This is a genomic window from Neorhizobium sp. PAMB6630, from assembly GCF_058242775.1.
Genome location: NZ_CM177836.1, coordinates 3205454 through 3263124, shown reverse-complemented (window position 1 = coordinate 3263124; position 57671 = coordinate 3205454). Strand labels below are relative to the sequence as shown.

The following is a 57671-nucleotide window of genomic DNA, read 5'->3' as shown; positions in this document are numbered from 1 at the left end:
GCAACCCGTTGAAACCGGTGTGGCGCGGCGAGATCCAGGGCCCCGGTCTCGGGCTTGCGGTCGATGTGTGGAGCGACGAGGGCCAGCCGGTGCGCGGCGAAAAGGGTGAACTCGTCTGCACCAAGGCCTTTCCGTCCATGCCCGTGATGTTCTGGAACGATCCCGGCCAGAAAAAATATAAGGCCGCCTATTTCGAACGTTTTGACAATATCTGGTGCCACGGCGATTTTGCCGAGTGGACACCCCATGGCGGGCTGATCATCCATGGGCGCTCCGATGCGACGCTGAACCCCGGTGGTGTGCGCATCGGCACCGCCGAGATCTACAATCAGGTGGAGCAGATGCCGGAAGTGCTGGAGGCGCTGTGCATCGGCCAGGATTTTGATGATGACGTGCGCGTGGTGCTGTTCGTGCGGCTCGCCAATGGCGTCGTGCTGAACGACGCGCTGGTTGCGGCGATCAAGACCCGTATCCGCACCGGTTGCACGCCGCGCCATGTGCCGGCCAAGGTCATTGCCGTCTCGGATATCCCGCGCACGAAATCCGGCAAGATCGTTGAGCTTGCGGTGCGCGAAGTCGTGCATGGCCGGCCGGTGAAAAATATGGAGGCGCTTGCCAATCCGGAAGCGCTGCAACTGTTTGCCGGGCTTGCCGAACTGCAGTCGTAACCCTTTGCTTTGACCGATCTGGGGAAGGGCAGCTTCGGCTGCCTTTCCTGTGCCGCCCTATCGTTCCATCGAGCGGGAGACGAACAGCACCGGCACCAGACCGGCGAGCACGATGATCAGCGAGGCAATCGAGGCATTTTCGATCTGCGCGCGCGAGGCATCCTCATAAACCAGCGTTGCCAGCGTGTTGAAGTTGAACGGCCGCAGCAAAATGGTGGCCGACAGTTCCTTCATCGATTCGACAAAAACGAAGAGGGCGGCGGTCAGCAGGGCGGGCCGCATATTGGGCAGGAGTACGCTGACCAGCGTCTGGAAGCGGTTGCGTCCGAGCGTTCGCGCCGCCATGTCGAGATGCAGCGACAGTTTCCGGAAACCGGAATCCACCGTTCCCTCCGCCATGGTGAGGAAACGCACGGTGCAGGCATAAAAGATGGCAAAGCCGGTGCCGGACAATAACAGCCCGGTAGACACGCCGAAATACTGGCGCATCAGGGCATCCAGCCCATTATCGAAGGCGGCAAGCGGCACGAGAACGCCGATGGCAAGCACGGTTCCCGGCATGCCATACCCGAGCGAGGCCAGGCGCCCGGCAATGCCGCCTGCCGCATTGGGGCGCGTGCGCAGGCTATAGGCGAGAAGAAAACCGATGAGGACGGTGGCAATCGCTGCCGAGCCCGACACCAGAACGCTATTCCACAAGGCTTTCAACAGACGCGGATCGTGCAGCAGTTCCAGCCGGCGCACGGCGTAACTGGCAAGCATCGCAACCGGCAGCAGGAAACCGAAAGCCACCGGAGCGACGCAGATGGTGACGGCGGCAAGTGCTGCCGCCCCCCGAAGCTTCGGCCGTACCCGATCGTTGACGCTCGCGGTCGTGCGGTTTGCCACAAAACGCTGTCGCCGGCGCGCCAGCCGTTCAACCGCGATGAGGCCGGCAACGACCAGAAGCAGCACCACGGCCAGCTGGGCCGCCCCGCCAAGGCTTCCCCGGTTCAGCCACGTGTCGTAGATCGAAAAGGTCAGCGTGGTCACGCCGAGATATTCCACGGCGCCGATATCGTTCAGCGTTTCCATGGCGACCAGCGTCAGCCCGATCATGATCGCCGGACGCGCCATGGGCAACTGGATGCGCAGCATGGTACGCAAGGGGCCGGCGCCCAGCGTGCGCGCCACATCGGCTGCCGCGCGCCCCTGCATGAGAAACGTCGAGCGGCAGGCGAGATAGACATAAGGATAAAGCACCGATGACATCACCAGCACCGCGCCCCCGAGCGAGCGGATATCCGGAAACCAGTAGTCTCGCGCCGTGCGATAACCGAAAAACCCGCGATAGAATGTCTGCAGCGGCCCGGTGAAACCCAGGAATTCCGCAAACATGTAGGCGGCGATATAGGAGGGGATGGCGAGCGGCAGAACCAGCGCCACCGATAACAGCCGGCGAAACGGAAAACTGAAACCGGTGACCAACCAGGCCGTGAGAATGCCGAACAGGCTGGTCAGCAGCCCGGTGAACACAACGAGTTGCACCGTGCGCAGCGTGGCGCGGGGCAAAACATTGGTGAGGATATGCGAAAGGCTCTCCGTGCCGCCAAAAAGTGCAATCCAGACTACGGATGCCACCGGCAGAACCGCAATGGCCGCCACCAGAAGCGCCGCGCCAGACAGGAGCCGCGCATCCTGCCCGCGAACTGGCCCGCCCGCCCGCTTGGGAGCGTCGGCAAATTCCGCGCTGAAAGAGGGTTCCCCCGCCATGCCTATCCTTTGTCTGTCCCCGCAGACCGTCCCCAGACGCTCTACAACATCGGCTCGGAAACCGGAATTGGTTTTCGGGCCGATGGAATTGGCAAAAAAGCGGTTGTCCCGGCAGGGCTTCCTCAGGTGGCAAGCACGCGCGGCGAGGGGAAGGTGACCTCGACAAGAGTGCCTTCGTTCGGCGCCGAATGGATGGAGAAGGCGGCGCGGTTGGCATCCACCATCGCCTTGGTCAGCGGAAGGCCAAGGCCTGTGCCATCGCCGCGCTTGCGGGTGCCGCCGGCCACCTGCCGGAACGGTTTCATGGCAAGCTCCAGTTCCGAGCGCGTCATGCCGATGCCGGTATCGCGGATGCGCAGCACGACATTGCCGTTCGCCTCATAGGCGGTGGAGACGACGATCTGGCCGCCCGATGGCGTGAAGCGGATGGCATTGGCCAGAATGTTCAGCACGATCTGCTTGACCGAGCGCAGGTCGGCAACGACGGGCGGCACCGCATGCGACAGCGCCGTGCGGATGATCACCCGCTGGCCGTTGGCTTGCGGCTGCACCAGCGACACCGCTTCCGCCACCGTCTCATTGAGGCCGACGGCTGCGAAATCCAGCTCCATCTCACCCGCTTCGATCTTGGAAATATCCAGGAGATCGTTGACGATATCGAGAACATGCCGGCCCGAGCGGCCGATATCATTGGCATATTCGACGTAACGCTGGTGGCCGATCGGGCCTAGCCGCTCGGTTGCCATCATGTCGGCAAAACCGATGATGGCGTTGAGCGGCGTGCGGATTTCGTGGCTGACATGCGCCAGGAAATCGCTCTTGTGGGCGTTGGCGGTTTCTGCGGCGCGCTTGGCACTGCGCAATTCTTCTTCCGTGCGCTTCCACTGGGTGATGTCGCGGATGACGGCGCAATAACCGTTGGACGAGGTGAGGTGGCCAATCGTCATGAACAGCGGCAGGAAACCGCCGGACGCTTCCCGGCCGATCACTTCGCGCCCGTCGTTCAACAGGCTTGCGACGCCATGGCCGGCAAGGCCTGCCAGATAATCCAGCACGGATTTCTGGCTTTCATGGGCAAACAGCATGACGAAGGGCTTTCCGGCCGTTTCGTCATTGTCATAGTTGAAGAGCGCGCTGGCCGCCCGGTTCATCGAGCGGATATCGCCATCGCCGCCAAGGATCACGACGCCATCTGTTGCGGTGTCGAGAATGGCACGTAACTCGTCCACCTCGACCGCCATGCGCGACAGTTTTTCCGCCTGGTGGGCGTGTTCGTCGGGGTCCGCGGGTGCTGTTTCGTCAAGGGGGGCAGTATCGGCTACTGCTGCAGCCTCATTGACCGGCATCAGCGCAAGAATGAGCGCGGTTGCGCCATCCCAGCGCACCGATTGCAGGCGGGCGGTAACAGGCACGAGGCTGTCATCGGCGCGCACCACCACCATGCCGCCGGCCTCAGACGTCTTGTCTTCCAGATCCTGGCGCTGCAGCAGGGCGTCGAGCCCGCCGACTTCGGCAAGCGCCTCCAGTGTCTGATAACCGGTGAGGCGCAAAAATTCCGGATTGCCGTGGATCAGCCGCTCGCCGCTGTGAACGAGAAGCGCGACCGGCATCTGGTCCACGACATCGGATGAAAGCTCCGGGCGCTGGCGAAGCGGCATGGCCTGCGCATAGGCCTCGGCCAGCGAAATCCGTTCCTCGCCATCGGCATCGATGGCATCCTCGACCGGCGTGTTTTCGGCCTCAGCGGTGTCGGCTGGCAGGATATCCGTCGGCGTGGCCTCCTCCGCCATCGCCTCGGCTGGCATGCCTTCGGCAGGCATTTCTGCGGCGGGCGTGCCTTCGGCAACCAAGGCGTCGTCGTCCTCAAGCGTCTCCGCAGCTGTCATGTCGTTGGCGGATGCCGCCTCCGGCGCAGCCGCAATATCGGCAATTTCTGTTTCGTCAGCCGTATCTTCCGCTGGAGCAACCGCGTCGTCCTCGGCGGCATTGTCCGCACCGTCGATCGCTGCTTCTTCCGCTTCGGGAAAAACCTCCGGCGATGCTGGGTTGTCCAGCAGGCCGGTTTCCGTCGCTCCGACGTCCAGCGCCTCTTCTTCCGGCACGGCATCGGCCGTCATGTCGGCATAAAGCGCCTCGTCGGACAAACCGTCGGTCTCGTCTGCGGTTTCCGTCTCGGCCGGGTGTTCGGCGGGGTCTGCATCTTCACCGGTAGCAGGTGCCGTCTCTTCGGCGTGGTCCGCAAAAGCCTCGAAGGTGGGCGCGTCAGTGCCGTTGTCTTCCACGCGGGCAGCCGCGTCTTCATCGGCGGCCAGCGGCAGAGGCTGTTCCGGGGCTTCCTCGTTCTGGCGAAACACTTCCAGACGGCGGGCGATTTCGCGGAACGCCGCCTGCTCGACCGGCGTCAGACCTTCGCGGGGACCCGGACGGCGGTCTTCGATGCGGATGACCTTGTCGGAATAACGCGGCGAATTTTCAACCAGCCGCAAGGCGGGCTTTTCATGCGCCGGCCACAGCAGCGGCATCGGCGAAGACGGCGGCGTTTCAACGGGGGGCTCGAGTGTCTCGGACGGCGCTTCTGCGGTATCCTCGACATGTTCTGCCGCGTCAGTTGCTTCCTTCGGCTGCTGCGCAGACGAAAAGGTCTCCGGCTCTTCCGGTTCTTGTGTCGGGGTGGACGCAGTTTCAGCCGCACTGCCGGCGTCTGCCTCGGCGCTAGCGACTTCAGGCACGCTGTCCGGTTCGTCAGCCTCTTCGACAACGGTAGCACCTGCGTCCTCGGCAAGGCTTGGCATCTCGGGCTCACCGGGCACAAAGGTCAGACCAAGCGCCAGCGGATCTTCCTCGACATCGGAAATGCGCACGATGCCGAAACCGCGGAAACCATCGAATTCCCGGGTGCGGGTATAGGTCGGCAGGGCTGCGAGATCGATGGGCACGCAGAGCGATGTGCCTTCCACCGGCCAATAGATCGTCTTGCCGGACCAGGTGTCGCGGCGCTGCAAAAGCTCGCCGATCTTGCCATCGGGATCGAGGTTGAACAGGGCGGCCACATCACCAAAACCCAGCCCCACCACTTCGGCGGCATGCGGGCCGACGGTGGCAGCCAGTTCCGGCGAGATTTCACAAAAAACCCCCTGCGCATCGATCTTCCAGACAAACCGCGTGGCACGCGCCTCGCGCGGGAACTGGAAGCCGGAAACCGGCGGTTCAGGCGCCAATTCGTCGGTCGCGATGTCATCCGCAACCACGCTGTTGGTGTCTTCGGCGCTTTCGGAATTGAGCGAGCCCGGCGCATCCGAGACGTCCAGTACGGGAGCCGTGTCTTCGGTTTCCGTCTGCGTTGCCTCATCGCTCATCTCAGGCGCTGGCGTTTCGGCCACGGCAGCTTCCGGCAGGTCTTCAGCCTCTTCAGCGATGGCGTCTTCCATGACAGGCGAGATCGCCTGCTCAGCGGCATCCGGACCCGGCTCATGGCGCGGATCGGCCATAGGGACGGAAAGGGCAGGGGCCACCTCGTCGGGTGCCTCTGCCGCCGGCCGTTCCTCGCTGGCGATCTCTGGCTCGCCGGCATCGGCCTCCACGATGAACAGCAGGTTGAGCACCGGGTCATCGGAAAGCTTTGCAATGGCGGCCGGAAGATAACCGGCGCCTGTCGGCACCGGGCGTTTCACCAGTCGGTCGCCGTCATTTGCGGCAAGCGTCACCAGCATGCGGGCGGTGTGAGGGGTAAGGTTGATCGAGCCGAAATCGGCCGAGGAGGAAATCACATGGCCATCGCCATCCAGCACGGCCACATGGGTGTTGGGGTCGTCAAAACCCTCCAGCATCTGGCGGGCGCATTCGGCGGCAAGCGGCGGCTGGGCGGCGGCCGGCACGGCGAGAAGTACGCCCGTTTGCCCATCCGCCAGTTCGATCAGCTCGCACAGCGCCTGCACCGCCAGCCGCTCGAAGCCGGAAGTCATGCGCATCATGAAGGTGCGGTGGTCGCCCGGCGCGTGCAGCTGGCGCGCTGTTGCCTGCGCCTGGCGCACGGTTAAATCCAGCCGTGGCGGCCCCTGGTCGATGAGGTCGTAGATGATGTCAGTGCCAAACAGCTGCGCGCCGCGGCCATTGGCCCACAGCACGTCCGCCATGTCATGCGAAAACAGCACGACCGCCTTGCCCGCCGCAAAATGATCACGCACCCTGGGATGCGCGGCGATGTCTATGAAGGGATATTGCACAGCAGACATGGCGGGCCTTGCACTCGGTGCCGTCTTCATCAAGCCGGCGCTACGTTAACACATTGTTAGTAACTTCGAAGCCCCTTCAGGTCCACAATCTGGCTGAGGAAACGCAGAACACGGTTAATCAGGAAAAGTTCATGTTGCACTGCACAAACATATTGCAACGCAACATTACTTTCGCTATATTTATGGTCATGAGGTTGCCCATCATGGGGGCCGGGATCGAACAAGGAAGCTGGACATGGCTTACAAAACTGATGACGTATTCTCCTTCGCCGCCTTCGACCCGACGCGGTTGACGGAAAGCCTGCGTGATTTCGCCGAAAAGGGCACCACGCAGTCGCGCGAAGCCTTTGCCAAGATGAAGGTTGCCGCCGAGGAAGCCACCAAGACGGTTGAAACGACAATGCAGACGGCGCAGGCCGGTTCCGTCGAGTTCGGCCTGAAGGCCATCGAAGCGATGCGCACCAATGCCGAAATGTCGCTGTCGCATCTGGAAGCGCTGATGGGCGTGAAGTCGGTTGCCGAACTCATCGAACTGCAGACCGGTTTCGTGCGCAAGCAGGCCGAAGTCACCGTTGAGCAGGCCAAGGCCATGCAGGAAGCGGCCCGCAAGATCGCTGAAGACGTGACCAAGCCCGGCAAGGAAGCCGCCGAAAAGGTGATGACCACCTTCAAGGCCGCCTGATTACCCTTCGAATTTTTTAAGGAAAAGGTCGGGTCATCCCGGCCTTTTTCGTTTCGGGGCGAAACTCGGGGCTTGCAAAAAAAATGCAATGCTTCTATGTCACGCCCCAGACACGGCCGACCAAGGTTGGCAACGTGGCGTGCGGTTGTAGCTCAGTTGGTTAGAGCGCAGGTTTGTGGCACCTGAGGTCGGAGGTTCGAGACCCCCCAACCGTACCATTCTTCCACAGTGATTTTTCCTCCCTTTGTTCTGATGATGCGCCTACATGGCTTTATCTTGCCGCATGATTTTGCCAATTTTTCAGCTGAAATTGCAAAAAAGATCGTTTTTGCATCAGTACGTAAAGCTCACCCCATCTTCTAGTTTCGGTTATTGTCTGGTCGACCGCTGATGCGCGGCTTCAATGCTACTTGTCCATGCCGGTCATCTTACCCTAATATGCCATTCATGGATCAATTGAACGGTTATCAGACCGAAATGCTGTCAAAGCTTCTGGAAGCTGAAGTAGACCTCATGGTCGTCGGAGGCCAAGCTAGACATACATTTAATGGCGATTACGACGTGGACATTTGGCTACCAAACGAGGGCGAGAATATTCACCGCGTTCATGCGGCGTTGTCCAGTTGGCTAAAGGCTAGACCCATGGACAGGCATCTCGGCAATGTAGATGCTCTTCTCACTATCAACAACGACGTATGTTTCACGTTACCAGACGCGAAGGTTTTGTGGACCATAAACGAGCCAATTGATCCCGACGTGGGCGTGGATTTTCTAATAAACTCCAAGGGTCGCGATTTCGAAGTCTACTCCAAGCGTTCCGTCAAACGGTCTCTGAAAGCCGGCCTAGCCGTGAAGTGCATTTCTCCGGAGGATGATGCTCTGCTTCCACGAGAAGAAAAAATTGCGGTCGCTCACGGGAGCGTCAGAGCGCCGGAACAAGCTCGCCAGTTCCGTTAGAGTGAGATATTTTTTCCCCTTACGGCGCAGAAACCTCCCAATCACACAAACACATGCCGCGCTTCGCCCACCGCTTCCTGCAGGAATGCGATCACGGTGCGGATGCGGGTGAGGTCGCGCAGGCTTTCGTGGGTGCTGGTCCAGTAGGCGCGGCGGATGGAGATTTCGGGGAGGATACGGGCAAGTTCCGGCACCGGGCGGGCGATATAATCATGCAGGATGCCGATGCCGGCGCCGGTGCGTACCGCTTCCGTCTGGCCGATTGCGCTTGAGATTTCGAACCCTGCATCCCAGTCGCGCATCACTTCGCCGGTGAAATTCAGCTGCGGTGAAAAGATCAGGTCATCGACATAACCGATGCGCGGGTGAAGCCGCAGGTCTTCGAGCGTGGCGGGTTCGCCGTTCTGGGCGAGGTAGTCGCGAGAGGCGTAAAGGCCGAGCGTATAGTCGGTGAGCTTTGAGGAGACGAGCCGCCCCTGGCTTGGCCGCTCCACGGTAATCGCAATATCGGCTTCGCGCTGCGACAGCGAAAACGAGCGTGGCACTGGCACCAGCTGGATGCGCAGGTTCGGGTGGCGTTTTATCAGCGTGCCCAACCGCGGCGCCAGAAACGAAACGCCAAAGCCATCGGGTGCGCCGATGCGAACGGTGCCTTCGATGGGGGCATTCACTTCGCCGGTGCGCGCCTGCGCCGCCAGCATTTCCGCCTCGATACGTTCGGCGGACGCGAGGAAGGCATGGCCATCTGCCGTCAGTTCGCAGCCGCTGGGCTTTCGGATCAAAAGCCGCGTGCGTAGCGCATCTTCCAGCGCATTGATGCGCCGGCCAAGCGTTGCATGGTTGAGGCCGAGCCGGCGGGATGCCGACAGAAGCTGGCCCTCGCGCGCCACGGCCAGAAAGATCCGCACATTGTCCCAGTCCATTGGATTTCCTTCAGGCGCTTCCTGAAACTCGGTAAGGGAAAGCACTGCACATCAAATTTTGCACAACGGATGCGTAAATCATCGCGTTGTCTTGTGCAAATTAAAGCGCATACTGGGTCCATAACAATCCAGGAGGATCATCCATGTATCAGGTAGGCCATTTCATTGGCGGCAAGCATGTGCCCGGCACGTCCGGTCGCAGCCAGCCGATCTACAACCCGGCAACCGGCGAAGTGCAGGGCGAAGTGTCGCTGGCAAGCGATGCGGAACTGAATGCCGCCGTGGAAAACGCCAAGGCCGCGCAGGTCAAGTGGGCAGCCACCAATCCGCAGCGCCGCGCCCGCGTGTTCATGAAGTTCGTCGCGCTCCTCAACGACAACATGGACAGCCTTGCTGAAACCCTGTCGCGCGAGCATGGCAAGACCATCGAAGACGCCAAGGGCGACATCATCCGTGGCCTGGAAGTCTGCGAATTCGTCATCGGCATTCCGCATCTGTCGAAGAGCGAGTTCACCGAAGGCGCCGGCCCGAATATCGACATGTATTCCATCCGCCAGCCGGTTGGCATCGGCGCTGGCATCACGCCGTTCAACTTTCCGGGCATGATCCCGATGTGGATGTTTGCGCCGGCCATTGCCTGCGGCAACGCCTTCATCCTGAAGCCTTCGGAGCGTGATCCGTCCGTTCCGATCCGCCTTGCCGAACTGATGATCGAGGCAGGTCTTCCGGCCGGCATCCTCAACGTCGTCAACGGCGACAAGTCGGCCGTCGATGGCATCCTGACACATCCGGATATTTCCGCCGTGTCCTTCGTCGGCTCCACGCCGATTGCCCGTTATGTCTATGGCACGGCTGCCATGAACGGCAAGCGTGCCCAGTGCTTTGGCGGCGCCAAGAACCACATGATCATCATGCCCGATGCCGACCTCGATCAGGCCGCGCAAGCGCTGATGGGCGCAGGTTACGGTTCTGCCGGCGAGCGCTGCATGGCGATTTCGGTGGCCGTTCCCGTTGGCGAAGAGACGGCGAATCGCCTGATCGAAAAGCTCACCCCGATGGTCGAATCCCTGCGCATCGGTCCTTACACCGATGACAAGGCTGATCTCGGCCCCGTCATCACCAAGGAAGCCCAGGCGCGCATCAGGGGCTTGATCGACAGTGGCGTCGAAGCCGGCGCCAAGCTCGTGGTCGACGGCCGCGATTTCAAGCTTCAGGGCTATGAGAACGGTTATTTCGTCGGCGGCTGCCTGTTTGATGATGTCACGCCTGACATGGACATCTACAAGACCGAAATCTTTGGTCCCGTCCTCTCGGTCGTCCGCGCCAAGACCTACGAAGAAGCCCTCGAGCTTCCGATGAAGCATGAATACGGCAATGGTGTTGCGATCTACACCCGCGACGGCGATGCTGCCCGCGATTTCGCGTCGCGTATCAATATCGGCATGGTCGGTGTGAACGTGCCGATCCCGGTTCCGCTCGCCTATCACTCCTTCGGTGGCTGGAAGTCCTCGTCCTTCGGCGATTTGAACCAGCACGGCACGGATTCGATCAAGTTCTGGACGCGCACCAAGACGGTCACCTCGCGCTGGCCGTCCGGCATCAAGGACGGCGCCGAATTCGTCATGCCGACGATGAAGTAAACATCACATCGACAACAAAAAAGGGCGCCTGCGAAGGCGCCCTTTGCATGTGAGGCGAAAAGTGGATCAGTTCGACGGCCCGTCGTTGAGGCCAACCTTGTCAACGAGTTCGGACGCGGTCTTGCGGTTCTTGGCAATATCGGTCAGCGGCAGGCTGTCCGGCTTCAGCGTGCCGAAGGATTTGACGATCTCGGACGGTTCCGCGCCGGGCATAACAGGATATTCGAACACCTCTTCGGCGTAGATCTTCTGGGCTTCGCCGGAGGCTAAAAACTCCATCAGCTTGACGGCGTTTTGCCTGTTCGGTGCGTTCTTCGCCATTGCCATGCCGGAAATGTTCACATGCGTGCCGCGGTCGGCTGCATTGGGAAACAGGATCTTGATGGCGCTCGCCCACTCCTTCTGTTCCGGCTCCTTGTCATTGGTCATCATCAGGCCAACGTAATAGGTGTTGCCGAGCGAGATATCGCATTCGCCGGCGAGGATGGATTTTGCCTGGCTGCGGTCATTGCCATCAGGCTTGCGGGCCAGATTGTTCTTGAAGCCCGTCAGCCACTTTTCCGTATAATCGGCGCCGTGATGGGCAACCATGGAGGCAAACAGCGCGAGATTATAGGCGTGCTGGCCATCGCGGATGCAGATCTTGCCCTTCCACTTCGGATCGGCCAGTTCCTCATAGGTAATGGCATTTTCGGCAACGCGCTCCTTGGAGGCGTAGACAACGCGGCCGCGGGTGGTGAGCCCGAACCATTCACCATCAGGATCGCGGAAGGCTGCCGGAATGTCCTTGTCGATGGTGGCGTTGCCCTTGACCGGCTGCACCACGCCGCCATCCTTGGCCTCGTTGAGGCGGGCAATGTCGATGGTGAGGATCACGTCGGCCGGCGAGTTGGCGCCTTCGGCCCGGATGCGCTCGACCAGCCCCTTGTCGAGAAACAGCACATTGGTCGCAATGCCGGTTTCCTTGGTGAAGGCATCCAGCAGCGGCTTGATCAATTCCGGCTGGCGGTACGAATAGATATTCACTTCGCCATTGGCCCGTGCGGCCGACGAACCAGCCGTTACGGCAGACAGAATGGCCGCGGATGCAATCAGAAACTTCTTCACAGGCGTCTCCCCCTCTTATCAGAACATGATGTCTCACTTATGTTGAGTTTGGAATTCATGATTTTGTTTGGCCGGTCAATTCACAGGGCTGTGAAAAGTGGATAGGCTGAGTAAAATTTTCAAATTTGGAATTGTTCAAAAGTGGCAAACGGCTTATATATCCGCCAACGGACCCGAGGGAGAATGGCATGCGTTTGACGAAACAGACCAATTATGCGGTACGCATGCTGATGTATTGTGCAGCCAACGAAGGGCAGTTGAGCCGTATTCCCGAGATTGCCCGCGCCTATGGCGTGTCCGAGCTTTTCCTGTTCAAGATCCTGCAGCCGCTGACCAAGGCTGGCCTTGTGGAAACCTTGCGTGGCCGCAATGGCGGTGTGCGCCTTGGTCGCCCGGCCGAAAAGATCAGCCTGTTTGATGTGGTCAAGGTCACCGAAGACAGCTTTGCCATGGCGGAATGTTTTGAGGATGGCGCGGTCGAGTGCCCGCTGGTTGATAGCTGCGGGTTGAATTCCGCGCTGCGCAAGGCGCTCAACGCCTTTTTCGACGTGCTCGCCGGTTATTCGATCGACGATCTCGTCAAGGCCCGTCCGCAGATCAACTTCCTGCTCGGCCTGGATATTCCGGCAAGCCGCGCGGTGGTGGCACCTGCCGCCTGATTCGGGCGACAGCAGACCAAACGATGAAGCGCTCCGGTGGGGCGCTTTTTTTTGCACGCCGACAAGGTTTTCTGTCATCGTGGCGCATTCTTGATAAAAGGATTTCATCTGGCCGACCGGCCATTCCTGTTGAAACCGCATAATTTTCCGCATGATACATTCTGACGATTTCATTCCCTTTGCCTTGACGCTTGTGCTTGGTGCCTTCGGTGCTTTCCTTGCCGCCGCATTGGGGCTTCCGGCCCCTTTCCTCATCGGTCCGGCCGTCTTTGTGACGTTGGGCAGCCTTTTTGGTCGCCGGCTTCTGGTGCCGGTTGGCGTGCGCAATGGCTGTTTTGTCGTGGTTGGCATGTCGATGGGAGCCGGCGTGACGCCGGAGGTGATGGCCGCTGCCGCCGCATGGCCGGCAAGTTTCGTCATGGTGCTCGTGACCTCAGTCATTCTGCTCTTGTCGGCACAGGCGCTGCTGCGTCGAGCTTTTCACTATGACCGGATGACGGCGCTGCTGGCGGCCTGTCCCGGTCACCTCAGTTACGTGATGAGCCTTGCGGCCGATACGAAGGGAGATGTCGCCAGTATCGGCGTCATCCAGAGCGTGCGCGTCCTCGCCTTGACGCTGCTGGTGCCGTTGATCGTGGAACTTTCCGGCGCCTCGGGTGAGGGCGTCATCATCCTGCCGCAGGCCATGGGATTGCTGCCGCTTGCCGTCATCACGGTGCTTGCCGTCCTGTGCGGGCTGATATTCCTGAAACTTCGGGTGCCGGCCGCACTTCTGGTTGGTGGCATGGCGGTATCGATCCTTGCCCATCTGTCCGGCCTCGTCAGCGGCACCATCCCGCAATGGCTGCAGATCCCCGTTTATGTGCTGCTCGGCAGCATGATCGGCACCCGCTTTTCCGGCGTCAGCCTGGCCGATCTCAAGAATGCCTTTGTGGCGGGCATGACGGTGACCGTTGTCGTTGGGTTGATCTCTGCGATCACCGCTGCCGGCATCTCGCATCTGCTCGATGTGCCGCTTGGCGCAGCGCTGATCGCCTTTGCGCCGGGCGGGCTGGAAACCATGGCTGCCATGGCTGTGATCATGCATGCGGACCCGGCCTATGTTGGCACACACCACATCCTGCGGCTGCTGTTTCTCTCGGTTCTCATGCCCTTTATGCTGTCCAGGTTCAGATCACTGTAAATTATCACCCCTGATATTGAGGATGGTGATTGCGCAATTTTGCGCCTTATTTTCATTGATCTAATGTAGCGGCTGAAGTATTTAAATAATGTCTTCAGTTAACAGGCGCGGTGCTTCAGACTGAATGCCGATTTAAATATGACTTATGCCATAAGGTCGGCAGTTTAGTTGGATATCGGGATCGTTTGGGCACTAAAGGATCTGGATGGAAGGTGTCTTTACTAAAGAAGTGCTTTTCGATCAGGATTTAGGTGGTGCGGGTTTCGTCTGCTTGGGCATCTCGCGGGCGCTCGCCTTGCACCATGGTGTGGCTGGAGCGTGATGCGCGGCGTGTAATATGGCCGGGCAACCATTGGTGAATGCCGGATATATCTTGCGGACTTGCAGGTTGTATTTCGGTGTGCGGGAATGATGACGTAAACGTCAAGTATTCGGGAGATCCGGTTGATTTTTTGACTGGAAAGAAGCTTGGACAAAAGGATATACCGGATGAAGAAGGTCCGGCGATCCATCAACAACAGAGGCGCCTGCGGGTCCGATTAAGCAGGATGGGGCAGCGCCCAATGAGGGGGGAATACGCATGGACGGTTTGAGGTTCGATATGCCAGAAGCCAAGCAGGGTTGCGTTCGTCCGGTTTTGCGCCGGATTCCGAAGCAGGAGCGCAGCCGGGACCGGATCGATGAAATCCTGAAGGTCGCCATGGATCTGATTGGCCAGAAGGGCATTGATGCCGTCACGATGAAGGAGATCGCAGCGCTTTCCGGCGGGCCGATCGCTTCCGTTTATCAGTATTTTCCCAACAAGTCGGCAATCATCGCGATGCTTTATGATCGCTATATTGCCAATGTTTCGCAGTTCATGACGCTCGGGTTGAGCGACGTGCGGGGGCCGCAGGATCTCTGCCGCGCCACCGATGCGATGATCGATCTCTACAATCTTTATGTCCATGGCAATCCGCAGATCCAGGATCTGATCAACGCGATCCAGGCGGACAAGATGCTGGCGGATATGGACCTCACCGAAACCCGCAGGTTGGCGGACCTGTTTGCCGATGCGACGGATCTGTACATCGCCAAACACCTGCGGGATCAATATCGCCGGACAACGTTCATGATGTGCCACCTGACGGTGAGTGTCGTTCGTCTGGCGCTGAAGGCGCAGCCGGAAGAAGCAAAGCAGATCATTTCTGCCTTCAAACTCTCGACGCGCGCTCAGATCAACCTGTTTCTCGACGGCCGCTACGGCGACAATTGAGGCGAAGGGTTTGAACGGTCAGGCCGCAGCGGTTTGAGCCTTCTGACGATCACGCATCCTACACTATCCGAATACAGGAATTGACGGTCGCCGCGGCGGACGACCGTCATGCCTGACGCGCGACCGGTCATCTCCCGGCCGGTCGCGCACCCATACCCCATTGCCCTTATTTATGCAGCGCATCGGCCGGCGTGATGCAGGCATTCGATGCAGGTCATGAAAATCCCTCCCAAGGAATTGGCGGTCGCCGCGGCGGACGACCGTCATGTCTGAAGCGCGACCGGCTACCACCCCAGCCGGTCGCGCATCCCATACCACCAGGCGCCGAGCATCGTCAGCGGCACGCGAAATCTGCGGCCGCCGGGGAAGGGCAGGTTCGGCAGCGAACTCCAGATGTCGAAGCGCTCCGCATGGCCGGCCACCGCTTCGCCCAGAATTTTCCCCAGAAGATGCGTCGTCGTCACCCCATGGCCACTATCGCCATGCGAGAAATAGACGGTGGGTGAAAGCCGCCCGATATGGGGAATGCGCGTCAGCGTCAGCGCGAAATTTCCGCTCCAGGCAAAATCGATGCGTTTTCCCGCAAGCTGCGGAAAGGTCTTCAGCATATTGGGGCGGATGACGGCGGTGATATCCTTCGGGTCTCGCCCGCCATACCCGATGCCACCGCCATAGAGAATGCGGTTGTCGGCGGTGCGGCGGTAGTAGTCGAGAATGTAATTGGCATCCTCGACACAGTAATTTGCCGGCAGCAACGTTTCGGCCAGATCCGCATCCAGCGGTTCCGTGGTCAGCACCTGGCTTGAGACCGGCATCATGCGCGAGCTGATTTCCGGCAGTTGCGGGGGAAGATAGGCATTGCCGCAGACGAGCATATAACGCGCCGTCACTGAGCCGCCAGCCGTGCGAACGCGGTTGGGCGTGCCTTCTTCCAGTGCTGTCACGCGGGAGTTTTCAAAAATCTGTCCACCGAGCTTTTCCACGGCGGCGGCTTCGCCAAGCACCAGGTTCAGCGGATGAATGTGGCCGCCGAGACGATCGATCATGCCGCCGGCATACCGGTCGGTCTTCACATAATGGCCAACGTCCTGGCGCGAAACCATCTCGAGGCCGGGGTGGCCGTGGCGTTCCCAGTCGGCCTTGTGGGCCTCCATCTCGCGGATCTGCTTATCGGTAAAGGCTGCAAAAAAGCCGCCGTCGACGAGATCGCAGTCGATGGCGTATTTTTGCACCCGCTCTCGGATGATGGCCGCCCCCTCCAGCGACATTTCGCCGAGCTTCACGGCCTTTTGCGCGCCGTAACGCGCCGCAATCGTCTGCAGGTCGCGGCTGTAGCCGTTGACGATCTGGCCGCCATTGCGCCCGGAGGCGCCAAAGCCGATGCGTTCTGCCTCCAGCACGATCACCGAATAACCGCGCTCGCAAAGTTCGAGCGCTGCCGAGATACCGGAAAAACCTGCGCCGATCACGCAGACATCCGTCTCCCTGTCGCCGTCAAGCGCCGGGCGCACCCGTTTGTCGTTGGCACTTGCCGCATACCAGGAGGCCGTATGGCCGGGATTATCAGTCACTCCCCGCACTGCCTCAGGCATCGGAAATCTCCTTAGATGACAAACCGCTCGGGCCGGTAGGGCGTGGTATCGATGAAGGGCTTTTCGCCGCAAATCTGCTCGGCAATCACCCGGCCGGTCACTGGGCCAAGCGTCAGGCCGTGATGGGCATGGCCGAAGGCAAACCACAGGCCCTTGTGGCGCGGTGCCTTGCCGATGATGGGCATCATGTCCGGCGTGCAGGGGCGGGCGCCCATCCAGGGCTCCTTGTCCAACCGTTCGCCGAGCGGAAAGATGGTGCGGGCAACGGCTTCGGCGCGACCCAGTTGCACCGGCGTCTTCGGCGCGTCGCGAAGCGCAAATTCGGCGCCCGTCGTCAGCCTGATACCCTTGTCCATCGGCGCCAGGAAATAACCGCGCTCGGCATCCATGGTCCAGCCGTTCAGCACCTTGTTGTCGGAGAGGCCATAATGCATGTGGTAACCGCGCTTGACGCCGACAAGGAATTTATAGCCAAGCGGCTTCGTCACCGTGTCCGACCAGGGGCCGAGCGCGATCACCACATCCTTGCCCTCGACGGGGCCGTCATCGGTCAACACTGTCCAGCCGGTCGCGGTCTGCGCAAGGCTTGTCGCATCTCCCTTCACGAAACGTCCGCCGAGGCTTTCGAACAGTTTGACGTAAGCCAGCGTCAACGCGTGCGGATCGGTCACCGACCAGGGATCGACCCAGGTGAGGCCGCCAACGAAATCGCTGCTGAGATGCGGCTCCTTGGCGGCGAGTTCTGCGGCATCCAGAACCTTGAAGTCGAGACCGTATTCGCGCTTCAGGCGCTCTGCCTCGGCAACCTCGCCATCCTGCTTCGCGCGCGTGCGAAACGCCTGCGTCCAGCCGTCCTTGCGGATGAGGTTTTCAGCGCCGGAGGCTTCGATCAGGTCGTCATGTTCTGAAATCGAGTGTTCGATCAGTGTTGCATAGGAGCGGGCGATCACCTGATGGCGGCCGGTGTTGGAATGCCACCAGTAACGGCCGAGGAATTTTGCGACCGCCGGAAGCGCACCTAAATCATAACGCACGTCGATACGGTTATTCAGCGCCACCTTGAGGATCATGCCGATCTGCTGGGGAAAGGCGTAGGGCACCACGCCTTCGCGCTGGATGAGGCCGGCATTGCCGAACGAGGTTTCCTCGCCAGGGCCACGCCGGTCCACCAGCACCACGGATTTGCCGCGCCTTGCCAGATGAAGCGCCGTGGACACCCCGATGATCCCCGCGCCCAGAACGATTGCGTCCGCTGCCATAACTTGCCTTCGATGTGTCTCTTGATAGTGCCCGAACATGCCCCCCGCCACGCTGCGGCGCAAACGAAAAGTGCGCGCTGTGCACACTCTCGCAAGCGCCGCGAAAGCCTTGGTGGCTATCCAGTTCAGATTGCGGGGCATCGTCCTCCCGCGCTTTTAACAGCACCGTCCCCGGGGAGGGCATTGCCCGTGAGCTTTCGTGATTATGACCTGATTATCGTCGGTGCCGGTTTCTTTGGCGCCACTATTGCCGAACGCACGGCCAACGAGCTTGGCAAGCGGGTGCTGATCATCGATCGCCGCCACCATATCGGCGGCAACGCCTATAGCGAAAACGACCGCGAGACGGGCATCGAGGTGCATAAATACGGCGCCCACCTGTTTCACACCCCGAACAAGACCGTGTGGGATTATCTCCACCGCTTCACGACCTTCACCGATTACCGCCACCGGGTGTTCACCTCGCACAAGAACCAGGTTTATTCGATGCCGATCAATCTCGGCACGATCTGCCAGTTTTTCGGCAAGCAGCTGGATCCGGCTGGGGCCCGCGCGCTGATTGCACAGCAGGCCGCAGAACTCGGTGACCGCGCGCCAGAAAACCTCGAGGAAAAGGCGATCTCGCTGATCGGCCGCCCGCTCTACGAGGCCTTCATTCGCGGTTATACCGCCAAGCAGTGGCAGACCGATCCGCGCGAACTGCCGGAATCGATCATCACCCGGCTTCCGGTGCGCTACAATTTCGACAACCGCTATTTCAACGACCCCTATGAGGGCCTGCCCGTTGACGGCTACACAGCGATCTTCCAGCGCATGCTCGACAATCCGCTGATCGATATCCGGTTGAACACCGATTATTTTGCCGTGAAGAGCGAGATACCCGAGGGTAAGCCCGTGGTTTATACCGGTCCGATCGATCGTTATTTCGATTACCGCGCCGGTGAGCTGAAATGGCGCACCATCGATTTTGAGGAAGAGGTGGTGAAGACCGGCGATTTCCAGGGTGCGGCCGTGATGAACTACGCGGATGAGGACGTGCCGTTCACGCGCATCCTTGAATTCCGCCACTTCAACCCGGAACGCGCCTACCAGACGGAGAAGTCGGTGATCGTGCGCGAATATTCCCGCTCCGCCACCCGCGCCGACGAGCCGTATTATCCCATCGATACGATGCAGGACAAGCTGACCTATCTCGCCTATCGCAATCTTGCCGAGCAGGAGAAGGACGTGGTCTTCGGCGGCCGCCTTGGCACCTATCGTTATCTCGATATGCACCAGGCGATCGGAGCGGCGCTGAAAAGTTTCGAGGCAGACATTATTCCGCGCTTTTTTGCCCCGCAACAGCGGGTTCTGGCGGGCTGATTTCGACGCGCCGCATCGGGCGTCTCGATGCGGCGCATCAAAAAGGTGGAACATCTCTAACCGCGTCTTGTTGGGCTGACGAACCAACATGAAGGAGAGAGACATGTTTTATACCGACGGCAAACTTCAGTATCCTGTGCGCGTGGAAAAGGCCGATCCGCTGTTTGCCCGCGCGCTTCAGCAGGCGATTGGCGGCGTGGAAGGCGAAATCCGGGTTGCCATGCAGTATTTCTTCCAGGCCTGCGGTGCCCGCGGCAATCCCAAGTTCCGCGACATGCTGATGAACACGGCAACGGAAGAACTTGGCCATATCGAAATGCTCGCCACGGCGGTTGCGCTTAATCTGGAAGGCGCTTCGCTTTCGGAAAAAGAAGCGGTAGCGCAGGATCCGGTCTCCAGCATGGTGCTCGGCGGCATCAACATGAAGAACATCCTGTCGGCGGGGATGTCGGCCATGCCGGTCGATAGCGACGGTGTTCCCTTCGACATGTCTCACATCTATGCAAGCGGCAATATCGCGGCAGACATGACGGCCAATGTGGCTGCCGAATCCACCGGTCGTACACTTGCCGTGCGTCTTTATAACCTCACGAATGATCCCGGCATGAAGGACATGCTGTCTTTCCTGATCGCCCGCGACACCATGCACCAGAACCAGTGGCTGGCAGCGCTTGAGGAGCTTGGCGGCCACGAGGGTGTCTTCCCGATCCCCAACAGTTTTCCGCAGGAACAGGAAAAGCAGGACTTTTCCTATGCCTTCCTCGGCTTCCAGGCCGATGGCGTCGATCCGATTGCCGGCCGCTGGTCGGAAGGTGCCTCCATCGATGGCAAGGGCAAGTTCTCGGCCATGCCGATGAAACCGCTGGGCGAAAAGCCGAACCTTGGCACTGCCAAGCCGAAGAGCGGTGCTCAATCCGAGCAGATGTAAAAACCGACAGACGCGAGAGCCCGGTGCCGCAAACATATCGGCGCCGGGCTCTTGCATCCAAGCGCGGCATGTCACTTGCCGCGGTCTGCTGATCGTTGAGGTGACGTCATGAAGAAAAGCTGGATTGTGATTGCAGCGGTGATCTTGCTTGCCGCGATAGTGATTTTGGGTTCGCGGCCGTTTACGCAAACGGATAACGAGCCGGGACAGCCCAGCCCGCACGCGATCACGCAATAAGCGACCAGGTGCGCAGGAAAGACCTGAAAAACAGGGAAGGGGCCTGCTTTTCAGCCCAGCTGGTTTGCCAGTTGCGCCCGGGCGCGATTGACCCGGCTCTTGATCGTGCCGACAGGGCAGCCGCACCGTTCAGCCGCTGCTTCGTAGCTTTGCCCCTGGATGAGAATAATATCCACCGCATCGCGGTAATGTTTGGGAAGGTCGAGAAGGGCGCGGTGAAATTCATGGGCGCGCACCGTCCATTCCTGCGGGGCATTCACCGTCGGGCGTGCAGAGGCGCAATCGTCCAGCCCGATCACTTCGCGCTTGGACAGGCCGAACTTGGTGCAGAATGTGTTGCGTAGAATGGTGAACAGCCAGGATTTGAGGCTCGTTCCCTCCTGAAACTTATCGATATTGGCAAGTGCGCGCGTCAGCGTTTCCTGCACGAGATCGTCGACATTGCTGGGGCTGCGGTCCAGTCGACGCGCAAATGCCATCAGGGCCGGGATCAGCTCGATCATTTCGGCGCGAACGCGATCGCTGCCGGAAGACGGAGCGGGAGGAATGGTGTTCACAGGATTTGTCGACATCGGCGTGACTTCCCTCGCTGGGATCGATTTGAGGCAAACACAAGATCCCGGATTTTGGTTCCGTCCGACGGGTTAAAAACTGATAATTTATCTGATCAGCCGGCGATGGTGCGGCCGACCGGCAGGGAATGCTGACCACACCCGATAGTGCCCATCCCGGCAAGACTCCGCCGCCTTGACTTCGCGGTGATGCGCGGCATGCGCGGTTGATCTTGCGACACAGATCATATCAACCTTATTTTCTGTCATGCGGATGTTAGGCAGTGGCACTAGATGTCCTCAAGGTCCTGCACGCCCGTGCAGGGAAAGGGCGATACCGGGCGATCGGATTTGGCCTGCGCAAGGCCGGTCCTCTTACCCGCGTTGGACGGTGAAGTGGGAATGAAGAACGACAAGAGCGCGTCCAATCGCATGCGGTTCGTCAGTGCCGAACAGGTGGCGCTGCGGGCCGGGGTTTCCCGCTCGGCTGTATCTCGCACCTTCACGCCGGGCGCGAGCGTCTCGCCAGCCACCCGTGAAAAGGTGCTGCAGGCTGCCGAGGAACTCGGTTACCACGTCAACGACCTCGCCCGCGGGGTGCTGAACAACCAGAGCCGATTGATCGGCCTTGTCGCAACACGGCCGGAGATCGGCTTTCGCGCCCACCTGACGGCAGCGCTGGCCAAGCTTTTGATCCGCAGGGGCAGTGTGCCGATCCTCATCAATACCGGAGAAACGGAAGAGGACCTGCTTGCCGCGCAGAAAATCCTGATTGGCCACCGCGCCGAGGCAACCATCATCATTTCGGGCTCACCTCCGGCAAGTTTCTTCGAACTGGCCCGCCGCAACGGCCAGCCGGTGGTCATGATCGGGCGTTCGGAACTGGGGGCAGACCATGTCCGCGCCGGCAATTCCGAGGCCGCTCATGAGGCCGCCGCAGCCTTCATCGCGGCGGGGCGCCAGCGGTTTGCCTTTGCCGGATCAAATTCCCGCACGCCCGCCATTCTCGAGCGCGAAACGGGCTTCGTGGCCGCCGTTGAAGCGCATGGTTTTGCGGTGCGCGTGACGCGCGGTCGCGATTCCGATTATGAGAGCGGTGTCATCGCTGCACGACAGCTAATGGCCGACGGCGACGATATGCCGGATGCGGTCTTCTGTGCCAATGATCTCATCGCCTGCGGGTTTATGGACGTGCTGCGTCTGGAGGCAAGCCTGCGGGTGCCGGACGAGGTGGCGGTAATCGGGTTTGACGATGTCCCGGAAGCGTCCTGGCTGAACTACCGGCTGACCACGTTCCGGCAGGATCCCGATGTGATGGCGCAGCGCGCGGTTGATCTGCTGGAGCGGCGCGTCGCCTGTCCGGAGGGGGCGCCGGATGTCGAGCGCGTCATTCCCCAGATGGTGCTGCGGGACAGTTTTCGCCCGAACCCCTGAGCCTTCGCGGTCACCACCTGCTTGATCCGCAACCGTCACGGCCGAATGGCACGGCGTGAAGACGAGATGTGACCGGATTTTTGCGGAACGGTGCGCGGGCCAGATTGTTGACCGGTCAGAAGGAGAAATCCCATGAACCGTTCAATCATCACCAGCCTCATCGGCCTTGGTCTTTCGGCCGCCATCCTGACCAACCAACCGGCGCTTGCCCAGAACGCCGGCAGCCCGCCACCGCGCGAGACTTGCACGCTTCCACCCGGGCAGGCTCCCAACCCGCCGGGGCAACAGGGGGGCAAGACCGCCCGATCGCCACAAGGCAGTGCGCCAGATCTTGCCGATTGCAACGGCGTCCTGAAGGCGCCGTCGGTCGGAGACCATGACATGGTCGAACCGGCGCCTCCGGTTGGTCAAATGCCGGTGATCAAGCCGGGGGATCTGCCGCAGAACACGGCTCCGGGATCGGGCGGTGGCTGATCGCCGCACAGTTTGGCCGCCGGCGGAGCATTGCGTGCGCACTTGCCCGCAACGCGCCTGTCGAAGATTGGCGGGAGCTGACGGTCAGTCCTTTGCAGGAAGGCCGCGTCGCTGCCGACCCGAATTGGCAACATGATCAGGATATCTGCACCCAAACGCCAAAAGGCCGCTGCCTGGAAGGCGCGGCCTTTTGGAGAAGGTGCCATTGGCACGCAGTCGCTACTTCTTCGAAGCGGTCTTGCGGGCTTTGACAGGCTTCGGGGCGTCCTGCACAGTCTCTTCCGCTTCCTTGGCGAGCCGTGCCTGCTTCAAGCGTTCGGTTTTCTTGTCGCGTGCAACCGATTCGGCATCGATGATCGCACGGGCCGTGTGATCGGTCGTTTCTGCCTTTTCACGGGCAGATACCTTACCGGGCTTGAAGAAAACGTCTTTCGTTGCAGTCATCTTGGCTCCTCTCGCAAAAGGGTTACGGACGGTGCGGAGCGAAACTTAACGACGGCCGCGAACGGCTGCAACCTTCTTGGGCATCGGCAGCAGGCCTTCGCGCTGCATCTTCTTGCGCGCAAGCTTGCGCTGGCGGCGAATGGCTTCCGACTTTTCGCGGGCGCGCTTTTCCGACGGCTTTTCATAGGCGCTGCGCGCCTTCATTTCGCGAAACACGCCTTCGCGCTGCAACTTCTTCTTCAGCACGCGAAGTGCCTGGTCCACATTGTTGTCTCTTACCAGAACCTGCAAAACATCTCCTTTTGCACGGCCGCAAAGGCCACTGTGTGCATCTTTGGTGTGGTCACTTGCCGATCTTCATCGAGGCTGGATTGAGCCACGAATTACCCTTTGCGGGCGAGACGGCTTTTTCTTCTGTGGCAGAGCGCTTCGACCGCTCTGGGTCGATGTCGCCCTCAACGATCCGGCGGTCGAATGTCTCATTCTCGAACCGGATACGATACTGAGCGTGGCCATAGGCGGAGGGCATCACAGCCGATATGCGGCACGCATCTGTCCGCTCCTGCCTGGAGCCTGCTGCCGCCTTCAAGACAATCATGTCTCCGACGGAATAAGTCGGTCTGCTCATTGCGCATCTCCCGACGTGCTCAGGTAAAACAAAAAGGCCGGGCGTTAACCCGACCTCCTCAAGTCACTCAGCCAACTGACCGCCAGTACATCCGTGGTCGGCTATGGCGAATGACAATATTAAGCCGCCTGCAGGTTGTCGGCCGAGCTTTTGCCCGAACGCTTGTCCTGGACGATGTCGTAACGGATCTTCTGGCCATCGGCCAGGCCGCGCAGGCCGGAACGCTCAACAGCGGAGATGTGGACGAATACGTCCGCGCCGCCGTTGTCAGGCTGAATGAAGCCGAAGCCCTTGGTGCTGTTAAACCACTTTACGGTACCAGTGTTCATGACGATCTCCTTTGTCAATCGTAAGTTATCCCGACGCGAAAACCGCCGGGTGGATCGATGTTTTGAAAGGAAATCGACAGAGCGCCTTAGCTCTCGGACAAAGTCACAACCAAGTTCGATGAAGCGCAATGTATGCCAATTTCACGGAAATGCAACAGTTTTCGCGAAATAAAATTTCTTGCAGCGCAAAATATCCGCTGAAAATTTCGCGTTATCCCCTTGTTTATCGAGGCTTTACGGCAATCATTTTGTCGCCATGGCTCTGCCGTCGCTGTGGCCGCCATCGTTCTACAGAGGCCACAACCTGCGCTCCACATCAAGGGCGGGAAGCCGCCGCTTGGCGCTTCAGGGCTCATTTTCTCAGTCGTCATATATCTTTTGCCGGATGTATGATAAATAATATTGACGCCTGCGGGCATTGGCTCTTTATGCTTATCTTGGATCTGCGCGCGTCTGGTGATTGCAGGGCAGCTGTCGTCGTATGGTGCCGAACAATCCTTGCACGCGGGCCTTGCATGCGGGGCAGGTGGCAGGCCATTGTTTCATCATCCGGCGGCGATGTCCGCCGAACATTGTTTAAACGTAACGGCGAAAACGCCGAAGGGAGGCTTCATGACCATCCACCAGAACCTGATTGCCGGCGAATGGGTCGGCAGCCAGGCATCCGAAAACATCAATCCGTCCGATACCAAGGACGTCGTCGGTCTTTACGCGCAGGCGAGCGCCGAAGACGCCAAGGCTGCGATCGATGCAGCGCAGGCAGCGTTCCCGGCCTGGTCGCGCTCCGGCATTCTCGAGCGCCACGCCATCCTCAAGAAAACAGCCGATGAAATCCTTGCCCGCAAGGACGAGCTTGGCCGTCTTCTCGCGCGCGAAGAAGGAAAGACGCTGGCCGAAGGCATCGGCGAAACCATTCGCGCCGCGCAGATCTTTGATTTCTTCGCCGGCGAAGCGCTGCGCCTGACCGGCGAGATGGTACCATCCGCGCGCCCTAATATCGGTGTCGAAATCACCCGCGAGCCGCTTGGTGTCATCGGCATCATCACGCCCTGGAATTTCCCGATCGCTATCCCCGCCTGGAAGATCGCGCCGGCGCTTTGCTATGGCAATACTGTTGTGTTCAAGCCGGCCGATCTCGTGCCCGGCTGCTCCTGGGCCATCGTCGATATCCTGCACCGTGCCGGCCTGCCGAAGGGCGTGCTGAACCTCGTTATGGGTCGCGGTTCGGTCGTCGGTCAGGTGATCCTCGACAGCCCCAAGGTGAACGGCATCACCTTCACCGGCTCCACCGGCACGGGCAAGCGCGTCGCAATCGCCTCCGTCGAGCATAATCGCAAGTTCCAGCTGGAAATGGGCGGCAAGAACCCGATGGTCGTGCTCGATGATGCCGATCTCACGGTCGCCGTGGAAGCGGCTGCCAATTCCGGCTTCTTCTCCACCGGCCAGCGCTGCACGGCGTCTTCGCGCCTCATCGTGACGGAAGGCATCCACGACCGCTTTGTGGCAGCGCTCACCGAAAAGCTTCAGTCGCTCACCATCGACAACGCGCTGAAAGCCGGCACCCATATCGGCCCGGTCGTTGATGAAAAGCAGCTCAAGCAGGATACCGACTATATCGAGATCGGCCAGAAGGAAGGCGCCAAGCTTGCCTTTGGCGGGCAGGTTCTGGAGCGCGAAACCCCCGGTTTTTATCTGCAGCCGGCGCTGTTTACCGAAGCCACCAACCAGATGCGCATCGCGCGCGAAGAAATCTTTGGCCCCGTCGCCGCCGTCATCCGCGTCAAGGATTACGACGAGGCGCTGTCTGTTGCCAATGATACGCCGTTCGGCCTGTCTGCCGGCATTGCCACCACCAGCCTGAAGCATGCCACCCACTTCAAGCGCAATTCGGAAGCCGGCATGGTCATGGTCAACCTGCCGACTGCAGGCGTCGATTTCCACGTGCCGTTCGGCGGCCGCAAGGCCTCGTCCTTCGGTTCGCGCGAGCAGGGCAAATATGCCGCCGAGTTCTTCACCGTGGTAAAGACGGCCTATACGCTGGCCTGAGTCCCAACAATCTGCACGAGAAACTTCAGCCGGCGACGCGCAAGCCTCGCCGGCTTTTTCGTGCCACCCGCGCTTGTTCAGGAGCGCCGTTCATGCAACGGTGTCAGTGGGTTAGGAGGGGTGTTCCAGTATGATCGAGTTTCTTGTCTCGCAAATTATCGATCCGTTTCGGATCGGTCTGATTTTCTTTCTTCTCCTCACGGCGATAAGGACCCGCCGGGAGATGGGCATGCGGGCGCCTCTTGCCATGGGCGTTGTGTTCATCGCCATTCTGCTGCCGTTGACAACAGGTGCGACAGTGGATCCCGAGGGCAGTACGCGGCTCTTTTCCATTCTCTGCGGCATCGTCGCCAATGCCATCATCCTCGCGGTTTTCCTTGGCGGTTGGTTCGTGTGGGAAAGGCGCCGCAAGTAGGCTGCACATTTCAGCAAATGCCGTTTCGCAGGATCAATGCAGAAGGGCCGGGCATTTTCTGCCCGGCCCTTCGATTTTCTTAAAATGCGTTCAGGAGATCCCGCTCAATCGGAGAAGATGTCCTTCTTGTGGGTGTTCCCAGGCACCAGCAGCGCGCCGATGACCACGGTCGCACCGGCGATGATGATCGGATACCAGAGGCCGCCGTAGACGTTGCCTGACTGCGCCGAAATGGCGAAGGCGGTTGCCGGCATCAGGCCGCCGAACCAGCCATTGCCGATATGGTATGGCAGCGACAGGCCGGAATAGCGGATGCGGGTCGGGAAGAGTTCGACCAGCATGGCTGCAATCGGTCCGTAGACCATCGTTACCAGGATGATCAGATAGGTGAGGATCAGGACGACTGCGATCTTCTGACCGGTGAAGATGTCGAAGAAGTTCTGCGCCCGGGCAACCGTGGTGTTGGCTTCTGCCGACAACGGATAACCAACGCTGGTAAGTGCGGTTGTAACAGCCTTGTTAAAGCCGGCAGGTGCAGTCTTCAGGGCATCGCCGGTAAGCGTTGCGCTGTCATAGGAGGGAATGACGGTTTCGCCGATCTTGATCTGCGCCACCGTGGCTGCCGGATCTTCGACCGTCGAATAGTTCACCGAGCTGCGTGCGAGCGTCGCCTTGGCGATATCGCAGGACGAGGTGAACTTGGCCGTACCCGTCGGGTTGAACTGGAACGAGCAGTCATTCGGCGCTGCGGTGACGACGACCTGGCTCTGCTGTGCCGCATGCAGCGCAGGATTTGCCATTTCGGTCAGCAGCGGGAAGACGAACTTGTAGGTGAGGGCTGCAATCAGGCAACCGGCTAGAATGATCGGCTTGCGGCCGATACGGTCCGACAGGGCACCGAAGACCAGGAAGCCGCCAGTACCGAGGATGAGCGACCATGCCACCAGAACGTTGGCAGTGAAACTATCGACCTTGATAACATTCTGCAGGAAGAACAGCGCGTAGAACTGTCCGGAATACCAGACCACGGCCTGGCCAGCCACGAGGCCGAACAGGGCGATCAGCGCGATCTTGCCGTTCTTCCAGGTGCCGAAAGCTTCCCGCAGAGGTGCCTTGGAGGCCGCACCCTCTTCCTTCATCTTCTTGAAGGCAGGGGATTCGTTCATCTGCATGCGGATGTAAAGCGAGATGAGTAGCAGGAAGATCGAGCCGAGGAACGGAACGCGCCAGCCCCAGAGATCAAAGGCCTTGATCATCTTTGCCGTTCCGTCCGGGTTCATCACCGCAGCACCGGCCGCATCGAGAACCGGCGTCGCGCCCCAGTTGGCATTGACATAACCCTGCACGGCAAGGATCACCACCAGCGAGAGCAACAGCCCAAGCGTTGCCGTCGTCTGAATGAAGGCGGTAAAATAACCGCGCTGATTGGAAGGCGCATGTTCGGCCACATAGACCGCAGCACCGCCATATTCACCGCCAAGGGCAAGCCCCTGCAGCATGCGCAGCGCAATCAGGATGATCGGCGCGGCCGCCCCCCAGCTTGAGTAGCCAGGCAGAAGGCCGACGAGGAAGGTGGACAGACCCATGATCAGGATCGTCATCAGGAAGGTGTATTTGCGCCCGACGATATCGCCGAGCGCGCCGAAGACCAGCGCGCCGAACGGGCGTACGATAAAGCCCGCGGCAAAGGCCAGAAGGGCAAAGACGTTTCGCGTCGCTTCCGGAAACGACGTAAAGAACTGCGCGCCGATGATCGCCGCAAGTGAGCCGTAAAGATAAAAGTCGTACCACTCGAAGATCGTCCCCGCGGAGGAGGCCATGATGACCTTCCTCTCGTCAGCGGTCATGGGACGCGAACGATCCCTGACGTTCATATCCGTCGCTGCCATGTAATGCCTCCTCCAGTTTCCGGCCTCCCGGCCGGCCAAATTCGCTGATCCCATCGATCCGCACACGCCACATCCGTGCCGTATGCGCCGCGATCCGGTCCTCTCACCGGCCGCGGTTCAACGTTCCGCTTGCGCGGTTCGCCCCCTCATGACGCAGAGCCGACTTTCGCCGGATCCGTATTGCGTGTCCTGCCATCTACATCGCTCCGGCAGCACACGATGGAATGATATTTAGCATAGCGCGCATATACGGATCAGAACGACTTTGGTCTAAGACCGGGGTAGTGCCGGCGAAACTGCATAGAGCTTTTGCTGCGCATTGCGGGCACGGCTTCGGCCTCAAATTGCCGGCGTCCTCCGCACCGGCGACACTTGCCAGGATGACGGCGGCGCAAGCGTTGGCCGAAGGGTCTGACCCATGAGCTTCAATAGCCGCGTCTCTCTGCTGTTCCTGGTGGACAGATGACGGGAGCGCTCGTTCTCCACCGCCGTCCGGCCTATACGAGACTGCGTGTCTCATCTTGGCCTTGTCCTCACTTGGCGATATGACAGTTCCGGATGCCGCGCAGAAAACGGCAAAATGACGGGAACCGGTTTGATGGATACCAGACGATATTACGCGAACATGGGCGGCCTGCCGGGCCAGACGGAGCTTCTCTCCAGCAAAGCGGTGTTTACAACGGCCTATGCCGTCATTCCGCGCACCGTGATGACGGATATCGTTACCAGCCTGTTGCCGCACTGGACCGACAGCCGTGCCTGGATCATCGCGCGGCCAATGACCGGTTTTTCGGAGACGTTTGCACAGTATATCGTGGAAGTGGCGCCCGGCGGCGGAAGCGCGCAACCGGAGCCGAATTCTAAAGCGCAGGCGGCCATCTTCGTTGTCGAGGGACAAATGACCATCACGCTGGACGGAAAGCCGAATGCCTTGCGCGCCGGCTCCTTCGCCTATCTTCCGGCCGGAGCGCAATGGACGGTCGAAAACACCTCGGCAGCACCGGCCAAGTTTCATTGGGTGCGCAAGGTATTCCAGGCTGTTGAAGGACTTGATCTGCCGCCGGCCATCTTCTCCCACGAAAGCGAGCATGAGATCGCTCACATGCCCGATACCAACGGCGCCTGGGGCACGACGCGCTTCATCGATCCCTCCGACATTCGCTACGACATGCATCTCAACATCGTCACGTTTGAGCCGGGTGGCACCATTCCCTTCATGGAAACCCATGTGATGGAACACGGTCTCTATGTGTTGGAAGGCAAGGCCGTTTACCGCCTGAACACCGATTGGGTGGAAGTCGAAGCTGGCGATTTCATGTGGTTGCGCGCGTTTTGCCCACAGGCCTGTTATGCCAGCGGGCCCAGCCGTTTCCGTTACCTTCTGTACAAGGACGTCAATCGCCACGTGGACCTCTGGTAAGGCTGGTTAGCGCGCAAGCGTAATGGCCGCTGAGTTGGTTTTGAAAGCAAGGGCCGGACGAATGCCAGTTGTCCGGCTTGTTGCTCGGTTCCGTCAGGCGGGTGTTGCGACAGGTCTGAAGCCATGATCGTGCGGCAGCCATCAGGCCGTGGCCAACGAGCCAGCTCTGGATTTCTGTGCATTCACCGGTGACGAAGCGTCACTCGGGAGCAAAGACCTTCTCTGCTCCGGAGATCTTCAAAAGCATTTCCAGGCGTTCGGGTGGAAGAAGTGGCAATTGCGATTTGAGCACGTCAGCAAGCGGCGGGGGCAGATCCGAGAGCTGTTCGAACGCGGTGCGCGTTGGGGCATAATTGAGGAGGGTGCGGATATCGGCCTCGACATGGTCGTGCGCCAGATCCAGTACGGCACCGGATACACGCTTCCACTGGGTCATGCGCGCGGTCAGCGAGGCCATTTCTGAAGGCGCGTAGCTCTGCGAGTATCCGAGCAGCATGGCCTGCTCGGTTGCAGGACGCCCTAGAAACCATCGGGCAAAGGCCAGGCGTGCCCACAGAAAACCGTTTGTGGGCTGGCATTGCAGGCCCTTGACCGAGACTTCATCGATCCGCCTCAGCTTTTCGAGCCAAGCCTCGCGATTTTCGCGCGGGGTAATCCTGTCTGCCTGCCAAGTTAGAAGGTCGACAAGAGCAATAATGCCATCGTGATCGCACGAGGCAACAATGGCATCGGCCCTGCTTAAAGCGTCATCGACAGCGGGGGCCGACAATGGTTCCCCCGCATAGGCAAGCTTTCTCAGCTGCATGAGATCACGAAATTCCGCCGCGATCGGCAGAAACCGGATCTGCGAGAAATTGACCGCTATCAGAACCGCCGCCAATACGGCGGCAATGACAGTCTCACGTTTCATGATCAACATAATAGGAACTGTAACGCGAGCTGTAATAGTCCGATGATCCGTATTCGCGATAGAGCTTCAGCTTCTGGACGTCCACCTTGTTGAGAACGACGCCGAGTGTCCGTTCGGCAATTTGACGTTCCGAAGCCAGTGTCTGCTGGACGACCTTGCGCGACACGACACCCCATTCGACGACCATGATAAAGCCGTCTATCCGTGCCGCAATGGAACGTGCATCCACCACAGGCGCGAGCGGAGGAAGGTCAAGCACGACATAATCATACTCCGCAGACACCCGGCTCAGCAGCTGGTGCATCTGGGGAGATGCCAGCAGTTCCGATGAATGGGTAATCCGACGCTTGACCACGACAGGCAAAACATCCAGTCCCGAGGCTGCATCATGCAGGAGGACGGACGTATAGGGCAAACCTTCCGTCAGTACCTGGATCAGACCGGCCTGTGCATGCTGGCCGATTGCACGTGTGGTGCCAGGATTGCGCAGGTCCGTGTCGATCAACAGGGTTCTGCCGCTTTTTGCAAGTACCTGCGCCAGATTAAGAGCGATGGTGGATTTGCCTTCACCCGGGAGAGTGGAGACCAGGCCCACGATCTTGCTCGCCTTGGCGATGTTAAGATCAATGGCAATCTTGCAACTGCGAAGGGTCTCAGAAAAGGATGAGAGCGGATAATTCATCGCAAAGTTTGACACGCTGTTGCGGAAATGAACCTCCCGGTCAACGGGCGCAGTCACCGAAGTGTCTGTTTTCTTGACGATTGCCGGCGTGGCTCCAAGATATTCCACCCCGAGAATATCTCTGATCTGGTCCCCTGTGCGGAAGAAGCGGTCACGAAATTCGCGGAATGCTCCAATGCCGGCGCCGATCATCAAGCCGAAGAGAACTGAAATCGCGATGACCAATGGCTTGCGCGGGCTGCTGGGAGCAGCTGGTCCGACTGCTTTCGAAATGATACGTGCCTCGGTCACCGGGAAAGATTGCTGCTGAACAGCCTCCTGATAACGTTGCAGGAAGGTCTGGTAAAGGTTCTTATAGGCTTCCGAAGAGCGTTCCAATTCGCGCAACTGGACCTGCGTTTCGCTTGCGGTGACGCTGACACTTGTTGCCTTCACGACCCCTTCTGTGATGTTGCGTTCGCGAGAGCGTGCAACTTCCAGTTCGCTCTGATAGCTTTCCGCAATACGCTTCAGTTCATCAAACATCAATCGATTATATTCGGACATTTCCTGGCGCAGACGAACCGCCTGAACGTGGTCCGGGCCCAGTCTCCTTGTAATCTCCGACTCGAGTTTGGAGGCTTCAAGATACTTCTGGCGAAGTGTGTTGATTACGGAACTGTCCAGGGCGTCCGTCACGATGGCGTCCGTCTGTCCACTGGCGAGGATTTCCTGGATGCGGTCATAACGGGCTTGCGCACGAGCCGTGTCGGCGCGGGCAACAATCAAGGCACTGTTCAGTTCAGTCAGTTGCTGGTCCGACACGAGGCCATTGCCAGCCGTTACCAGACCATTGGCGGCCCTGAATTTCTGAACGGCAAGATCTGATGCCAGCGATTGCTGCCGCAACTCTTCTATTCGGTCCTGAAGCCACTCACCGGCACGCCTAGTCGCTTCGTATTTTGCATCGAGCTTGTCGTTGATGTATGATTCCGCAACTGCGTTTGCGATAGTCGCAGCCAAGCTCGGTGAAGGTGACGTAACCGCGATTTCCAGAACGTAGGCGCGACCGACGCGCTGAATGGCAAGGTTATCCTGAAGGCGCGACAGAGCCGACCGCCGCTTTGCTTCGGCAGGATCTATAAATTCGCCGCTGGACTTGGAAGATAGCCCGATGGAAGCAAGAAGTGCCTTTACGCTCGATGTCGCTGTTCCCACGAGCGAGCCGCCGGAAGACATGAATTGCGCATTATCCTGAAGCTTCAGGCGATCAACCGTCGCCAAACCGATGGTGTCGGATTTCAACAGCTCGACCTGGCTCAGCACCGATGCCTCGTCGTCGAGCACGCCACCGATCGTGGATAATTGCTGCACAACCTCGCTGTTGCCGCGGTCGATGAGAACGCTTGTCGAGGCCGTGTAGAGCGGGACGGCAGTCAGCAAATACACGACACCCACAGCCAACATGAGAACGACAGCTGCGGCAACAACAACCCACTGCCGCCGAGCAATCGCCAGCAGTTGGTCGATGTTTATTTCCTTGGCAAACGAATCACCCTGACCGGCATCTTGGTTGGTGACGAAAACAGGGTGCTGGTTCACCGGGCAATCCTAATCATGAAGAAAGTTGACGTATTATCCGTTGGTGGTCGGGCTTACGGAGGTCCCGCCACCACCATTGTTGTTGCTGCCCGACGAGCTTCCTCCGCCTGCACCGGAAAACGTACCGGATCCGCTGCTTGTCGTTGTCGTGGTCGACGCCGTCTGTCCGCCGCCGCCCGTCTGCCCCCCGGCCGCATCACCGCCAGCACCCGCATCACCACCAAGTGTGCCAGTGAGGCCACCTGCGGCCGCAGTGTCCGCTCCCGCAATGGCGCCAGGAGCCGGGGCCGCTGTTGGAGTTTCAGCCGTCTGCGTCTCGGTAGCCGCATTGACCTGCGCAGCAGCCGATGCCAACTGCGTGCTGGAGGCAACGGCAACCTGAATCTGGGCTGCGGCGGCCTGATTTTGATTGGCGGCCAATGCTGCGGTCGCCAAATTTGTGCCCGTTACCAACGCTGCTGCTTGCGCTGGGCTTGCGGTAAGCGCCGCCGCCTGAAGTGCAGTCAGGGTTTCGGTCAATTTTGCCTCTGCCGTCGCTGCAAGCAAGAGGGATGCAACGAGCGCTGCCAGTTCCTCCTCCGGCAGGGTCAGAATGCTCTGCGGATTGGCCAGGAACGCCGCCAGCTGTTCGGCAGAAGCCGGCGCTACCGGAGCCTGTTGTGGCGCCGGCGCCTGCTGCTGAGCCGGCGCCGGCTGCTGTGCTGGAGTCTGTGCAGTTGCATTTCCAGCAATCAACATCGCCAGGCCGGAAACGATGATCTGAGATTTCTTCAATATAGTGCCCATGAGAGCGATCCTCTTCGAACGTATCCGGATACTGAAGAATACATCCATCAGCAGCCTGGTTGACTATAAAACTTCAATTGCCTCTGGCTAGAGCCAATTGGTTTTTTCGTTAATTGCGAATGTTGTCACGCGTATCGACGATATTGGACACTGAAGACGTAGCAGAGTTCAAAATTGTCAGGAACTTGGTCAACTCGACAGCGTCAGACGTGGACACGTATAGCACATCTTTATTCTGCATGGGAAATTTCTGCACTGCGAAGAAACCTGAGGGATCTCTGAGGTTTGCCCGGAAGATCACCGGAACTTCTTCGGATTTGAAGCGGGCCGTATCAACACCAAGTTTAGTCAGAAAACTCTTGTTGACGGTGCGATACAGAAGAACGGATTGCGGTTCTGCCTTGTCATCCAGCAATCCGCCTGCCTTGGCAAGCCCATCACCCAGCATCAGGTTTGAATCTTCGAAATCAAAGCTTCCACTCTGGCCGGTAACACCAAATGCGAGAAATGTCCTTTTCTCGCGCCGTACGAGAATAGTGTCGCCGGGCTGAACATAGATGTTTTCGGCGGAATTACGCGCCAGTGTATTATAGGCAACTTCGGCCTGCCTGCCACGGCGCTGAAGCGAGATGGACGTCTCAGCGGCTGGGGCGCTGAGGCCGCCGGCTTCCGAGATGACATCCAGCACACGCTCGCCCGCAGGGCTGAGCGTGATCTTCTTCGGCGAATTCACGTCGCCGAGGACAGAAGCCTCCATCGAGCGGCTTTCGCTTACGGAGATTACGACCTGTGGCTCAATGGCGCGATTGGCCAATCGGCTGGCAATTTCGATCTGCACGTCATGGACAGGCTTTCCGGCGGCACGAACGGTGCCAGCGTATGGAACCGTCAAGTTTCCCTGACGATCGACGGTCTGGCTTGGCAGGGTGATGTAATTGCCGGGCCTTGCTCCCGCATCGGCCGGAATGAACAAGCCGCCAGCCTGGGCTTCAAAAACAGACACCTGCACGACGTCACCAACGCCAAGCACAATATCAGGGACGCCGTCGCGAGACGCCCCAAAACCTCCGCGAAGACTACCTTCAGCGGCGGTTGAGATGTGATCGAGAACCGCCTTGTTGATATCCACGAGAGCATAATCAATGCCGACCTTCTGGTCGCCAGTGCCCACCGTTACCGAAGCGTTGGTGCCAACCACACGCTGGTCCGGCCCTGACCGGGGCAACGACGTGCAGCTTGCAAGCAAACCCGCCATTGCAATCGATAAAATACGATTTACCATCATCCCCATTATTTCCCACCGCGTCATTGAGAGGTTGTTTATACTAAATATCGGATATTCCAGTCGCGCCAGAATTTTTTATTGCGGCGCACTATTTTACAGGTAACTTGAATATGCATGTAGCAAATAAACAACAAAATTTGGTTAATTTTTCATTTTAACCGTCGTTCTGCGACCATAGCTCACGGCGATCGAAAGTCCTATAAACAAAACCCACCATACTGAAAAGCCCGGTATCTGCATCGAAAAATCCGTGGCTGAGTGTATCAAGACAAGAATAGTCGCGGATGCTGCCCCGACAACTATAAGCCGCTTGCTGCGGCGGCGGTTGATTCCAGTCCAGAATGAAAAGGTTATGGTCGCCAAGAAAACTGTCGCCAGCAACACAAACGGCAGCCCTAAGGCCAAGATTCCGTCCAGATAGAAATTGTGGGCCATTGGCCAGTAACCGGCAAGACCGCAGGCGGCATCCCGGTAGGCCGGAAAGACAGCCGGAAATGCGCCGCTGCCGATGCCAACGAGGGCATGGTCCCGGATCGCGGACAGTATGCCCGGCATGACGCAAAGGCGCCCGTCTTCCAGCCCCTGCACTTGCGCTCTCAACAGAACTCGGCCGGCGAAAAAGCCGATGACCAGAACCGATAAGGCGGCAAGAGCCGCCGCTTGAAGGACGCGCCGCCAGGAGGCTGGTGCGCGAACCGTCGGGAGGGTGCCACCGGAAGGCATCTGGAATCGAAAGAAGGCGCTGGCACCGATCTGGCATGTAAGCGCCAGCGCGGTGGCCAGGACACCCCCGCGTGATTGTGTCAGCACGAGAGCCGAAAGCGTGATGAGCCCGAGCAGAAGCCAAAGGGCTGCATTGATCGGCGTCCACCCGTCGCGTCGATAAAAGACGTCGCTACCGGGTATCAGCCGGACCTTTATGCCCCTGAAACGGGAAATCATCGCGACAAGTGTCACGCCGTAGAAGGTGGCGGCCGTATTGCGGTTGACGAAGGGAGCGGTAAGAGAGCCCAGGTAGTACTGCTTTTCGGCAAGCATCAATGACTTGGGAAATGCAACGAACTGGATGAGTGAGAAGGCCGCCATCAAGCCACCCGCCGCACAAAAAACCGTCATGGCACGTTCGATTTCCCCCTCCTGCCGAAAGAGCAGCAAGACACACAACAACGCCATAGCTGGCAGGCTGATCGGGCCAAGGGCCCAAAGTGTGTCGGCTGGCGCAGGCGATATGGAGTGCGATGCCGCAATTCCCGCCTCCTGGAGAACTCGCCATGCGGCATTGCCTGGGATCCCTGCCGGCAGCGGCATCGACTGCATTATGGTCCAGACCACCACCGATGCCCAGATCGATAGAACAATCAGAAAGAACGTACGGGTGGGTGCGGCAATGCCAAGAGTGAAATAGGCAATCACGAGACAAAGCGACATCAGCAAGGTGCTGATGGTCAAGGCTTCCGGATAAACAGCTCCATGCGACAGATAAACCGTGCAGAGCGACGATAGAAACAAACCGATGGAAAGGTTTCGCAGCCAACGGGCCACGATGCTGTAATCGGTGCTCTCGGCCGAGGGCGTCGCACGTTTCTTTGGAAGATTCTGCTGCATCGCCAATGCTCTCTTCAACCTGCCACTGGCCTGCCTGTGCAGAATATAAGTGAACGCGATATTGCTGCTAGCATAAATAACACTGCATCAAAATACAAAATGCTACTTTTCAGCCACTTTTCAGCCAAAATCCCGCGAGGCGGGCGCAAGCGGTACAGCACCATAAAATGCGTCACGTCTAAAATTTGAACTTTCCACTTAAGCGCCCATCATTTTTCCCCGCCTAGAACGGAGGCACGAGGTGCAGACGCAGGTTTGCATCTCTTTGCAACGAGGTCTGGCGATGAAGAAGCTTATGCTGGCAGCCTTTGCTGCCGTTATCTTTGCGGGAAACGTGTCTTCCTCTTGGGCAGTCGGCCCCGCCGGATTGGCCGCTCCTGCGCCCAAAGGATCCCTGCGCATTCCAGCGACAAAGCCAACGCTTGCTCCCTATGCATTTGTCAGCTTCTGCGTCGCGCATGGTGAAGAATGTCGGGACGACAATCGCGCCGATACTTTGGTGCTGACGCCCTTGCTGCTGCGCGAGCTGAGGCGGGTCAACTTCCAGGTCAACCGGGACATCAAGCCAGAAAATGACGTTGCTGGACACGATGAGTGGAGCATCAATGTCCAAAGAGGTGACTGTGAGGATTACGTGCTCACCAAACGCAGCAGGCTGGTGAAGCTCGGATGGCCAGCGAACAAGCTGCGCGTTGCCGTGACCGTGACACCCAACAACAATGGGCATGCGGTTCTGGTTGTCAGCACCGATAGCGGTGATCTTGTGCTCGATAACCGCAGCAACGACATTCGCAACTGGCGCGACACAGACCTCCGCTGGCTGAAAATCCAGTCGGATACAAATCCCCTGTTCTGGAATGACCTTACCAACAACGGTTGAGCGGCATAGAGGGCCATGCCCCTTTGGCCGTGCCTCCGGTGTTACAGCGCGAATTCGATCAGGATCCGGCACAGGCTCAGGCCTTTCAGAAAAGTGCCTGTCCTTCGCGTCGAACGACAGGCACGCTTGATCTGATAGATATAGTCGGGTTTTTCGCAGATGATGAAGGTTTGACTTGACCATCGATCAATGCTGATACACCTGAAGAACACCTGTGGTGTTTCCGATTGAATGTCTGTTTGATATGTCCGATGGCAGCAGCCAAGAAGCTTCGGTTCTTCCGCCGCGGCCGCCCAAGCGCCGCGGCCTCGCCATCTGGTTGAGCCTGGTGATCGGCGTCACGCTTGCTGTCGTTCTCCTTGCCAATGATGGGCGAAATCTCAAAATTGTGATGCATCGTCTTGGGATCGATTACTCGACAAGAACAGCCGATGCGCCGAAGCGGGATCTGCCCAAAACGGGAGTGAGGTCAGCAAGATTATGGCCATTTCGCCCGCCGGCTGGATTGGTGCATGACATGATCGTGCCGTTTCAATTGCCGGATCAGCGATGCCTTGACCTTGCTGTTACGGCTCAGGAACCGCCGCAGTTTACCACGGAAAATGATGGCATATGGCAATGTGTCATGTTCTGGAAAGCGTCTGAGGAGCCGGAAGCCCCGTCGATATTCCTCCAGATCCGTGGCGATGCACACGGAGATATCATTGCGTGGCGCGCCAAGTTCAGCAAGTCAGGGTCGGACGGCACCGAAATTGCCAGCGAGGGCTTGCAGATGTTGAGGAAGGCGCTGCAATCCCTTGCGCTGAGTGAGGAAATTTTCGCCGCTCTCGACACGAAAATAAGAGACTGGCAGCCATTCTATTATTACATGGGGACCCAGAGACTAAGCTTTCGTCCCGAATTCAGCGATCCCAGCCGCTTCAATCTGCTGGCGCAGCGCGGCGGGCTTCGGGCCTATGTGCCGCCGCCACTTTCGGCCCTCCGGTTTCGAGCAGGTGGTAATGTCGAGAAACCCGGCGTGCTCTCGTCAAAGTCCGGGCGGCTCGGGCAAGGGCCATGATATGCAGCAGGCGATGAAAATGACGTGTTTGCGGTGGAGCAAATGGTTGCCGTTGGCTTGCTTCTCTGGTTTCAATCGCTTCTGAAGCGCCAAGTTGGGAGATGGCTGCATAAGAACTGCCAAAGTTGATCGCTGTTCTGCTAAAACAGGTGGCGATGGACTTCGAGGAAAAGTCTGACTTGGGATTGGATAGCAGGTGACGTTTGAATTTCGTTCGTAAAATGGTGGATTGGCTGAATGCGCGTGGAGACGTTGCAAGGCCTATCAGTTCTCGTTCGCGGATCGATCTCGGTCACAGATCTCCAGGCTACGCGGTCTATGCTATCGGAGATGTCCACGGTTGCCTGAAGGAACTACAGGATGCAGAGGCGCGGATCGCCGCCGATATGGCTGCCAGCAACCTGCCGGGCCTTGTCGTTTTGCTGGGGGATTATGTCGACCGTGGGCCGGACTCGTCTGCGGTTCTCGCCCATCTGGCGAAACCGAGCGCGCGTGGCCTGCGCCGGCTGGCCCTGTGCGGCAATCATGACGAGATGTTCCTGAAGTTCATCGAGGACCCTCGGTCCGTGCCGACATGGCTGGAGTTCGGCGGGCGCGAAACATTGATGTCCTATGGCATCGATATCGAACTTATCCAGAAGCGCGACAGGATCGACATGGTGGCACTGAAGCGGCTTCTGGATGAATCCGTTCCGGCTTTTCATGTCGATTTCCTGCGCAACATGCCCACCACGCTTCGGCTGGGGGACCATCTGTTCGTTCACGCGGGGATAAGGCCCGGTCTGGCCCTTGAGGAGCAGAGTGATGAAGATCTTTTGTGGATCCGCGAACCGTTTATCTCACGCGGACCGGAGCAGCCGCTGATCGTCGTTCACGGTCACACGCCGGTCATGGAGCCGGAATTCGGCATTAGCCGTATCGGCATCGACACCTGTGCCTATGCAACGGGCCGGCTGTCGGTTCTAAAGCTGTTTCAGGGCGAAACGAGCCTGATCGAATAATCAATTGCTTGAGTCGCCAGGGCGCTCTTTTGTGCCCTGGCGGTGATCGTGGTTTTGGCCGGTGCAGCGCCGTGTTTGAAAGACCACGGCGCTGCGACCAGATCAATCGGCCTTGCCGACGCCGTGGTAGGTGAAGCCGTGGGCTTCCACTTCGGGCGCGCGGTAGACATTGCGCAAGTCGACGAAAACAGGTGTGTCCATGGTCGATTTCAGTCGCGCCAGATCCAGCGCACGGAACTCGTTCCATTCCGTCACCAGCACCAGGGCAGACGCACCTTCGGCTGCCTGGTAAGGGCCGGAGGCAAAGTCGATGTTGAGCAACTGGCGAGCGTTCTCAATACCTTCCGGATCATAACCGGAGACGATAGCGCCGGAATCCTGCAATGTCTGGGCAATGGCAATGGCGGGGCTGTCGCGCATGTCATCCGTGTTCGGCTTGAACGTCAGGCCGAGCAGCGCAATCTTCTTGCCGCGGACGTCGCCGCCGAGAGCATTGATCACGCGGCGTCCCATGGCACGCTTGCGATTGTCGTTGATGGCAATCGTCGTTTCGATCAGACGAACGGGGCTGTCATGATCCTGCGCCGTCTTCACCAGTGCCAGCGTGTCCTTGGGGAAGCAGGAACCGCCGTAACCCGGCCCCGCATGCAGGAATTTTGCACCGATACGCCCATCAAGGCCGATGCCGCGCGACACGTCCTGCACATCCGCGCCAACCTTTTCGCAAAGATCGGCCACTTCGTTGATGAAGGTGATCTTCATGGCAAGGAACGCGTTTGCCGCATACTTGATCAGTTCGGACGTGCGACGGCCGGTAAAGACCAGCGGCGACTGATTGAGGTAAAGCGGCCGGTAGACTTCCGTCATCACGCTGCGGGCTCGCTCGTCGGACAGGCCGATGACGATGCGGTCGGGACGCTTGAAGTCGTCGATGGCGGCACCTTCCCGCAGGAATTCCGGGTTGGAGACGACGGCAAAATCAGCGGTAGGGTTGGTCTCGCGAATGATCCGCTCGACCTCGTCGCCCGTGCCCACAGGCACGGTTGACTTGGTGACTACGACGGTGAAGCCCTTGATCGACTGGGCAATTTCCGCGGCCGCCGCATAGACGTAGCTCAGATCGGCATGACCGTCGCCGCGTCTCGAAGGGGTGCCCACAGCGATGAACACCACATCCGCCGCTTCGACCGCCGGGCCGAGATCCGTCGTAAACGACAGGCGACCAGAGGAGGCGTTGTTGCCCACCAGCAGATCGAGGCCCGGCTCATAGATCGGCATCACGCCCTTGTTCAGCGCGGTGATCTTTTCCTCGGCCTTGTCGACGCAGACGACCTCGTGGCCGAAATCGGCAAAACACGCACCCGATACCAGGCCGACATAGCCTGAACCAACCATGACTATTCGCATATACTATTCCTCATCAAGACGGATTTCCCGGAATTGTCTCGGTCGTCTCGCAACGCCGGGAATGATAATTCAGGGTCGATTGAAAGTGCTTGTGATGCAATCCTCGTGAGCCTGCGGAGGGCTTAAACCTTGTCGCGCCCAAACTCATCCTCTATGCGCACGATATCATCCTCGCCGAGATAAGATCCACTCTGTACTTCGACCATTTCCAGCAGGATCTTGCCGGGGTTGTGAAGCCGATGCAACTCGCCTTGCGGAATGTAAACAGACTCGTTCTCGCGCAGGAGTTTCACTTCGCTGCCGACAGTGACTTCGGCGACACCCTTGACGCAGACCCAGTGTTCGGCGCGGTGATGGTGGCGCTGCAGCGACAGCTTTTTGCCCGGCAGGACGAATAACCGCTTGACCTGAAAACGTTCGCCGTTGAGCAGCGACGTATAGCCACCCCAGGGGCGATAGGAGGTCGGATGCGTTTCCGTCAATGCGGATGTCGTGGCAGCCGATGCCAGTTGCTTCACCAGCTTGCCGACCTCCTGGCTATCCTCCAGCCTGCCAATATAGACCGCATCTTCACTGGCAATAACGGCAACATCCTTCAGGCCCTGTACGGCAAGATGGCTGGAGCGCGAGATGATCAATGAATTTTCGGTGTTGATCACAGTTGCATTGCCCAGCACGACATTGCCGCCGGCATCCTTTTCGCCGAGTTTCCACACGGCATCCCAGCTTCCCAGGTCCGACCATGCGAACTTCGAGGGAACGACAGCTGCGTTCGCGGTCTTCTCCATGACGGCATAATCGATGGAAATATCCGGGCTTGCCGAAAAACTCTTGGGGTCGAGGCGGATGAAATCCAAGTCGCGACGGGCGTTTTCGACGGCGGCGAGGGCAGCTTCGGCAACCTTGGGGGCAAATTGCTGGAGTTCCCCAAGCAGGAGATCAACCCGGCACATGAAGATGCCGGAATTCCAGTAGAACCCGCCCGCGGCAAGCATTTCCTCGGCGCGTTCAAGCGCCGGCTTCTCGACAAAACGCTTGACGGCACGAGCGCCCGTTTCCAGGGTTTCGCCTGCTTCGATATAGCCATATCCGGTTGCAGGCTCCGTCGGCGTGATGCCGAACGTCACGACCTTGCCCGAAAGTGCTGTCCGGTGGGCAAGCCGGATGGCATCCAGATAGTCCGCGCCTGCGTCGATTTCGTGATCGGACGCGAGAAGCTGCAGGACGGCCTCCGAGCCGAACCGCTCGCCGAGGAAAGCGCAAGCCGCAGCGATGGCCGGCGCGGTGTTGCGCGCCACCGGCTCCAGAAGGATGCCCGACAGTTCCAGTCCCGCTTCACGTGCCTGCTCCGCCACCAGAAAACGAAAGTCCTGATTGGTGATGACAACAGGGGCTTCATAGATGTCGCGGTCTGCCACCCGCTCCAGCGTCAACTGGAAAAGCGTCTTGTCGCCGGTCACCTTTATGAATTGCTTGGGCGCACTTGAGCGCGACAGGGGCCACAACCGCGTTCCCTTTCCGCCAGCCATGATGACGGGAATGATTTTCTGGCTCATGTCGATCTCCGGCAATGATATGTCGATCTGAACTGGCCGCACGGCCAGACCTGGAGCGGCAGCAGAATTGGCTTATTGCCTCGGCCGCCGCAAGTCCTGAGCGGCGACACCGTAAACATATTCCATGCCGAGCAGCTCCGCTGTGTCGTCAAGAATTGCGGCCAAAGAGCAATTATGACCGCACTGCTGGGCAATCCTGTTGGTGCGTGATGAAAGATGTTGCGCCACAATGCAAGGGCTCTCTGGCGAGAGGCCTCGTCAGAAACCCTGTCCGCCGGACAACTCGGAACGGATGGTGCCGATAATGATTTTCAGGTCGAGCCATATGGAAAAGTTTTCGACATAATAGAGGTCGCAGGCAATCCGGGCACGTGCCTTGGAGGGACGGTCGGTCGGTCCGCGTAGGCCGCGCATCTGCGCAAGACCAGTAATGCCGGGTTTCAGAAGGTGACGGCGATGGTATTGCCGTACGAGTTCCTCGTAAGGCACGCCTGCCGCCAGCATGCCGATGGCATGGCAACGAGGGCCGACCAGAGACATTTCGCCCTTCAGCACGTTCAGCAATTGCGGAAGCTCGTCAATATTGGTGCGGCGAATGATGCGGCCCATGCGGGTGATGCGCGGATCGTCCTTCACCGTCTGATTTACGCCGCTCGGATCGCAGCGGTCCGTATACATGGAGCGGAACTTGTAAACCCGGATCGGCTTGCAACCCTGGCCCCAGCGCGTCTGCTTGAAAAGAACCGGACCCTTGCTTTCCAGGCGGATGATCAGCGCTACCAGAAGCAGCAATGGCGCCAGCACGATGAGCGCAGCCAGAGAAGCTGCAATATCAAGGCACCTCTTCAGGCACAGATGAAGGGCCTTGCTGACCGCAGACCTGTTTTCAAACCGGCCTTGTTCAGACACATCACCTGGATAAGACCAAAGCGAAGCCACGTGGTCAAAAGCCACAAGAGGTTCTTCCTTGTGCATATCAGTCGCCGCCACTGAAACCACCCCACTCAATATTGAAAAGCAAATAAACAGCTGAATTCAATACTTCATATTCCGGATCATAATCAGTGTCACCTATTAATTTAATGGATCGTAAAACATATTCCAAAGCAAATCGAAATGTGTGGCGAATCCGGTACAGGGATTTTCAGAAGAGATTTGGCTGAAGGAATTATGAAAGCGTAATATACGCCGTGGAAAATCCATGACAGATCTAAGCCGCTGGACCGGCTCCGGGTGTCAGCCTCCGGCGTGCTTGATGGGGTTCGTCTGTCAGTCTTTCAGTCCTTCGACACTGCTGCCGTGATAGCTGGATAAGTCTGCTCGCAGGCCGTTGGGTCTCTCGATGTGTCTTTGCGGCCCTCTTTTTGCCATGCGGTGGGATCAATCGTGGAACACATGCGTTTAAGCGTCATGTGTCGTCGGGTGGCAAAGCTGCCCGAAGGCCAAGAACAAGATGATTGGAGTACAGGGATGAATAAGAGTGTTGCTGCGGCTTTGGCTGCCGTTACCGTATTGCAGGGTGCAGGTGCTGCGCTGGCGGCTGATGCCGTGCGTTATCAGGATCGTGTGCCGGAATATTCCGAAGGTCAGCGCGGCGGTGTGCGGATCGGGTATCTCGATTGCGCCATCGAAGGCGGCGTCGGTTACGTCATCGGGTCTGCCAAGGCTGCGACCTGCGCCTTTACCTCGACAATGGGCGGTGAACCTGTCGAGCAGTATACCGGCACGATCCGCAAGATGGGTGTCGATCTCGGCTTCACCACCAAGAGCCGCCTGATCTGGGCTGTCTTTGCGCCGACCGCCGGTTATCATCCGGGTTCGCTTGCCGGCCTTTACCAGGGCATTACGGCGGAAGCGACCGTGGTGGCAGGCGTTGGTGCCAATATTCTCGTTGGTGGCACCTCGGGCTCGATCCATCTTCAGACGGTCAGCGTGACCGGACAGCTCGGCCTCAATGTCGCAGCAACAGGCACGTCGGTTACGCTGACGCCCGCGTCCTGATCGGCGCCTGAACTATACATCGCTATAATGACGACGGCAGGCGGATCATTTGCCTGCCGTTTTTCTTGCTCTGTTTTCCTCAGGGGGGTGGTGTCAGCTGCGGCTTTCGCGCTTACACCAGTTTGCGGCCGGCTCGATGCCGCCGAGCGGGAAGACGTGGATGCGCTCGATCAGGCTTCCAGGATTTTCGCGCTTGTATCGTTCCAGTGCTGCCACCAGTTCGGTCGGTTCATAGGGAACGAGCAGGCGGGTCACGTCCATCGCGCGCTTCTGCAGGACTTTCAACGACGGTCCGACGCCGCAGGAGATGGCGTATTTGATCAGTGTCTGGATTTTTGCCGGCCCGGCAATCCCCACATGGATCGGCAGCGTCACCCCGAGCGCTGCAATGCGTTCCGCCCAGGCCGTCACGCCAGCCGCATCGAACGCAAATTGCGTGGTGATGGCCATGCGGGCATCGGTACGGTTTGCGTAATCCTGCTTGGTTGCGAGCGCCCGGTCTATGACGGTGGTGGAGCCGTCGCGGTCGATGTCGCGGTTGCCCTCCGGGTGGCCGGCCACGTGCAGGTCGGTAAAACCCATGGCGTCGAACAGGCCGGTCTCGATCAGGTCGAGCGAGCTTTCAAAACTGCCGCGCGGGCTTGAATTTCCGCCGGCCAGAAGCAGCGCCTGGCGCACATCGGCCTCGCTGCGATAGCGGTTGAGCAGATCCTCAAGGGCGGCCCGGCTTTCGATGGAGCGTGCCGGGATATGTGGCATCACGGGAAAACCCTCGCGGTGAAGCCGTTTGGCGGTCGCCACCATGTCTTCCACCGGCGTGCCCTCGATATGGGCGATGTAGACGCGGGTACGCTCCGGCAGAAGCGTCCTGAAATCGGCGATTTTTGCCGCCGTGCGCGGCATGACCTCGATTGACCATTGGTCGAGGAGGCGCGGCGAACGGACAGCACTTTCCTCCGTGGCCCGGTCCTGCTGGTTGATGCGCATATCCATCCTCATCCTCCATAACTCCCGGAGATAAATGTATACATGAAATTACCGGGTCGTAAATCAAGATTCAGTTTAAGCCGATAAAATCCGGCGTTTCGGCGTTTTTGGACGTCAGGAAAGACGATTTCCGCAGCTGCATGGAAATTCATGTATTCATAACTTGCGGTCCTCGCCAGCTTCTGGCAGTCTTGACGTTGAAGGGCAGGGTGCCGTGGCACCTTCCTTGCAATCGCGCCCGCGTTTTTTAACGTGAGGGTGCGGTGCATGCATAGTGTCTTGGGAGGGACGGTTATGAATGCAGTTTTCGGACAGGCGCTGTTTTTGCGCGGGGTGTCGCGACAGGTCGGGAGAGGGCGCCGGTCATGAGCGAACCCTGTTTTGATGTCGCGCATCTCGGTCATGTCGAGCTTTATACCGACCGTTTCGAGGAAAGCCTCGCCTTTTTCACGCGGGTTTATGGCCTGACGGCGACATTCTCCGATGAGGACACCGCCTATCTGAGGGCATTCGACGATTACGAGTTTCACACGCTGAAGCTCACCCGCCACCACACGACGGGCATCGGCCATGTCGCCTACCGCACCAGTTCGCAGGCAGCACTCGATCGGCGGGTCGCGGTTATCGAGGCCATGGGCTGCGGCATCGGATGGGTGGACGGTGATGAGGGCCATGGCCGCGCCTACCGGTTTCGCGATCCCGATGACCACATCTTTGAACTTTACTGGGAGACGCGCGTCTATGAGGCGCCGCCTGCCGAAAAGCCGGCGCTGAAGAACATTGCCCAGCGTTATCATGGGCGCGGTGCTTCGCCGCGCCGGCTCGATCACCTGAACCTTCTGGCAAAGGATGTCAGCAAGATCCGCGATTTCATGGTGGAAGCGCTTGGCAGCCGGGTGACGGAACAGATCCTGCTCGACAATGGCCGGCTCGGCGGCTGCTGGTTCACCGTCAACAACAAGACCTATGACATCGCCTATTCGGAGGATCACACCGGCGCCACCGGCCGTTTCCACCATGTCACCTATGCGGTGGATCAGCGCGAGGACATCTTGCGCGCCGCCGACATCTTTCTCGAAAACGGCGTGCATATCGAAACGGGCCCACACAAACACGCCATCCAGGGCACGTTCTTTCTTTATGTGTGGGAGCCCGCCGGCAACCGGGTGGAGCTTGCCAATGCCGGGGCGCGCCTCATCCTGCGGCCGGACTGGCCGACCGTGACGTGGACGGAGACCGAGCGCAAGAAGGGCCAGGCCTGGGGCCTGAAAACCATAGAGACCTTTCACACCCACGGCACCCCGCCAGTCGTGCCAGGGGCCGCGTCAAAGGCGTGATGCCATGGCGCACAGCGCCACGCGAAGGCCGCTTGACGGGCTGAATTTTGCATGATGAGCGGTGGCATCCGCCGTTCCGGAGGAAAATTGATGAGCGATTACATCCTGACGCTGCGGTGTGACAATCGCAGCGGCATCGTGGCAGCCGTTGCGGCAAAACTTGCCGCGCATGGTGGTGATATCACCGAGGCGCACCAGTTCGATGATGCCGAAACCGGCATGTTCTTCATGCGCGTGGCCTTTCGCATGGAGGCCTCCCCCGATGCGGTGCGCGCAGCCCTTCAGGCCGAAATTGCCGGTTTCGGGCTCGATATCACGCTGCGGCCGGCCGGTGAGAAGCGCAAGGTGCTGCTGATGGTCTCCAAATTCGACCATTGCCTGGGGGATCTTCTGTATCGCACGCGGATCGGCGAACTGGCGCTCGATCCGGTCGCCATTGTCGGCAACCATCCGCGCGAGGCGCTGAACCTCACGCTGCTCGGCACTATTCCTTATCACCACCTGCCGGTGACGAAGGAAAACAAGGCGCAGCAGGAGGCTGCCATCCGCCGTCTGGTGGAAGAGACCGGTGCTGAACTGGTGGTTCTCGCGCGCTACATGCAGATCCTCTCGGATGAGTTTTCCGGCTTTCTGTCCGGCCGCTGTATCAATATTCACCACAGTTTCCTGCCGGGCTTCAAGGGCGCAAAACCCTATCACCAGGCGCACACGCGCGGCGTCAAGATGATCGGCGCCACCGCCCATTATGTCACCGGCGATCTCGATGAAGGGCCGATCATCTGCCAGGATGTGGAGCCCGTCAGCCATGCCGATACGCCTGACGACCTGGTGCGAAAGGGCCGCGATATCGAGCGGCGCGTGCTGGCCCGCGCCGTCTCCTTCCATCTGGAGGATCGCGTGCTGATCAACAAGCACAAGACGGTGGTGTTTACGAAATAGGCTGTAGCGCCTGCATCCCTGTATACAGGCCATGATGTGCAGCAGGGCCCCACGGCCTCAGCCGTTGATTGTCATTCCTTTTTTGCACGTGATATGGATACAGGAATGCAGGCGTGGCCTGTGAATGGGGCGGGGGCTGATCGTTGATGAAGCAGGTAGAAGCGGCAACACATGGCAGGCGCGCGGTGATCGAACTTCGCGAGCGGATCCTCAGCGGCGAAATCGCTGGTGGAACGCGCCTGTTCGAGGTGCCGCTTGCCGAGCTTCTGGAAATTTCCCGCACGCCGGTCCGCGAGGCACTGTCACGGTTGGCCGAGGAAGGTCTGCTGGACCGGCTGCCGAGCGGCGGCTTTATCGTGCGCCGTTTCGGGCTGGCCGATGTGGTCGATTCCATCGAGGTGCGCGGCGTGATGGAGGGCATGGCAGCGCGCCTTGCTGCCGAACGCGGCGTGGAACCGGCCCTGCTTGCCGACATCAAGCAGACGCTGGCGCAACTGGACGGCTGTTTCGGCGACATGCCTGATGACGTGAATTTCGACGTATACGCCGATCTCAACGCCATCTTTCACCGACAGATGGCCGGCCTCGCCGGGAGTGACGTCATTCGCCGCGAGGTGGAGCGGGCAAGTGCGTTACCCTTTGCCTCGCCCTCTGCCTTTCTGCCGGATCGGTCCAATATCGCAACCTTCCGCCGTTCGCTGCGCACCGCGCAGGAGCAGCACCGGGCGCTGATCCGCGCCGTGGAGCAGCGCGAGGGAAGCCGCGCCGAAGCCATCGCGCGCGAACATGCCCGCACTGCCCGCAACAATCTTGAATACATTTTGCATGAAGAGCCGCAGCTGTTCGACAAGGTGAAAGTGCTGGCGCTGGTGCAAAGCTAGGCCTTTTTCCAAGTAGCCATGAATTCGGCGCTGATCCGGATTGTGAGCCGGTTAACGGCCGTCCGGGCCATTTTTAGATGAAATACCCCGCCAGCGGCTTCAATGCACGGTCGGGCGCTGCCATTCGGCGCGTTTGAAACGATGCCTCCGCATAAAACCAAATCTTGCCGCGTGGCGATTTTTGGGCTTGCAAAATTTCCTCACCCGTCGTTCTGTGTATACATAGATATCGTCACCATGGGAGGAGACCCGGATATGGCATCGAGTTTGAGCAGCGTTCTCGAAGGTTCACGCAATGCGGTGGAGCTTTTGCGCAATTCCCGCACGGGCATGTATGTATACCCGGTGGTGACGCCGGAGTTTACCAACTGGCGCAGCGAGCAGGCCGCCTGGCGCAATTCCGCCGTGCTGTTTGACCAGTCGCACCATATGGACGAGTTGATCGTCGAAGGGCCGGAGGCGGAAAAATTCCTCAGCCATCACGGCATCAACGCGTTTTCGAATTTCGGCCTCAACCGTGCCAAACATTTCGTGCCGGTCACGCCGAACGGCCATGTCATCGGCGACCACATCATCTTTCGCGAGCGCGAGGACAAGTTCATCCTCGTCGGGCGCGCGCCGACCTCCAACTGGCTGATGTTCTGCGCCGCTTATGGGCAGTGGAACGTGCGCATCAAGCACGATCCGCGTTCGCCGTCGCGCCCCGAGGGCGAACGCGTCCTGCGCACCCATTATCGTTACCAGATCCAGGGGCCGGACGCGCCGAAGATCTTTGAAAAGATGAATGGCGGGCCGATCCCCGACATCAAGTTCTTCCATGTCGACTGGATCAATGTCGGCTCCAAGAAGGTACAGGCGCTGCGCCACGGCATGTCCGGCGCGCCGGGGCTGGAAATCTGGGGCCCTTACGAGGACAAGAGCTACATCCTCTCCTGCATTCTGGAAGCGGCCAAGGATGCCGGCGTCGATCTCGTGCGCTGCGGCAGCCGCGCCTATTCCACCAACACGCTGGAATCGGGATGGATCCCGTCACCGCTGCCGGGCATCTATACAGGCGACGGTATGCTCGCCGCCTATCGCGACTGGCTCGGCGCCGACAGCTATGAGGCCATGGGCTCGATCGGCGGCAGCTTCGTCTCCGACAATATCGAGGATTATTACGTCAACCCGTTCGAGCTGGGTTACGACTTCTACATCGGCTGGAAAAAGGAAGACTTTATCGGAAAGGCGGCGCTCGAAAAGATGAAGGCTGCCAACAACCGCAAGAAGGTCACCTTCGAGTGGAACGCCGAAGACGTGGTCGAGGTCATCGCGTCGGCCTTCCGTCCGGGTGAAGACCACTATAAGTGGATCGATTTCCCGCAGCCGAACTATGCCTCCTCCAGCGCCGATCTCATCCTGCGCGACGGCAAGAAGGTGGGCATGTCGATGTTCAACGGTTATTCCTACAACGAGCGCAGCATGCTCTCGCTCGGCGTTGTCGATGCCGATGTGAAGGAAGGCGAAATCCTGACGCTGGTCTGGGGCGAACCCGATGGCGGCACCGCAAAAACCTCCGCCGAACCGCACAAGCAGGCCCATATCCGCGTGCGCGTTTCCCCCACCCCTTACGCCGCCCAGGCCCGCGAAAGCTACGCCGACAGCTGGCGCACCAAGCGCGCCGGCTAAGCGATCATCAAACGCCCCATCAACGAACGGCGCCCAAGGGGCGCCGTTTTTGTGTGGGGTTGCGGGCAGGGGATTTGGGACGATGAAGCCGCGACGGCGGGAGCGCGAAAGGCGCAGACAAGATCCGGCTTGAAGGTTCGGGAAAATGGACCCGCCCCAGCCGCAAATACCGTGACGCCGACCTTGCGACGGAAAAACCCTCTTCCGATCAGCCGGAATGCGCGTTTGATGCGTCTGTGCTCTCCGCGTGTGACTGAGGCAAAGGGATGCTGATCCGCATGTGGTATTGATCGGTTTGTGAGACAGAAAGCTCGCCCTGCCATTTTCTTTCCACAAGCTGCTTGATGAGCTTTGAACCGAACCCGCCCGCCAGCGCCTCGGAAGAGACATCCGCCGATGAAACAGGGTCAATCCACTGCACGACAAATCGGGAGCCGTCCGGAGAGGTGATGGTGCGCCACTCCAGGGTCAGAACGCCCTCTTCTTGCGCCAAGCTGCCGTATTTGATGGAATTGGCGCACAATTCGTTCAGCACCAGGCCAAGGTCGAAGCTAAGCTCCGCTGGCAGCAGAACATCGTTTCCTGCCATCCGAATTTTGTCGGCGAACGGCAAAAGGGTTTCTTCGGCCACTTTCTTGAACCGCGTGTTGGTCCAGCCTTGCTGCGAAATTGCATGGTTTGTGCGGGCGAGAGACGACAGTCTTTGATTGAAAGCCGCGCGCGCCTTGTCTGGATCGCTGGAGTGACGGAATGTCTGGGTTGCGATTGAACTGACGAGTTGCAGCATATTGCCGGCGCGGTGGGACATTTCGCGGATCAACAACGTACTTTGCGCCTTTGCATTTTCCTGCCGGACCGCGTTGGATATGATGACGGCGAGCGACAGGAGGAAATTTGCGTCGCCCTGGTCGAAGGCTTGATGTTGCCTGGCGTGAATGCCGAAGACGCCGTAGGCCCGGCCATCAGCGCCGGCGATTGTCACGCTCATTCCACTGACAACACCATGTGCCTTGAGCAGGTCCGGTCCCGAAAACCGCGTCTCCGTTGCAAGATCCTCAACAACGACCAGTTCGCCGGACTTGAGAGTATAGCCCGCCTGGGATTCCCGCTCCGTGCCAACAGTCGCGACACCCACAAGGCCGTCTTGCCACCCTATCCCGGCAACCAGCTTGAGTTTCTCTGCCGAATCCTCGAACGCAAGGATCTTCGTCAGCGGAACGTCCAAGCCATCAGCGGCAGCTGCAACAGCCCTTTCCAGTATCGTCTGAAAGCCAACATCGCGGAATGCCAGCTGGCCCGTTTCGGCAATCGCGGTCTGCTGCTTGAGACGCCTTTTTGTCTCCGCCAATGCCTGCTCGATCTCACGTTCCAGCCGTTTGCGTTGCGTGATTTCAAAGGCGGCGACACTTGCCGCAACAACCTGCCCCTGGTCATCCGTCAGCGGCGACCACGTCTCCATCCAGAACCGCTGTTCTGCGGGGTCGGCTGCAGCCTCACCCGCAACTTCAAACGGCCCCACAGGTTCTCCGGTGCTTATCAACGTCTTCATGATCCGGCGCGCCGCTGGTTCGAACTCAGGGACGACGTCGGATACTGCACGCCCAACGTGTTCTTCAGCGGCATAACCGTTAAAGGAAGCCATCGTTTCATTGACACGGATAAATCGCAGATCGCTGCTGATGACACACAGGCCAACCGGGGCCGCATCGTAATCACTCGGCGCTACAGGATTGGCCGCCGTCTCCGCCACAGTAGAACTCATCTCAGTCTCCGTTGGACGTGCCAATAGCAACGGCCATGCATTCGCTCGGTTCTGTTTTAAGTTATCGCCAAATCGCTCGCAACGATAGGTTTGCAGTCTCGCCAGCACCGCCTTTTATTTCTGCTGGCAGGTGAACAGTCAGGCGCAGAGGCCCCTGCCATTCGACGGCGCTGGAGCGGATCCTGCAACCACGCATTCGCCTCATTGGGTTTCGTCTGCGTGTCTCGGCAGATCGAGGGAAAAGGTACTGCCCAAGCCTGGACCATCGCTCGACACGGTCACGTCGCCGCCGTGCAATTCCATCAGCTGCTTGACCAGAGCAAGGCCGATCCCGAGACCCCCATGCGCGTGACGCCGATGCTCTTCGACCTGTTCGAACATCTTGAAGATCGCCATCGAACTCTCAGGCGTAAGGCCCAGTCCATTGTCGGTGACGCTGATGCGGCAGGCATTTTCATGCAATTCCAGCGCCACCTCGATCTGGCCGCCGCGCGGCGTATACTTTGCGGCATTATTGACAAGGTTTGAGACGCATTGTGTCAGGCGGACCTTGTCTGCGTAGATCAGGCATGGCTGTTCCGGCGCCCTGAACATCAGGGCGTGCTGCTTTTCCTCGACGGCCAGCCTTGTCATTTCCAGCGCCGTGGCCACGGCCTCTTTCACGTCGAATTCAGACTTGACCAGATTGATCTTGCCTTGCGTTATCCGGGAAACATCGAGCAGGTCGTCGACGAGCCTGATGATGTGATCCATCTGCTGGTGCATCAGGCCCTGGATCTGGTCGGATCTGGCTTCGTCCGGCTTTCGCGACAGAAGCTTCAAGCCGCCATTGAGAGCTGCCAGCGGGTTGCGCAACTCGTGAACCAGGACGCTGATGAACTCATTCTTTCGATTATCCGCAAGCTGCAGGGCACGTGTCTGCTCCTCCAGCAGATCCCGCTGCTCTGCAAGCAGTCCCCGCTGGCGATAAAGTTCGGCAAAGATATCTGCCTTGCTGCGCAGGATGTCGGGTTCGATGGGCTTCTGGATGAAGTCGACGGCACCCGCTTCATATCCCTGGAAGCGGCGCTCCGCGCTGTGGGTTCCGGCGGTGACAAAAATGATCGGCACCCGCCTTGTGCGTTCGTTGCCGCGCATCAGCTCGGCCAGTTCGAAGCCGTTGAGACCCGGCATCTGCACGTCGATGAGGGCCAGCGCGACGTCATGCTGCAAGAGAAGTTCGAGGGCTTCATCGCCGGACCTTGCCTTCAGCAGCGTGAGATCATCGCTCTGCAGCAAGGCCGCCAGGGAAAGCAGGTTCTCCGGCAGGTCGTCGACGAGGAGAAATTTAACAGCGGTTGTCATCGGGCTTTGTTCTGCAAATAGGTTGAAATGGCGGACAATGTCATGATGTGAGCCTCCGGGCAGGCGCGAATGGCAGCCTCGGGCATAGCCTTTGCATAGGCGTTGGAGGGATCCTGCACGATCGCCGTGCCGCCGGCGCGCACAACGGTCGAAAGGCCATGGGCACCGTCATGATTGGCGCCGGTCAGGACAATGGCCGTCAATTGGCGGCCCCAGGCGTCCGCCGCACTTTCGAATGCCACGTCAATCGAAGGGCGCGAGAACAGGACTTCTTCCTCGCTGGATAACGCGACATGCGTTCGCCCCTCGAGCAACAGATGGTAATCAGGCGGCGCAAAATAAATGGACCCGGCTGCAACGGGCTCCTTGTCTTCCGCTTCAATCGCCCGAAGCTGGCATTTCAGGTCAAAGATCGCGGCCAGCACACTGCGTTTGCTGGGCGGCAAATGCACAACGACAAAGACCGGATAGGGAAAAGTCGCAGGGAGTGCAGGCAATATCGCAGACAGGGCCTCAAGCGCCCCGGCTGATGCACCGATGATCACGGCACCGTCCGGATCGTCCCTCATGAGCCGATCCTCTGGTAGATCTTTTCCTCGCGGACAAATTCCCGGAAGCCGTCGGCCTGCGAAGAAAAGCGCAGTGTCTCCTTGGACCCCAGGCCGAGAAAGCCGTTGCGCGGCAGCGCATCGCGAAACAGACCGACGGCCCTGTCCTGCAGGGTTCGGTCGAAATAGATCATCACATTGCGGCAGGAGACAAACTGCATCTCCCCGAAGACCTGATCTGTCACGAGGCTATGATCCGAAAACACCACGTTGCGCCGCAGGCTCTTGTCCAGGATGCAGCGATTGTAACCGGTGGTGTAATAGTCGGACAAAGACCCCTTGCCGCCGGATTGACGATGGTTCTCGGTAAACAGCCTGACACGATCAATGTCATAAATCCCCGCTTCCGCGTGGGCGAGCGCATCCGGGTTGATATCCGTTGCATAAAACAGCGTTCGCTCCTCCAGACCCTCTTCCCGAAACAGGATGACGAAGGAATACAGCTCTTCGCCGGAGCTGCATCCGGCGATCCAGATCTTCAGCGAAGGATAGGTGCGCAAGTGCGGAATGACTTTTTCGCGGATGGCTGCGAAGTAGGAGGGATCGCGAAACATCTCGCTGACCTGGATCGTGAGGTAGCGCAGCATGTCGGCAAGCATGTCCGGATGGTGAAGGACACGCTCCTGCATGGCCGAAATCGTCGCAAACCCCAGCTGCTCGCGGGCCTGACGCAGGCGCCGCCGGATCGACGACATGGCGTAACTGCGAAAGTCATAATGATAACGGTGGTAAAGCGCTTCCAGCAGCAGCCGGATCTCGATGTCCTCGATCTTTTCGAATGTCTCGGTCATTGCGGCATCCACACGCGCACGAGAGACAAAAGCTTTTCGACGTCGAGCGGCTTGGCCATGTAATCATTGGCGCCGGCCTCGATGCAGCGCTTCTGGTCGTCAGGCATGGCTTTTGCGGTCAAGGTGATGATCGGCAGTTTCTGCCATGCCGAGTTGCGGCGGATATGACGGGTGGCCGTCAGGCCGTCCATGACCGGCATCATCACATCCATCAGGACGAGATCGATCCGTGTGTCGGCCTTGGTCAGCGACTGCTCCAGCTTTTCCAGCGCTTCCTGGCCGTTTCTGGCGATATCGACCAGTACGCCGCGCGGCTCGAGAATGTTGGTGAGGGCGTAGACGTTGCGCACGTCATCCTCGACGATCAGAATGCGGCGCCCCTCCAGCAGTTCGTCGCGATTGCGCGCCTTGCGGATCATCTGCTGCTGCTCGTCCGGCAGCTCGGACACCACCTGGTGCAGGAAAAGCGTGACTTCGTCGAGCAGCCGCTCCGGCGACTTTGCGCCCTTGATGATGATGGATTTCGAGTAACGGCGAAGCCTCTGCTCCTCCTCGGCAGACAGGACACGACCGGTGTAGACGATCACAGGCGGGAAGGAATGCATGCCCTCCTGGCTCAGCGTCTCCAGCAGCGCAAAGCCGGATGCATCGGGCAGCGACAGATCCAGAACCATGCAATCGAAGGTCTGTTTTGCGAGCAGGGCAACACATTCGGCTGCCGTGCCGGCACCCACCGTTTCAACGTCATGCGATGACAGAAGTTTTGACAGCGCATCCCGCTGAACGGTGTTGTCTTCGACAATCAGGACGCGCCGCAGCGTCTGCTCGGCCTTTGCGCCAAGGGATTCGATCACCGATACCAGGTGATCGCGTTGAACCGGCTTCAGTGCATATCCAACGGCACCCAGCGAGAGCGCCCGATCGGAATAATCTTCGGCCGAAAGAATGTGGATGGGAATATGGCGGGTCCGCACGTCGCGTTTCAGGCGGTCAAGCACGGACAGGCCGGATTGATCGGGAAGGCCGACATCCAGCAGGATGGCGTCGGGCAGATACTGATAGGAGAGTTCAAGGGCCGCCTGTGCGGTCCCGGCAACGAGCGCCTGGAACTTTAATTCCCGGGCGAGATCCCTGAGGATGAGGGCGAATGACTGATCGTCCTCGACGATCAGCAGCTTGCGTGCCGTACCCTCCGTTGCTGCACGGTCGTCCTCGATGATCGCGGCTGCCATCGGCTTTGGTGCGGTGACCTCGGTCGCCGGCCGCAAAACGGGTTCTGCGACGGCAGAAGTCGCGCCGGCAAATGTCTGGTTTGGGGCCTGGACAAGCGTTTTATCGAAGGCCGCAGGAATGATGACGGTAAACGTGCTGCCCTGTCCAAGGCTGCTTTCAAGCTGGAAGCGGCCTCCCAGCAGCCGTACCAGTTCGCGGGAGATCGACAGGCCGAGCCCGGTGCCACCGAATTTTCGACTGATCGTGCTGTCGGCCTGATGAAATGCTTCGAAGATGCGCTTCTGCTGCTCTTCGGCAATGCCGATGCCCGTATCCTTGATGGCGAAAGCAAGCTGATTGTCGCCATGACGGCGCACCGCAAGCGAGACGCTGCCGTTTTCCGTAAACTTCAGTGCGTTCGCCAGCAGGTTCTTCAAAACCTGCTCCAGGCGCTGCGGATCCGTCTCGATGACGGCGGGTGTGTCTGCGGCCACGGAGACGTTGAACTGGATGCCCCTGTTGCCCGCGAGCGGTTCAAACAGGTGGCGTAACGAATTGACCGTGCGCTCGATAGACACCGCTTCAGGATTGATTTCCACATGTCCCGCCTCGATCTTGGACAGGTCGAGGATGTCGTTGATCAGATTGAGGAGGTCATTGCCGGAAGACTGAATGGTCTGGGCAAACTGCACCTGCTGCGCCGTCAGGTTGCCGTCGGAATTGTCGGCCAACAGCTTGGCAAGGATCAGCGATGAGTTGAGCGGTGTGCGCAGCTCATGCGACATGTTGGCCAGGAAGTCCGACTTGTAGCGGCTGGCAAGCTCCACTTCCTTCGCCTTGGCCGCGATGGCGTCCTTCGACTTTTCAAGGTCGTCCCTCTGGCGCTCCAGTTCCTGCGCCTGCTCCTCTAGCTGCGCATTCGTCTGTTCGAGTTCGGCCTGCTGCTGCTCAAGCCGCGCCTGCTGTTCGCGCAAGGCCCGGCCCTGTTCCTCCAGTTCCTCGTTGGAAACGCGCAGCTCCTCGCTCTGCACCTGCAGTTCTTCCGATTGCCGCTGCGTCTCTTCGAGAAGGGCCTGAAGGCGTGTCCTGAACTCGGCGGACCGGATGGCCAAGGCAATCATCTCGGAAACTTTCTCCAGAAGCTGCAAGGTCTCGTCGCTGACGGGCGACAGGAAGCCAAGCTCGAAGACGCCCCTGATGTCGCCTTCGACGATCGCCGGTGCCAAAGCAAGATGACGGGGCTTTTGCTGTCCGAGACCGGAGCCGAAGCTGATATAGCCATCTGGCACCTCGCCGACCGCGATCGGACGGTGATCTCTCAG

The 57671-nt window shown here is 59.2% G+C and carries 49 protein-coding genes and 1 tRNA gene (2 of these 50 running past the window's edge); 24 read left to right on the top strand and 26 right to left on the bottom strand.

Annotated features, from left to right (window positions below):
- A protein-coding gene (locus tag AC4CWF_RS15550; RefSeq protein WP_491282539.1) for an acetoacetate--CoA ligase crosses the window boundary here: on the top strand, positions 1–668 show its end. Its footprint begins 1285 nt before the window's first position; 668 of the gene's 1953 nt are visible here — the last part of the coding sequence; the start codon falls outside the window, past its left edge; the stop codon is at positions 666–668.
- A gap of 57 nt (positions 669–725) precedes the next feature.
- On the opposite strand, the gene AC4CWF_RS15545 is transcribed toward AC4CWF_RS15550, so the two are convergent.
- Positions 726–2420 carry an ABC transporter permease gene (locus AC4CWF_RS15545; protein ID WP_491282538.1) on the bottom strand — a complete coding sequence of 565 codons (1695 nt, stop codon included), beginning with the start codon at positions 2418–2420 and terminating at the stop codon, positions 726–728.
- A gap of 122 nt (positions 2421–2542) precedes the next feature.
- Positions 2543–6652 carry an ATP-binding protein gene (locus tag AC4CWF_RS15540; protein ID WP_491282537.1) on the bottom strand — a complete coding sequence of 1370 codons (4110 nt, stop codon included), beginning with the start codon at positions 6650–6652 and terminating at the stop codon, positions 2543–2545.
- A gap of 235 nt (positions 6653–6887) precedes the next feature.
- On the opposite strand from AC4CWF_RS15540, the gene AC4CWF_RS15535 reads away from it, so the two are divergent.
- The 3 genes from AC4CWF_RS15535 (at position 6888) to AC4CWF_RS15525 (ending at position 8291) form a co-directional block, all read left to right on the top strand.
- The gene (locus AC4CWF_RS15535; RefSeq protein WP_491282536.1) at positions 6888–7334 is read left to right on the top strand and encodes a phasin; all 447 of its coding nucleotides are present in this window, start codon (positions 6888–6890) and stop codon (positions 7332–7334) included.
- Between the two features lie 141 nt (positions 7335–7475).
- Positions 7476–7552: transfer RNA gene (locus AC4CWF_RS15530), tRNA-His, on the top strand.
- Positions 7553–7781: 229 nt separating this feature from the next.
- Positions 7782–8291, top strand: a complete 510-nt coding sequence (locus AC4CWF_RS15525) for a hypothetical protein (protein ID WP_491282535.1) — start codon at positions 7782–7784, stop codon at positions 8289–8291.
- Between the two features lie 41 nt (positions 8292–8332).
- Here AC4CWF_RS15525 and AC4CWF_RS15520 read toward each other — a convergent pair whose 3' ends face one another.
- Positions 8333–9214: a LysR family transcriptional regulator gene (locus AC4CWF_RS15520; RefSeq protein ID WP_491282534.1), complete on the bottom strand. Its 882-nt coding sequence runs from the start codon at positions 9212–9214 to the stop codon at positions 8333–8335.
- A gap of 143 nt (positions 9215–9357) precedes the next feature.
- Between AC4CWF_RS15520 and AC4CWF_RS15515 the strand changes: the two genes are divergently transcribed.
- Positions 9358–10854, top strand: coding sequence for a CoA-acylating methylmalonate-semialdehyde dehydrogenase (locus AC4CWF_RS15515; protein ID WP_491282533.1), 1497 nt, complete (start codon positions 9358–9360; stop codon positions 10852–10854).
- A gap of 66 nt (positions 10855–10920) precedes the next feature.
- Here the strand turns inward: AC4CWF_RS15515 and AC4CWF_RS15510 are convergent, their stop codons facing one another.
- Entirely contained in the window at positions 10921–11949 is a 1029-nt protein-coding gene (locus AC4CWF_RS15510) for a Fe(3+) ABC transporter substrate-binding protein (protein WP_491285425.1), read from the bottom strand.
- Between the two features lie 200 nt (positions 11950–12149).
- Between AC4CWF_RS15510 and rirA the strand changes: the two genes are divergently transcribed.
- From rirA to AC4CWF_RS15495, 3 genes are all read left to right on the top strand, one after another.
- Positions 12150–12620, top strand: a complete 471-nt coding sequence (gene rirA, locus AC4CWF_RS15505; RefSeq protein ID WP_491282532.1) for an iron-responsive transcriptional regulator RirA — start codon at positions 12150–12152, stop codon at positions 12618–12620.
- Positions 12621–12771: 151 nt separating this feature from the next.
- Positions 12772–13803 (top strand): AbrB family transcriptional regulator, encoded by a 1032-nt coding sequence (locus AC4CWF_RS15500; RefSeq protein ID WP_491282531.1) that lies wholly within the window; start codon positions 12772–12774, stop codon positions 13801–13803.
- Between the two features lie 580 nt (positions 13804–14383).
- On the top strand, positions 14384–15058 hold the full coding sequence (locus AC4CWF_RS15495; RefSeq protein ID WP_491282530.1) for a TetR/AcrR family transcriptional regulator: 675 nt from the start codon (positions 14384–14386) through the stop codon (positions 15056–15058).
- A 284-nt stretch (positions 15059–15342) separates the two neighbouring features.
- On the opposite strand, the gene AC4CWF_RS15490 is transcribed toward AC4CWF_RS15495, so the two are convergent.
- Both AC4CWF_RS15490 and AC4CWF_RS15485 read right to left on the bottom strand, forming a co-directional pair.
- Positions 15343–16650, bottom strand: a complete 1308-nt coding sequence (locus AC4CWF_RS15490) for an NAD(P)/FAD-dependent oxidoreductase (RefSeq protein ID WP_491282529.1) — start codon at positions 16648–16650, stop codon at positions 15343–15345.
- 11 nt (positions 16651–16661) lie between these two features.
- The gene (locus AC4CWF_RS15485; RefSeq protein WP_491282528.1) at positions 16662–17909 is read right to left on the bottom strand and encodes an NAD(P)/FAD-dependent oxidoreductase; all 1248 of its coding nucleotides are present in this window, start codon (positions 17907–17909) and stop codon (positions 16662–16664) included.
- Between the two features lie 189 nt (positions 17910–18098).
- On the opposite strand from AC4CWF_RS15485, the gene glf reads away from it, so the two are divergent.
- The 3 genes from glf (at position 18099) to AC4CWF_RS15470 (ending at position 20436) form a co-directional block, all read left to right on the top strand.
- Complete coding sequence (gene glf, locus AC4CWF_RS15480) at positions 18099–19271, top strand: UDP-galactopyranose mutase (RefSeq protein WP_491282527.1); 1173 nt, start codon at positions 18099–18101, stop codon at positions 19269–19271.
- Between the two features lie 103 nt (positions 19272–19374).
- The gene (locus AC4CWF_RS15475) at positions 19375–20199 is read left to right on the top strand and encodes a manganese catalase family protein (RefSeq protein WP_491282526.1); all 825 of its coding nucleotides are present in this window, start codon (positions 19375–19377) and stop codon (positions 20197–20199) included.
- Between the two features lie 108 nt (positions 20200–20307).
- A complete protein-coding gene (locus tag AC4CWF_RS15470; RefSeq protein ID WP_491282525.1) occupies positions 20308–20436 on the top strand; it encodes a hypothetical protein in 129 nt (42 codons plus the stop codon).
- A gap of 50 nt (positions 20437–20486) precedes the next feature.
- Here the strand turns inward: AC4CWF_RS15470 and AC4CWF_RS15465 are convergent, their stop codons facing one another.
- Entirely contained in the window at positions 20487–21008 is a 522-nt protein-coding gene (locus tag AC4CWF_RS15465) for a sigma-70 family RNA polymerase sigma factor (protein WP_491282524.1), read from the bottom strand.
- Between the two features lie 381 nt (positions 21009–21389).
- On the opposite strand from AC4CWF_RS15465, the gene AC4CWF_RS15460 reads away from it, so the two are divergent.
- Together AC4CWF_RS15460 and AC4CWF_RS15455 are read left to right on the top strand one after the other, a co-directional pair.
- A complete protein-coding gene (locus AC4CWF_RS15460) occupies positions 21390–22421 on the top strand; it encodes a LacI family DNA-binding transcriptional regulator (protein WP_491282523.1) in 1032 nt (343 codons plus the stop codon).
- Positions 22422–22553: 132 nt separating this feature from the next.
- Positions 22554–22895: a hypothetical protein gene (locus AC4CWF_RS15455; RefSeq protein ID WP_491282522.1), complete on the top strand. Its 342-nt coding sequence runs from the start codon at positions 22554–22556 to the stop codon at positions 22893–22895.
- 219 nt (positions 22896–23114) lie between these two features.
- Here AC4CWF_RS15455 and AC4CWF_RS15450 read toward each other — a convergent pair whose 3' ends face one another.
- The 4 genes from AC4CWF_RS15450 to AC4CWF_RS15435 form a co-directional block, all read right to left on the bottom strand.
- Positions 23115–23339: a hypothetical protein gene (locus AC4CWF_RS15450; RefSeq protein ID WP_491282521.1), complete on the bottom strand. Its 225-nt coding sequence runs from the start codon at positions 23337–23339 to the stop codon at positions 23115–23117.
- A 45-nt stretch (positions 23340–23384) separates the two neighbouring features.
- Complete coding sequence (gene rpsU / locus AC4CWF_RS15445; RefSeq protein ID WP_491282520.1) at positions 23385–23630, bottom strand: 30S ribosomal protein S21; 246 nt, start codon at positions 23628–23630, stop codon at positions 23385–23387.
- A gap of 52 nt (positions 23631–23682) precedes the next feature.
- Positions 23683–23967, bottom strand: coding sequence for a cold-shock protein (locus AC4CWF_RS15440; RefSeq protein ID WP_491282519.1), 285 nt, complete (start codon positions 23965–23967; stop codon positions 23683–23685).
- Positions 23968–24086: 119 nt separating this feature from the next.
- On the bottom strand, positions 24087–24296 hold the full coding sequence (locus AC4CWF_RS15435) for a cold-shock protein (RefSeq protein WP_210103495.1): 210 nt from the start codon (positions 24294–24296) through the stop codon (positions 24087–24089).
- Between the two features lie 612 nt (positions 24297–24908).
- Between AC4CWF_RS15435 and AC4CWF_RS15430 the strand changes: the two genes are divergently transcribed.
- Both AC4CWF_RS15430 and AC4CWF_RS15425 read left to right on the top strand, forming a co-directional pair.
- The gene (locus tag AC4CWF_RS15430; RefSeq protein ID WP_491282518.1) at positions 24909–26342 is read left to right on the top strand and encodes an aldehyde dehydrogenase family protein; all 1434 of its coding nucleotides are present in this window, start codon (positions 24909–24911) and stop codon (positions 26340–26342) included.
- A gap of 130 nt (positions 26343–26472) precedes the next feature.
- Positions 26473–26757 (top strand): hypothetical protein, encoded by a 285-nt coding sequence (locus AC4CWF_RS15425; protein ID WP_491282517.1) that lies wholly within the window; start codon positions 26473–26475, stop codon positions 26755–26757.
- Between the two features lie 104 nt (positions 26758–26861).
- Here the strand turns inward: AC4CWF_RS15425 and AC4CWF_RS15420 are convergent, their stop codons facing one another.
- Positions 26862–28604, bottom strand: coding sequence for an MFS transporter (locus tag AC4CWF_RS15420; RefSeq protein WP_491285424.1), 1743 nt, complete (start codon positions 28602–28604; stop codon positions 26862–26864).
- 640 nt (positions 28605–29244) lie between these two features.
- Here AC4CWF_RS15420 and AC4CWF_RS15415 point away from each other — a divergent pair.
- Complete coding sequence (locus AC4CWF_RS15415; protein ID WP_491282516.1) at positions 29245–30066, top strand: bifunctional allantoicase/(S)-ureidoglycine aminohydrolase; 822 nt, start codon at positions 29245–29247, stop codon at positions 30064–30066.
- Between the two features lie 199 nt (positions 30067–30265).
- Here the strand turns inward: AC4CWF_RS15415 and AC4CWF_RS15410 are convergent, their stop codons facing one another.
- From AC4CWF_RS15410 to AC4CWF_RS15390, 5 genes are all read right to left on the bottom strand, one after another.
- Positions 30266–30976 (bottom strand): hypothetical protein, encoded by a 711-nt coding sequence (locus tag AC4CWF_RS15410; RefSeq protein ID WP_491282515.1) that lies wholly within the window; start codon positions 30974–30976, stop codon positions 30266–30268.
- On the bottom strand, positions 30966–33239 hold the full coding sequence (locus tag AC4CWF_RS15405) for a polysaccharide biosynthesis tyrosine autokinase (protein ID WP_491282514.1): 2274 nt from the start codon (positions 33237–33239) through the stop codon (positions 30966–30968). Before AC4CWF_RS15405 ends, AC4CWF_RS15410 begins: the two co-directional genes overlap by 11 nt.
- Before the next feature lie 33 nt (positions 33240–33272).
- Positions 33273–34073: a hypothetical protein gene (locus tag AC4CWF_RS15400; RefSeq protein WP_491282513.1), complete on the bottom strand. Its 801-nt coding sequence runs from the start codon at positions 34071–34073 to the stop codon at positions 33273–33275.
- A gap of 61 nt (positions 34074–34134) precedes the next feature.
- On the bottom strand, positions 34135–35310 hold the full coding sequence (locus AC4CWF_RS15395; protein WP_491282512.1) for a polysaccharide biosynthesis/export family protein: 1176 nt from the start codon (positions 35308–35310) through the stop codon (positions 34135–34137).
- Between the two features lie 141 nt (positions 35311–35451).
- Complete coding sequence (locus tag AC4CWF_RS15390) at positions 35452–36915, bottom strand: O-antigen ligase family protein (RefSeq protein WP_491282511.1); 1464 nt, start codon at positions 36913–36915, stop codon at positions 35452–35454.
- Between the two features lie 241 nt (positions 36916–37156).
- Between AC4CWF_RS15390 and AC4CWF_RS15385 the strand changes: the two genes are divergently transcribed.
- The 3 genes from AC4CWF_RS15385 to AC4CWF_RS15375 all read left to right on the top strand — a co-directional run bounded on the left by AC4CWF_RS15385 (position 37157) and on the right by AC4CWF_RS15375 (position 39856).
- On the top strand, positions 37157–37795 hold the full coding sequence (locus tag AC4CWF_RS15385) for a transglutaminase-like cysteine peptidase (protein WP_491282510.1): 639 nt from the start codon (positions 37157–37159) through the stop codon (positions 37793–37795).
- Between the two features lie 214 nt (positions 37796–38009).
- Positions 38010–38855 carry a DUF6030 family protein gene (locus tag AC4CWF_RS15380; RefSeq protein ID WP_491282509.1) on the top strand — a complete coding sequence of 282 codons (846 nt, stop codon included), beginning with the start codon at positions 38010–38012 and terminating at the stop codon, positions 38853–38855.
- Between the two features lie 221 nt (positions 38856–39076).
- Entirely contained in the window at positions 39077–39856 is a 780-nt protein-coding gene (locus AC4CWF_RS15375; protein WP_491285423.1) for a metallophosphoesterase family protein, read from the top strand.
- Positions 39857–39958: 102 nt separating this feature from the next.
- Here the strand turns inward: AC4CWF_RS15375 and AC4CWF_RS15370 are convergent, their stop codons facing one another.
- The 3 genes from AC4CWF_RS15370 to AC4CWF_RS15360 form a co-directional block, all read right to left on the bottom strand.
- On the bottom strand, positions 39959–41263 hold the full coding sequence (locus AC4CWF_RS15370) for a UDP-glucose dehydrogenase family protein (RefSeq protein WP_491282508.1): 1305 nt from the start codon (positions 41261–41263) through the stop codon (positions 39959–39961).
- A 122-nt stretch (positions 41264–41385) separates the two neighbouring features.
- Complete coding sequence (locus AC4CWF_RS15365) at positions 41386–42819, bottom strand: mannose-1-phosphate guanylyltransferase/mannose-6-phosphate isomerase (RefSeq protein ID WP_491282507.1); 1434 nt, start codon at positions 42817–42819, stop codon at positions 41386–41388.
- Positions 42820–43077: 258 nt separating this feature from the next.
- On the bottom strand, positions 43078–43728 hold the full coding sequence (locus tag AC4CWF_RS15360; RefSeq protein ID WP_491282506.1) for a sugar transferase: 651 nt from the start codon (positions 43726–43728) through the stop codon (positions 43078–43080).
- 561 nt (positions 43729–44289) lie between these two features.
- Between AC4CWF_RS15360 and AC4CWF_RS15355 the strand changes: the two genes are divergently transcribed.
- Positions 44290–44820, top strand: coding sequence for a DUF992 domain-containing protein (locus AC4CWF_RS15355; RefSeq protein ID WP_491282505.1), 531 nt, complete (start codon positions 44290–44292; stop codon positions 44818–44820).
- 93 nt (positions 44821–44913) lie between these two features.
- Here the strand turns inward: AC4CWF_RS15355 and AC4CWF_RS15350 are convergent, their stop codons facing one another.
- Positions 44914–45813 carry a methylenetetrahydrofolate reductase gene (locus AC4CWF_RS15350; RefSeq protein WP_491282504.1) on the bottom strand — a complete coding sequence of 300 codons (900 nt, stop codon included), beginning with the start codon at positions 45811–45813 and terminating at the stop codon, positions 44914–44916.
- A gap of 359 nt (positions 45814–46172) precedes the next feature.
- On the opposite strand from AC4CWF_RS15350, the gene AC4CWF_RS15345 reads away from it, so the two are divergent.
- The 4 genes from AC4CWF_RS15345 (at position 46173) to ligM (ending at position 50632) form a co-directional block, all read left to right on the top strand.
- On the top strand, positions 46173–47144 hold the full coding sequence (locus tag AC4CWF_RS15345) for a VOC family protein (RefSeq protein ID WP_491282503.1): 972 nt from the start codon (positions 46173–46175) through the stop codon (positions 47142–47144).
- Between the two features lie 90 nt (positions 47145–47234).
- Positions 47235–48083 carry a formyltetrahydrofolate deformylase gene (gene purU / locus AC4CWF_RS15340; RefSeq protein ID WP_491282502.1) on the top strand — a complete coding sequence of 283 codons (849 nt, stop codon included), beginning with the start codon at positions 47235–47237 and terminating at the stop codon, positions 48081–48083.
- 146 nt (positions 48084–48229) lie between these two features.
- The gene (locus AC4CWF_RS15335; RefSeq protein WP_491282501.1) at positions 48230–48964 is read left to right on the top strand and encodes a GntR family transcriptional regulator; all 735 of its coding nucleotides are present in this window, start codon (positions 48230–48232) and stop codon (positions 48962–48964) included.
- Positions 48965–49219: 255 nt separating this feature from the next.
- Complete coding sequence (gene ligM / locus AC4CWF_RS15330) at positions 49220–50632, top strand: vanillate/3-O-methylgallate O-demethylase (RefSeq protein WP_491282500.1); 1413 nt, start codon at positions 49220–49222, stop codon at positions 50630–50632.
- 208 nt (positions 50633–50840) lie between these two features.
- On the opposite strand, the gene AC4CWF_RS15325 is transcribed toward ligM, so the two are convergent.
- The 5 genes from AC4CWF_RS15325 to AC4CWF_RS15305 all read right to left on the bottom strand — a co-directional run.
- A complete protein-coding gene (locus tag AC4CWF_RS15325; protein ID WP_491282499.1) occupies positions 50841–52394 on the bottom strand; it encodes an HWE histidine kinase domain-containing protein in 1554 nt (517 codons plus the stop codon).
- A gap of 201 nt (positions 52395–52595) precedes the next feature.
- Positions 52596–53738: a hybrid sensor histidine kinase/response regulator gene (locus tag AC4CWF_RS15320; RefSeq protein WP_491282498.1), complete on the bottom strand. Its 1143-nt coding sequence runs from the start codon at positions 53736–53738 to the stop codon at positions 52596–52598.
- Positions 53735–54307, bottom strand: a complete 573-nt coding sequence (locus AC4CWF_RS15315) for a chemotaxis protein CheB (protein ID WP_491282497.1) — start codon at positions 54305–54307, stop codon at positions 53735–53737. The genes AC4CWF_RS15320 and AC4CWF_RS15315 overlap by 4 nt, the downstream gene beginning before the upstream one ends.
- Positions 54304–55137, bottom strand: coding sequence for a CheR family methyltransferase (locus tag AC4CWF_RS15310; protein ID WP_491282496.1), 834 nt, complete (start codon positions 55135–55137; stop codon positions 54304–54306). The genes AC4CWF_RS15315 and AC4CWF_RS15310 overlap by 4 nt, the downstream gene beginning before the upstream one ends.
- Positions 55134–57671: the 3' portion of a response regulator gene (locus AC4CWF_RS15305; RefSeq protein WP_491282495.1), read on the bottom strand. The gene runs 909 nt beyond the window's last position; only the last 2538 of its 3447 coding nucleotides appear in the window; its start codon lies beyond the right edge, outside the window — the gene reads right to left on this strand; the stop codon is at positions 55134–55136. Before AC4CWF_RS15305 ends, AC4CWF_RS15310 begins: the two co-directional genes overlap by 4 nt.

Coding starts and splice junctions, on each gene's coding strand:
- AC4CWF_RS15545 (WP_491282538.1), bottom strand. CDS start 2,420: ATGGCGGGGGAACCCTCTTTCAGCGCGGAATTTGCCGACGCTCCCAAG.
- AC4CWF_RS15540 (WP_491282537.1), bottom strand. CDS start 6,652: ATGTCTGCTGTGCAATATCCCTTCATAGACATCGCCGCGCATCCCAGG.
- AC4CWF_RS15535 (WP_491282536.1), top strand. CDS start 6,888: ATGGCTTACAAAACTGATGACGTATTCTCCTTCGCCGCCTTCGACCCG.
- AC4CWF_RS15525 (WP_491282535.1), top strand. CDS start 7,782: ATGGATCAATTGAACGGTTATCAGACCGAAATGCTGTCAAAGCTTCTG.
- AC4CWF_RS15520 (WP_491282534.1), bottom strand. CDS start 9,214: ATGGACTGGGACAATGTGCGGATCTTTCTGGCCGTGGCGCGCGAGGGC.
- AC4CWF_RS15515 (WP_491282533.1), top strand. CDS start 9,358: ATGTATCAGGTAGGCCATTTCATTGGCGGCAAGCATGTGCCCGGCACG.
- rirA (WP_491282532.1), top strand. CDS start 12,150: ATGCGTTTGACGAAACAGACCAATTATGCGGTACGCATGCTGATGTAT.
- AC4CWF_RS15500 (WP_491282531.1), top strand. CDS start 12,772: ATGATACATTCTGACGATTTCATTCCCTTTGCCTTGACGCTTGTGCTT.
- AC4CWF_RS15495 (WP_491282530.1), top strand. CDS start 14,384: ATGGACGGTTTGAGGTTCGATATGCCAGAAGCCAAGCAGGGTTGCGTT.
- AC4CWF_RS15490 (WP_491282529.1), bottom strand. CDS start 16,650: ATGCCTGAGGCAGTGCGGGGAGTGACTGATAATCCCGGCCATACGGCC.
- AC4CWF_RS15485 (WP_491282528.1), bottom strand. CDS start 17,909: ATGGCAGCGGACGCAATCGTTCTGGGCGCGGGGATCATCGGGGTGTCC.
- AC4CWF_RS15475 (WP_491282526.1), top strand. CDS start 19,375: ATGTTTTATACCGACGGCAAACTTCAGTATCCTGTGCGCGTGGAAAAG.
- AC4CWF_RS15470 (WP_491282525.1), top strand. CDS start 20,308: ATGAAGAAAAGCTGGATTGTGATTGCAGCGGTGATCTTGCTTGCCGCG.
- AC4CWF_RS15465 (WP_491282524.1), bottom strand. CDS start 21,008: ATGTCGACAAATCCTGTGAACACCATTCCTCCCGCTCCGTCTTCCGGC.
- AC4CWF_RS15460 (WP_491282523.1), top strand. CDS start 21,390: ATGAAGAACGACAAGAGCGCGTCCAATCGCATGCGGTTCGTCAGTGCC.
- AC4CWF_RS15455 (WP_491282522.1), top strand. CDS start 22,554: ATGAACCGTTCAATCATCACCAGCCTCATCGGCCTTGGTCTTTCGGCC.
- AC4CWF_RS15450 (WP_491282521.1), bottom strand. CDS start 23,339: ATGACTGCAACGAAAGACGTTTTCTTCAAGCCCGGTAAGGTATCTGCC.
- AC4CWF_RS15440 (WP_491282519.1), bottom strand. CDS start 23,967: ATGAGCAGACCGACTTATTCCGTCGGAGACATGATTGTCTTGAAGGCG.
- AC4CWF_RS15435 (WP_210103495.1), bottom strand. CDS start 24,296: ATGAACACTGGTACCGTAAAGTGGTTTAACAGCACCAAGGGCTTCGGC.
- AC4CWF_RS15430 (WP_491282518.1), top strand. CDS start 24,909: ATGACCATCCACCAGAACCTGATTGCCGGCGAATGGGTCGGCAGCCAG.
- AC4CWF_RS15425 (WP_491282517.1), top strand. CDS start 26,473: ATGATCGAGTTTCTTGTCTCGCAAATTATCGATCCGTTTCGGATCGGT.
- AC4CWF_RS15420 (WP_491285424.1), bottom strand. CDS start 28,604: ATGACCGCTGACGAGAGGAAGGTCATCATGGCCTCCTCCGCGGGGACG.
- AC4CWF_RS15415 (WP_491282516.1), top strand. CDS start 29,245: ATGGATACCAGACGATATTACGCGAACATGGGCGGCCTGCCGGGCCAG.
- AC4CWF_RS15410 (WP_491282515.1), bottom strand. CDS start 30,976: ATGAAACGTGAGACTGTCATTGCCGCCGTATTGGCGGCGGTTCTGATA.
- AC4CWF_RS15400 (WP_491282513.1), bottom strand. CDS start 34,073: ATGGATGTATTCTTCAGTATCCGGATACGTTCGAAGAGGATCGCTCTC.
- AC4CWF_RS15395 (WP_491282512.1), bottom strand. CDS start 35,310: ATGATGGTAAATCGTATTTTATCGATTGCAATGGCGGGTTTGCTTGCA.
- AC4CWF_RS15390 (WP_491282511.1), bottom strand. CDS start 36,915: ATGCAGCAGAATCTTCCAAAGAAACGTGCGACGCCCTCGGCCGAGAGC.
- AC4CWF_RS15375 (WP_491285423.1), top strand. CDS start 39,077: ATGGTGGATTGGCTGAATGCGCGTGGAGACGTTGCAAGGCCTATCAGT.
- AC4CWF_RS15370 (WP_491282508.1), bottom strand. CDS start 41,263: ATGCGAATAGTCATGGTTGGTTCAGGCTATGTCGGCCTGGTATCGGGT.
- AC4CWF_RS15365 (WP_491282507.1), bottom strand. CDS start 42,819: ATGAGCCAGAAAATCATTCCCGTCATCATGGCTGGCGGAAAGGGAACG.
- AC4CWF_RS15355 (WP_491282505.1), top strand. CDS start 44,290: ATGAATAAGAGTGTTGCTGCGGCTTTGGCTGCCGTTACCGTATTGCAG.
- AC4CWF_RS15350 (WP_491282504.1), bottom strand. CDS start 45,813: ATGGATATGCGCATCAACCAGCAGGACCGGGCCACGGAGGAAAGTGCT.
- AC4CWF_RS15345 (WP_491282503.1), top strand. CDS start 46,173: ATGAGCGAACCCTGTTTTGATGTCGCGCATCTCGGTCATGTCGAGCTT.
- purU (WP_491282502.1), top strand. CDS start 47,235: ATGAGCGATTACATCCTGACGCTGCGGTGTGACAATCGCAGCGGCATC.
- AC4CWF_RS15335 (WP_491282501.1), top strand. CDS start 48,230: ATGAAGCAGGTAGAAGCGGCAACACATGGCAGGCGCGCGGTGATCGAA.
- ligM (WP_491282500.1), top strand. CDS start 49,220: ATGGCATCGAGTTTGAGCAGCGTTCTCGAAGGTTCACGCAATGCGGTG.
- AC4CWF_RS15325 (WP_491282499.1), bottom strand. CDS start 52,394: ATGAGTTCTACTGTGGCGGAGACGGCGGCCAATCCTGTAGCGCCGAGT.
- AC4CWF_RS15320 (WP_491282498.1), bottom strand. CDS start 53,738: ATGACAACCGCTGTTAAATTTCTCCTCGTCGACGACCTGCCGGAGAAC.
- AC4CWF_RS15315 (WP_491282497.1), bottom strand. CDS start 54,307: ATGAGGGACGATCCGGACGGTGCCGTGATCATCGGTGCATCAGCCGGG.
- AC4CWF_RS15310 (WP_491282496.1), bottom strand. CDS start 55,137: ATGACCGAGACATTCGAAAAGATCGAGGACATCGAGATCCGGCTGCTG.